Consider the following 57,671-nt stretch of genomic DNA (forward strand, 5'->3'; position numbering starts at 1 on the left):
CCGAGGGTCTGCCCCTGGACCACGACCAGGATCCGGCTGTTTCTATTGATGATTTGGATTTGGACCAGCTCATTCCAGATTCGGCCAACCAGCCCTACGATATGCGGGCTGTGATTGAGGCTGTGGTGGATGACGGGCACTTCTTTGAGATGCAGGCCCTGTATGCCCCCAATGTCATGATTGGCTATGCCCGGGTTGAGGGCCGCACCGTCGGTATCGTCGCTAATCAGCCCATGCAGTTTGCAGGCACCCTCGATATCAATGCCTCTGAAAAAGCCGCCCGTTTCGTGCGCAACTGCGACGCCTTCAACATTCCGATTCTGACCTTTGTGGATGTTCCTGGCTTCCTGCCCGGCACTGACCAGGAGTTCAACGGTATTATCCGCCGCGGCGCCAAGCTCCTCTACGCCTACGCTGAGGCTACGGTTCCGCTGGTTACCGTCATTACCCGCAAGGCCTACGGCGGCGCCTACATTGTGATGGGCTCCAAGAAGCTGGGCGCTGACATCAACCTAGCCTGGCCCACCGCCCAGATTGGCGTCATGGGCGCCCAGGGGGCGGTCAATATTCTCTACCGCCGCGAACTGGCTGCAGTGGCTGAAGAGGGTGGGGACGTCGAAGCCAAGCGGGCTGAGCTGATCACCAAGTACGAAGAGGAACTGCTGAACCCATACCAGGCAGCTGAACTGGGCTACATTGACGAGGTCATCGCCCCCTCAGAAACCCGCGTCCGCATTATTTCCTCCCTGCGGGCCCTGCACGACAAGCGGGCCGCCCACCCCGCCAAGAAGCACGGCAATATCCCCCTGTAAAGGCTAGATACCTATGGCAACCCCCAATCCGCTCCAGCTGCTGGGGTTCGGCAAGAAGGGCGCGGCAACCGCGTCCGCACCGAATCCGCCCCAGCCAGCCCCCAGCGCCCAGGCAGCCCCCTGGGCGGAGAGCCCCGCCCCGGCCGCGGAAGAGCAGGCCCCCCTCCTCTCGGTGGTCAAGGGCAACCCCACGGACGAAGAGCTCGCAGCCCTCACCAGCGTCCTTGTGGCCCTGCAGGCCCAGGCTGATTCCCAGCAGGAAACCGCCCTGGAGATGTGGCAGCGCCGCCTCAACCGCACCCAGTTGCTCGGCATGAAGCTCCGGCCCGGCCACGGCTCCTGGAAGAGGGCCCGCCCCCAGTAAATTCAGGAGGCTAAATTTAGGTGACCACCCACTATGTGGGTGGTCACAATGTTTTAGAATGGAATCTATGACTCTACATCCTGACCTTCCCGGTATTTTCCGCACCAACCGTGCCAAGACCGCCGTTGATGCGATTGCGAACGACTACTACGAGAAGATTCTTGAACTCGATCCGGCAACCGCCACCCTGCAAGGACGCACCGGCCGAGAGACCGAATACCCCGACTACTCCCCCGCCGGCACTGCTGCTGAGATTGAAGCGGCCCGGGCTACCCTAGCTGCCCTCGACGGGGTTGAACCTACCGATGATATTGACCGCGTCACCGTAGACGCCATGCGCGAGCGCCTCGGTCTTAAGATTGAGCTGCATGAAGCTGGCCTAGGCGGCTGGGAGCTGAATAATATCGCCTGCCCCGTGCAGAGCATTCGCGCTGTCTTTGACCTGATGAACCGCAAAACCAGTGAGGACTGGGGCTTTATCGCTGGCCGCCTGCACAAGGTCGCCGATGCCCTGGCCGGTTTCCAGCTGACCTTAGAGGAGGCCCGCCTGGCCGGTAAGGTTTCTGCTGCCCGCCAGGTTGATATTGTGATCGAGCAGGTGACCGCCTATGTTGCTGAGGGTGGCTTCTTTGATGCCCTGGCTGAAGAGGTTGCCAAGGCAGCCCCCGAACATGCTGAAGCTGCCCGTGAGGGGGCCGCTTCTGCCAAGGCTGGTTACTCCCAGTTGCTGACCTACCTCAAGGAGACCCTGCGACCCGAGGCCCCCGAGGCAGACGCCGTCGGTCGGGAACGCTATGCCCTCTACTCCCGCCAGTTTGTGGGCACCACCCTGGATCTTGAAGAGACTTACGCCTGGGGTATCGAAGAGCTGGACCGCATTATTGCCGCCCAGCAGGAGGTTGCCGAGGCGATCAAGCCCGGTTCTTCTATTGATGAAGCCAAGGCCCTGCTCGATGCTGACCCCGAGCGTACCCTGAAGGGCACCGATGCCCTGCAGGCCTGGATGCAGAAGCTCTCTGACGCGGCTGTGGCTGATTTGGCCCGGGAGCATTTCACCATTGAGGGGCCCCTGCGGAACCTAGAGTGCATGATTGCCCCCACCCAGGAGGGCGGCATATACTACACCGGCCCTTCTAGCGATTTCGAGCGGGCAGGCCGCATGTGGTGGTCTGTTCCCCCGGGCGAAGACACTTTTGGCACCTGGCGGGAGACCTCCACGGTCTACCACGAGGGCGTCCCCGGCCACCACCTGCAGGTTGCCTACGCGACCGCTATGGCTGATGCCCTGAATAACTGGCGGGCCAATGCCGTATGGGTTTCTGGCCACGGTGAGGGCTGGGCCCTCTATGCTGAGCGACTGATGGACGAGCTGGGCTACCTGGCTGATCCCGGTGACCGCATGGGTATGCTGGATGCCCAGCGTATGCGGGCTGCCAGGGTTGTTTTCGATATCGGCCTACACTGTGGTTTTGAGATTCCCCAGCGCTGGGTAGATGAACTGGGTATTGAGCCCGGGGTCTGGGATGCCGAGCGGGGTTACGCCTTCCTTGAGGCAAATCTCGACATGTCTGAGGGCCAGCGCCGCTTTGAGTTCCTCCGCTACTTGGGCTGGCCGGGCCAGGCTCCCTCCTACAAGGTGGGCGAGCGTATCTGGTTGCAGCTGCGTCAGGCCTCGCGGGAAGCCGGTGTTGATGACCGCGCCTTCCACACTAAGGCTCTGATGCTGGGTTCTGTTGGCCTCGACACCCTGCGCCGCGCCCTGGCTGTCTAATCTGATAACCGCCAGATAAATACCAATGGACGGGCCCGTCCCAACTGACCGAAACCGGTTCAGCTGGGGCGGGCCCGTCCTTGGTATTCTGACGCTTTTTACCTAGCTCACGGGGGAGCCAACCAGCGGCTGGGAGCTGGTGGAGGTGCTAGCAGGGGCCTGGGTCAGGCGGTTGAAGAGGTCTTCGGAGACGAAACCGCCGTCGTTGCGGGGGGCCTCATAGAGTTCCTGGTTGAGCAGGCCCTCGCGCTGGGCGACGATTGCCGGAACCAGAGCCTGGCCTGCGACGTTGACGGCGGTGCGGCCCATGTCAATGATGGGGTCGATCGCCAGAAGCAGGCCGACGCCGTCCAGGGGCAGGCCCAGGGTGGAGAGGGTGAGGGTCAGCATGACGGTAGCTCCGGTGGTACCAGCGGTGGCGGTGGAGCCAAGAACAGAGACCATGATAATCAGCAGGTAGTGGGTGAAGTTCAGGTCAATGCCGTAGAACTGAGCCACGAAGAGGGCTGCCAGGGCCGGGTAGACGGCAGCGCAGCCGTCCATCTTGGTGGTTGAGCCCAGGGGCACCGCGAAGGAGGCGTAGGCGCGGGGGACGCCGAAGTTCCGTTCTGCAACAGACTGGGTGATGGGCAGGGTGCCCATGGAGGAGCGGGAGACAAAGCCCATCTGGACGGCGGGCCAGACACCTGAGAAGTACTGCTTGATCGAGAGGCCGTTGGCCCGGGCGATCGCCGGGTAGACCACGAAGAGTACCAGGGCCAGGCCAATGTAGAGCACGATGACGAACTTGGCCAGGGCCCCCATGGAGGTCCACCCGTAGGCGTAGACGGCACGGCCGATCAGGCCGATGGTACCCAGCGGGGCCAGGCGGATAATCCACCAGAGGATGGTCTGGAGGACGGCCAGGGCGCTCTGGTTGAAGGCCAGGAAGGGCTTGGCCGCTTCACCGGTCTTGAGGGCTGCGATACCCACGGCAGCTGAGATAACCAGCACCTGCAGGATGTTGAAGTTCGCGGCCCCGGTGACGGTGTCGCCGGAGGTTGAAATGTTCACACCCAGACCCAGGAAGTTGACGGGGATCAGGCCGGTCAAAAAGGCCAGCCAGGAGCCGGTGCGACCCTCGTAGGCTTCGGGGGCCTCTAGGCCGGTATTGGCCCCGGGCTGGGTGATGAGGCCAAGCGCCAGGCCAATGATGACGGCGATGAAGGCGGTGATGGCGAACCAGAGCAGGGTCTTGGTAGCCAGGCGGGCCGCGTTAGAGACCTGGGCCAGGTTGGCGATGGAGGAGACAACGGCCGTGAAGATTAGCGGAACTACGGCAGCTTTGAGCAGGGTGACGTAGGAGCTGCCGATGGTGGCCAGGGTGGTCATGAGCCAGTTGGGGTTCTCTGAGGCGTCCCCGCCGAGCTTGGTTGCAATGAGGCCCAGGACGAGGCCGAGCACCAGGGCTGCCAAGATTTGGTTGCCGAAGGAACTTGCCCAGGCGGGCAGTTTTTTCTTGCGTTCAGTGTGAGTGGTTGTAGTAGACATGGTGAACACTGTATGCCCAGAAGACTGGCAGGTGATAGCTAGTGTTTCGTCAGATGACGAAAGCCCCTTGTTCTGAGGCCCCGCTCACTCCTGTCTAGTATTTTTCCCTAAAAAGGGTTCCCAAACGTTATGTTCATCACTAGACTGTGACTCACAATACTTTTTGTGGGCCTGGCTGCCACCTGGCACCTGGCCCAAGAGCTCAAAGGAGAGAGACATGACCGTTTACGCAGCACCCGGCACCGCCGACTCCCTGGTGTCCTTCAAGTCCCGCTACGAGCACTTCATCGGTGGCGAGTGGGTAGCCCCAGCCGGGGGCCAGTATTTTGAAGATATCTCCCCCGTCAACGGCAAGCCTTTTGCTGAGGTAGCCCGCGGCACCGCAGCGGATATCGATAAGGCAATCGACGCTGCTGAGAAGGCCTTTGAGACCTGGGGTAAGACCTCACCGGCCCAGCGGGCAGCTATCCTGCTCAAGATGGCCCAGATCATGGAAGACAACCTCGAAAAACTCGCTGTCGTAGAGACCTGGGAAAACGGTAAGCCCGTCCGCGAAACCCTGGCCGCCGATATCCCCCTGGGCGTCGACCACCTGCGCTACTTTGCCTCCGCTATCCGCACCCAGGAAGGCCGCCTCTCCCAGATTGATGAGGATACCGTCGCCTATCACTTCCATGAGCCCCTGGGCGTTGTGGGGCAGATTATCCCCTGGAACTTCCCCATTCTCATGGCAATCTGGAAGATTGCCCCCGCCCTGGCAGCCGGCAACACCATCGTGCTCAAGCCCGCCGAGCAGACCCCGGTTTCTGTGCTCTACCTGGTTGAGCTATGGCAGGACGTCCTGCCTGCCGGTGTTCTCAACATCGTCAATGGCTTTGGCCCCGAAGCCGGAGCTGCCCTGTCTGGCTCCAAGCGGATCCGCAAGATTGCCTTCACCGGCGAAACCACCACCGGCTCCATCATCATGAAGGCTGCCTCCGACAACATCATCCCCGTCACCCTGGAGCTGGGTGGCAAGTCCCCCAACATCTTCTTTGCCGACGTTGCCGACCAGCAGGACTCCTTCTACGAGAAGGCCCTGGAGGGCTTTGCCTCCTTCGGTCTCAACCAGGGCGAGGTCTGCACCTGCCCCTCCCGCGCCCTGATCCAGAAGCCCATCCATGACTCCTTCCTGGAGGCCGGTATTGAGCGCGTCAAGGCCATGAAGCAGGGCAACCCCCTCGACACCGAAACCATGGTGGGTGCCCAGGCCTCCAAGGAGCAGTGGGACAAGATTACCGGCTACCTCAAGGTCGGTAAGGACGAAGGCGCCGACGTCCTGGTGGGTGGCGAAGCCTGCGACCTGGGCGGCGACCTCTCCGACGGCTGGTACATCCAGCCCACCGTCTTCGCCGGCAACAACGACATGCGGATTTTCCAGGAGGAAATCTTCGGCCCCGTCCTGGCAACCACCTCCTTCACCGATTTTGATGAGGCCATGCGGATTGCCAACAACACCGATTACGGCCTGGGGGCTGGCGTCTGGTCCCGTAACCAGAACATTGCCTACCGGGCAGGCCGCACCATTCAGGCAGGCCGCGTCTGGGTCAACAACTACCATAACTACCCGGCCCACGCAGCCTTCGGTGGTTACAAGAAGTCCGGTATTGGCCGTGAGACCCACCTGATGATGCTGGCCCACTACCAGCAGACCAAGAACATGCTGGTCAGCTACTCAGAGAAGCCCATGGGCCTCTTCTAAGAGGTAACTTTCGCGGCAGGCCCGGCTCACGCTCGCTACTGACCCTCTCGTCTGGTTCGCTATCACTCACATGACGATTCACGCCAGACCCAGCCAGTAGCTTCGCTGTGGGCCGGGTCCTTCCCGTATCTAGGGAGGTATTGAGCTCTTGAAAGTTTCAGGGGCGTGAACCCCACTAGACTGGTAGCCATGCAGAACTCTACTGAACCTACAGCCACCACAGGCGAACAGCCGGTGCGGCTGATCCTGGCCTCCTCCTCCCCTGCCCGCAAGAAGCTCTTGGAGGACGCCGGCGTCCGCTTCACCGTCATTGTGAGCGACGTGGACGAGGACGCTGCCCTCCACGAAGCCCAGCAAGAGGCCCAGGCAGCGGGTCTAGGTCCCATCAGCCCAGCCCAAACAGCCCAGCTCCTGGCCAAGGCCAAGGCACAGGCTGTTGCGGCCCTGCCCGAGGCAGCCGGTGCCCTGGTCCTGGGCTGCGATTCTGTCTTTGAGCTCGACGGTGTGGCATACGGCAAGCCCGGGAGCGCCGAAGTGGCCCTGGAACGCATTACCTCTATGAGCGGCCGCAGCGGCCAGCTCCACACCGGCCACTGGCTCATTGATACCCGCGCAGGCTTTGAGAAAGCGGCGGAGGTCGGTGAGCTTCGCACCGCGACCGTCCATTTCGATACCTTTAGCCCGGAAGAAGCTAAGCGGTACGTCGCCACGGGCGAACCCATCTGGGTGGCAGGTTCCTTCACCATCGACGGGTTCGGGGCGGCCTTCATTCGGGGTGTTGAAGGCGAATACCACACGATTGTGGGGCTCTCTGTTCATGCACTTCGTACAATGCTGGGCTCCTTCGGTGTTTCAATCACCGACATTTGGAAAAAATCGCGATAAATTTCAAGATGCAGGTTTTTCTACTAGCCCCAAGCAGGTAGAGACAAGACCGGAGCCCCACCCCGGGCCTGGTTCCCCAACTGAGGAGCGTCCGTGACTGAATCCAAGACCCAGAGCTTCACCCAGGTACAGGGCCGCCACACCGGCCCCGTCACCAAGGTACTCATTGCCAACCGTGGCGAAATCGCCGTGCGTGTGATCCGCGCTGCCCAGGATGAAGGCCTGGCAACTGTTGCCGTCTACGCCGACCCGGACCGCGAGGCCCAGCACGTCCTCATGGCTGATGAGTCCTACGCCCTGGGCGGGTCTACGGCAGCTGAGTCCTACCTGGTCATGGATAAGCTCCTGGAAGTTGCCCGCCGATCCGGCGCTGACGCCGTCCACCCCGGCTATGGCTTTTTGTCTGAGAACGCCCAGTTCGCCCAGCAGGTCATCGACGCTGGCCTCACCTGGATTGGCCCCTCCCCTGAGTCGATTACCCGCCTGGGCGATAAGGTAGCTGCCCGTCATATTGCCGAGAAGGTGGGCGCTCCCCTGGTGCCGGGCACCAAGGATCCCGTCAAGAGCGCAGCTGAGGTTGAGGCTTTTGCGGACGAGCACGGCCTGCCCTTGGCGATCAAGGCGGCTTTCGGTGGTGGCGGCCGAGGTATTAAGGTCGCCCGCGAACGCGAGGGCATTGGGGAGCTGTACGAGTCTGCTGTCCGCGAGGCTATTGCTGCATTTGGCCGCGGTGAGTGCTTTATCGAGCGCTTCCTCGATTCCCCCCGCCATGTGGAAACCCAGTGCCTGGCTGATGCCCACGGCAACGTCGTCGTTGTATCAACCCGCGACTGCTCCCTGCAGCGCCGTAATCAGAAACTGGTCGAAGAGGCCCCGGCCCCCTACCTGACCGAAGAGCAGAACGAGCGTCTTTACGAGGCCTCTAAGGCTATCTTGCGGGAGGCGGGCTACCAGGGTGCTGGCACCTGCGAATTCCTGATTGGCACCGACGGCACCATCTCCTTCCTGGAGGTCAATACCCGCCTGCAGGTGGAGCACCCGGTCTCTGAAGAGGTAACCGGTATTGACCTGGTGCGCGAACAGTTCCGCATTGCCCGGGGCGAAGAGATTAGCCCCCAGGATCCTGAGGTGCGCGGCCACTCTTTTGAATTCCGTATTAACGGTGAGGACGCCGGCCGCAACTTCATGCCCTCCCCCGGCACCATTGACAAGCTGGTTGTTCCTACCGGCCCCGGTGTACGTTGGGATGCCGGTGTGATTGCTGGCGATACCGTCAGCGGCAACTTTGACTCTATGATTGCCAAGCTCATTGTCACCGGCGCCACCCGTGAACAGGCCCTGCAGCGGGCCAAGCGGGCCCTGGGTGAGCTGGTGATTGAGGGTATGCCCACGGTGGCTAATTTCCACCGCCTGGTGCTTGATGACCCCGCTTTTGCCCCCGGCACTGAGGGTAACTTTAAGGTCCATACCCGCTGGATTGAGACTGAATTCAAGAACACCCTGCCTGCCTACGACGGCTCCCTCACCCTGCCCGAGGCCGATGAGGACCGCCAGAAGATCACCGTTGAGGTCAACGGCAAGCGGATGGAGGTCGTCCTACCCAATCTGGGAGCAGGAGCCCCCAAGTCGGCTGCTGCCGCCTCCAAGGCCCGCAAGTCCCGGTCAGCCCGGGGCGGGGCGTCCGGCGCTACCAACAGCAACGAGCTCACCAGCCCCATGCAGGGCACCATCGTCAAGGTAGCCGCTAAGGACGGGGCCAAGGTTGCCGAAGGCGACCTGATTGTGGTGCTAGAAGCTATGAAGATGGAGCAGCCTATCACCGCCCACAAGGCAGGTAAGGTCACCGGCCTTAAGCTCAAGGCAGGCGATACTGTCTCAGCCGGGGCTATCATCGCCACCATTAAGTAAGCCAGATGTTCAAGCCGCTGGCAGGGCCCTAGACCAGAGGGACCTGCCAGCGGCTTTTTCGCGCCCCGAGTTACCCCAACCACAAGTGTTCTACGATATGAGACTTCGTTTCAGATAGTAAATCTGCCGGTCTACAGTGAAAGGCACACAACACCATCACTAACCACGGAGTTCCTAGTGAGCGCACCAGTTACCGAGCAGGTTTCACCTAACCAGCCTGCAGATACCACCGTGCCCCGCAGCCGCGTCATCATGGCGTCCCTGATCGGCACCACCATCGAGTTCTACGACTTCTACATCTACGCCACCGCGGCCGTTGCAGTCTTCCCCGCCCTCTTCTTCACCGGCGAGGACGAAACCGCCAAGCTCCTTGCCTCCATGGCAACCTTCGGCGCAGCCTTCATCGCCCGCCCCATCGGCTCCATCGTCTTCGGCCACTTCGGCGATAAGGTCGGCCGCAAAGCCACCCTCGTCGGCGCCCTGCTGACCATGGGCCTAGCCACCTTCCTCATCGGCCTGCTGCCCACCTACTACCAGATTGGCCTCTGGGCACCGGCCATGCTGACCATCCTGCGCTTCTGCCAGGGCCTGGGCCTCGGCGGCGAATGGTCAGGTGCCGCCCTGCTGGCTACCGAATACGCTGAAGAGGGCAAGCGGGCCCGCGCCGCCATGTGGCCCCAGCTGGGTGCCCCGTTCGGCTTCATCCTGGCCAACGGCTTCATGCTCCTCTTGACCCTCTCCATGGGCTTCACCTCCCTGGCCGCCGGTGACACCATCGACCACAACTTCCTGGTCTGGGGCTGGCGTATCCCCTTCATCGCCTCAATCGTCATGGTTGCCGTAGGCCTCTACGTCCGCTTCAAGCTGGAAGAAACCCCTGTTTTCAAGCAGGCCCTTGAAAAGGACGAGAAGGTCAAGACCCCCCTGGCCGAGGCCTTCAAGGTCGCCTGGTGGCCCATGATCCAGGGCACCTTCATCATGCTGGCCACCTATGTGCTCTTCTACCTCATGACCGCATGGATCCTCTCCTTCGGCATCGGCACGGTTGAAAAGGGCGGCCTGGGCATTGCCTACCGCGAGTTCCTGGTCATCCAGATCATCACCATCCTCTTCTTTGCCGCCATGGTTCCGGTCTCCGGCTGGCTGGCAGACCGCTTTGGCCGCCGCTCCTCCCAGCTGGTCATCACCGCCGGTATTATCGCCTTCGGCCTGTCCTTCGGCATCCTTATGGACCCTGCTGTCGTAGGCACCGGTGAGGACGCCAACACCGGCCGCATCGTCCTCTTTATGGCCATCGGCATGACCCTCATGGGCCTAACCTTCGGCTCCATGAGCGCCTACCTGCCCGAGCTCTTCCCCACCAACGTCCGCTACACCGCCTCCGGTATTAGCTACAACGTCTCCTCAATCCTGGGCGCAGCCCTGACCCCCTACGCGGCGGTCTGGCTCAACGCCAACGGCGGTGTGGGCGCTGTTGGCCTCTACCTGGCTGGCGCGGCCGTCCTGACTTTTATCTTCATGGCCATTACCCACGAAACCCGTGACGTGGACCTGACCACCATGGCCCGCACTAAGTAGATTAGACGAACCTAGCTCAAGCCAAGGCACCACCAAAAACCGCCCGTTCCTCCAAGAGGGACGGGCGGTTTTATTATGGGTGACGCACTTACTGCATGGTGTGCAACTGCCGCGCGGCTTCTGAGATCGAGCCGGTCAGCGAGGGGTAGACGGTAAAGGTTTCAGCGATATCGTCCACGTGCAGTTTCTTATCGACTGCCAAAGAGAGCGGGAAAATCAGCTCTGAGGCGCGGGGGCCTACTACCACCCCGCCGATGACGGTGCCAGAATGCTTACGGGCAAAAATCTTGATGAAGCCGTCCTCCACCGCCATCATCTTGGCCCGGGGATTGGTGGCCAGCGGGAGCATCACCATATCGGCCTGGTATTTGCCGGATTCAATTTCGCTCTGGCTCACACCGACGGTAGCGATTTCAGGGGCGGTGAAAATGTTAGCCGCCACCTGGTGGGTGCGCAGGGGCCTAACAATATCGCCCAGCATGTGGGAGACAGCGACCCGGCCCTGCATAGCGGCTACCGAGGCCAGGGGGTAGACGCCGGTGCAGTCACCGGCAGCGTAGATATTGGGGATGTTGGTGCGGGAGACACGGTCAACATTGATATGGCCCGATTCGCTGACCTCCACCCCGGCCTCCTCCAGGCCTAGGTTGGTGGTGTTGGGAATGGAACCAACGGCAATGAGGACGTGGGAGCCGGCCACCTTACGGCCGTCACCTAAGGTCACGATTACCCCGTCGCCGGCCTCGTTGTAGCAAGCAGCCTCTGCCCGCGAGCGCGGCATCACCCGCACCCCCTTGCGTTCAAAGACGTTTTCAAGGACGGTCGCGGCGTCCTCGTCCTCACCGGGCAGGACGCGGTCGCGGGAGGAAATCAGGGTGACCTGGGAGCCTAGCCCGTTGTAGGCGGAGGCGAATTCGGCGCCGGTGACGCCGGAGCCGACGACGATGAGGTCTTCAGGGAGTTGCTCTAGCTGGTAGAGCTGGGTCCAGTTGAGGATTCGTTTGCCGTCGGGCTGGGCGGTGGGAAGCTCGCGGGGGTGGGTGCCTACCGCAAGGATGATGAATTCGGTGTCTAGGTCGTAGGTGAGGCCCGTTGAGTCGGTGACTTCTACGGTGTGGCGGCCCTTGAGTTTTCCGCGGCCGTCAATGACTTTGACCCCGGAGCGTTCTAGGGTGCGTTTGATGTCGTGGGATTGTTGGCGGGCTAGTTCGAGCAGGCGGGCGTTGACCTTGGCCAGGTCGACGGAGATGGGCGGTGGGGTGTCGTCGTCGCCTACGGAGATTGCTAGTTCCTGGGCCTTGCCGAAGCGGTTGCGGGCATCGGCGCTGGCGATGAGGGTTTTGGAGGGGACGACGTCGGTGAGGACGGCTGAACCGCCCATGCCCTTATCTTCGATGATAGTGACATCGGCGCCGTGGCTTGCTGCAACCAGTGCTGCTTCGTAGCCGCCAGGGCCGCCGCCGAGAATGATGATCTTGTGTGCGGTGTAATCAGTTTTTAGAGTCACCCTTTTATTGTGGCGTACATCCTAGTTGTGCTCAACTTATGACCTTCCCCTCGGTATTCAAGGGAGCTTTGGCAGGACGGGCGGGAGAAAGGAGCAGGGAGCGGGGCAAGGATTCAGGGTATAGGCATCACCGGGCAGGAGGTTGCAGGGAGCCTTAGGCCCTACCAGGTTGCGCTATGTAGTCAAGGGTCAGTTTGGTACGGTAGAGGTACTATGACTGACTCAAACATTACCGCTGTCTCAACCGCTGATCCCGCCTACCCTGCCCTGACCCTGGCCCGTCAGGCTGCGGAGTTCATTGCTGAGAAGACCGGCGTTGAAACGCACGATATTGCCCTGACCCTCGGTTCTGGTTGGGGTGAGGCTGCCTCCCTGATCGGTGAGACCACCCATGTGCTCTCGGCTGATGAGGTTCCCGGTTTCCATAAGGCTGCGGTAGCTGGCCACCCCGGCACCCTGACCTCGATTCTGACCGAGAGCGGCAAGCGGGCCCTGGTGTTGGGCTCCCGCACCCACTACTACGAGCAGCGGGGCGTGGACGCTGTGGTTCACGGCGTGCGTACCGCAGCGGCTGCCGGTGCCCAGACCATGATTCTGACCAATGGCTGTGGCGGCCTGAACCCCGCTTACTCAGCCGGTGAGCCGGTTCTGATTTCTGACCATATTAATCTGACGGCGACCTCCCCGCTGGTGGGGGCCCACTTCGTCGATTTGACCGACCTCTACTCCCCGCGAATCCGCGAGATCGCCCGCGGTATTGACCCCTCCTTGCAGGAGGGTGTCTACGCCCAGTTCCCCGGCCCCCACTATGAGACTCCCGCTGAGGTCAAGATGGCCGGGATCCTGGGTGCTGACCTGGTGGGTATGTCCACCGCCCTGGAGGCTATTGCGGCCCGGGCCGCTGGCCTGGAGGTCTTCGGTATCTCCCTGGTGACCAACCTGGCCGCCGGTATTCAAGAAACCCCGCTCTCCCACGCTGAGGTCATTGAGGCAGGCCAGGCCGCTGGCCCCCGCATCTCCCGCCTGTTGGCCGATATCATCGCCGCCCTCTAAGAAGGCTTGGGCGGACGTCCCCGCCCCGGCTAGGGTAGGCCGGGGCGGGGCGTCCTGTGCCCCCCCCTTCATTCATCACTCGCCAACCAACGTTCTGTTCGCTAAGGAAACCATCATGACTCTTACCCCCCACCTTCTCGAAGAGGCCCGCGCCTGGGCCACGCTTGACCCCGATGCTGAGACTAAGGCCCAGCTCGAAGGCATCATTGCCGCAGCTGAGGGCGGCGATGACGCTGCCGCAGCTGACCTGGCTGACCGCTTCTCAGGCACCCTGCAGTTCGGGACCGCCGGCCTGCGGGCAGAACTGGGGGCTGGCCCCATGCGGATGAACCGTGTTGTCGTCCAGCGGGCCGCCCAGGGCCTGGCCAATTACGCCACCGCCCGGGCTGCTGCTGAGGGCTGGGATAAAATTTCAGCGGTGGTCGGTTTCGATGCCCGCAAGAACTCCGATGTTTTCGCCCTCGATACCGCAGCTATCTTCACCGCAGCCGGTATCTCCGTCCAGCTCATGCCCTCAGCCTTACCGACCCCCGTCACCGCCTGGGCAACCCGCGAATACGAAGCTGAAATCGGCGTCATGGTGACAGCCTCCCACAACCCGCCCAACGACAACGGCTACAAGGTCTACCTGGGTGGGGCAGCTGTCGACCCCGGTGCCCGCGGCGCCCAGATCATTCCCCCCTACGACGGCGACATCGCAGCGGCTATCGCAGCGGTAGATACCCCCGTTCTGGCCGAGGAGGGCTGGGAGGTCCTGCCCGAGAGCGTCGCAACCGACTACATTGCCCGCGTCCTTCCCCTGGTAGAGAAGAAGCCCCGCGACCTCAAGATCGTCCTGACCCCCATGCACGGGGTCGGCGGCAAGACCGCCGAGACCGTCCTGCGTCAGGCTGGCTTCACCGATGTCACCCTGGTTCCTGAGCAGGCCGACCCCGACCCGCTCTTCTCCACCGTCGCCTTCCCCAACCCCGAAGAGCCCGGTGCCCTCGATTTGGCAATGGCCCTGGCGGAAAAGATTGACGCTGACCTGATTATCGCCAACGATCCGGACGCCGACCGCGCTGCCTTTGCCGTCAAGCGAAACGGCTCCTGGGCCATGCTGCGCGGCGACGAAGCCGGGGCAATCCTGGCTACCCGCGTCCTGGCCTCCGTGAAGGACCCCGCTGAAGCCACCTTCGCCAACTCCATTGTCTCCTCCCGCCTGGCCGGGGCGATCGCCCGCGCCGCAGGCGTCAAGCACCTTGAAACCCTCACCGGCTTCAAGTGGATTGCCCGCGTCGATAACCTCACCTTCGGGTACGAAGAAGCCCTGGGCTACTGCGTCGATCACGCCCAGGTCCGGGATAAGGACGGCATCTCAGCGGCCCTGGTCATGGCCGACTACGCCGCCGAACTCAAGGAGGCTGGCTCCTCCCTGCCTGCCCTGCTGGACGACATCGCCGCTGAGCACGGCGTCTACGCCACCGACCAGCTCTCCGTGCGCGTCTCAGACCTCGCTGAAATCCCCGCCATGATGAAGCGCCTGCGCGCTTCTGCCCCGACCGAGCTGGCAGAATCTACCGTCACCGTCGTTGAAGACCTGACCGAAGGCACCGCTGACCTTCCCCCCACCGACGGCATGCGCTACTACACCGAAGACCAAACCCGCGTCATCGTCCGCCCCTCCGGCACCGAGCCCAAGCTCAAGTGCTACCTGGAAGTCGTCATGCCCGTCACCGGCACCGTCGACGAAGCCCGCGCTGCTGCTGCCACCAAGCTCGCCCTGCTCAAGGCAGACATGACAGCTGCCCTGGGTCTTTAGGCCCCCCTACCCCAGATTCACTATCCCACAGGATTCACAGGAGAAAACAGTGACTGTAGAACTCACCACCGCCCAGCTGGCCGCCATGATCGACCACACTATCCTGGCCCCCTCGGCCTCCGAGGAAGACGTCCGCCGTCTCTGCGCCGAAGCCCGCGAACACGGCTTTGCCTCCGTCTGCGCCAACCCCGTCTGGGCCCCCGTCCTCGCCGAAGAACTCGCAGGCTCCACCGCTGTGCCCTGCGTTGTCGTTGGCTTCCCCTTCGGCGCTTCCACCACCGAGGTCAAGGCTTTTGAAGCCGCAACCGCCGTTGCCGCCGGGGCCAAGGAAGTTGATATGGTCATCAACATCGCCGACGCCCGCGCCCACAAGAAGGAGGCCCTGGTCGCTGACATCAAGGCTGTCGCTGAGGCCTGCCACGCCGGGGGCGCAACCCTCAAGGTCATCATCGAAACCTCCGAGCTGACCGACGAGCAGAAGGTTCTGGCCTGCCAGGCCTCTGTCGAAGCTGGTGCTGACTTCGTCAAAACCTCCACCGGCTACTCGGCCTCCGGTGCCACCGTTGAAGACATCGCCCTGATGCGTGCCACCGTCGGCCCCGAGCTCGGCGTCAAGGCCTCCGGTGGCGTCCGCACCCGCGAAGACGCCCTGGCCATGATTGAAGCCGGTGCAACCCGCATCGGGGCCTCCAAGGGGATTGAGATCATCGGGGCAGGCCAGGCAGCTGAGGGCGGCTACTAGAGCCTGAAACTACCGGTCATTTTGCTGACATGCTGGGTTCTCACCAGCCTGTCAGCTTATACTGGGTAATAAAGTACACACACGAAGAAGGACTTCACCATGTCTTCACACTCATCAGCCAACGGCGCCCCCGAGCGTAACGGCACCCCCCAGTACTCAGGCACCAAGGAGCTGGGTTCAAACATTGCCCTGACCGCCTTCTGCATGGCCCTGCTGCTGGCCTGCTTCTACGCCCTGGGCATGTACCCCGAGGGCGGCTGGATGTGGTGGACCGTAGCAGTTCTGCTCTACGGCGTCACCTTCATCATCCCCCTCTGGTTCCTTCCCTCCAAGACCAATGAGAAGGTCCACAGCGGCGGCGAGGACCTCTTCCTCAAGTAAGCCCTGTGGGCGTAGGGGGTGGCTCACCTGTAGCGGGTGGGCCACCTCCTTTTTTGTCCCCTCCTACCGGTAGGTACCATCTAAATGAGAAAAACCCACGAACCAGGTGGGTTTTTCTCATTTAGGTGGTACCTTTGCCCTAGGAAGCGGCGACACCGGCCTCGAAGATAGCGTGGATGAATTGCTCGGTCCACTCCACCATAGCCTCATCTACCAGATCCTTACCGCCCACCGCCGCCGTCTTAGGACGGGGCACCAGAATCTGCCAGTTCTCCGTCCCCGGAATCTGCCGGTACTGGGCACCGGGATACATGCGCTCTAGTCGCATCTGCCGGGAATCAGGCAAATCATTGACCGGGAAGAAACGCACCTTGGGGCCCATCGCCACAATCTCCGTCAATCCCATAGCCCGGGCCCGCTGGCGCAGGGCAGCAATCTTGAAAAGGTTGTCCACCGGGGCAGGTGGGGTGCCGTACCGGTCTATCAGTTCTTCACGGGCCTCAGCCAAATCTTCAGCCGTCTGGGCCTGGGCAATCTGCCGGTAGGCCGACAGTCGTAGACGTTCAGAACTCACATAGTCATGCGGCATGTGGGCATTGACCGGCAGGTCCACCTTAATCTCAGCGGGTGCCTCTTCCTGCTCACCCCGGGCAAAGTTAGCCACAGCCTCCCCCACGAGGCGCAGGTAGAGGTCAAAACCAACCCCGGCGATATGGCCGGACTGCTCACCGCCCAGTAAGTTACCGGCACCTCGGATTTCAAGGTCTTTCATAGCCAGGCGCATACCGGCCCCCAGCTCATTATGGGTTGCCACCGCTTTGAGGCGCTCGTGGGCTACCTCGGTCAGCATTTTCTCGGGCGGGTAGAGGAAGTAGGCGTAGGCCCGCTCCCGGCCGCGCCCCACGCGTCCGCGCAACTGGTGAAGCTGAGACAGGCCGTAGTTCTGGGCCTGGTCTACGATCAAGGTGTTGGCGTTGGAGATATCCAGGCCGGTTTCAACAATGGTGGTCGAAACCAGCACATCGAACTTGCGTTCCCAGAAGTCAACAATAATTTTTTCTAAGCGGGACTCACTCATGCGGCCGTGGGCTACGGCAATGCGGGCCTCGGGAACCAGCTTCTGGATCTCATTGGCGGCCTCATCAATACTGGATACCCGGTTATGCACCACAAAGACCTGACCCTCTCGCATGAGCTCGCGGCGGATAGCGGCGGTGATTTGCTTATCGGTGCGGGGACCGACGAAGGTGAGGACGGGGTGGCGCTCCTCGGGCGGGGTGGCCAGGGTGGACGTCTCCCGGATACCGGTCAGAGACATCTCCAGGGTTCGCGGAATAGGGGTTGCACTCATGGCCAGCACATCCACGTTGGTGCGCATGGTCTTGAGTTTTTCCTTGTGCTCCACGCCGAAGCGCTGTTCCTCATCGATGATCACCAGGCCCAGGTCCTTCCAGTCCACCGACTCAGAGAGAATCCGGTGGGTGCCCACCACTACGTCTACCGACCCGTTCTTAATGCCCTCGGCAATCTCGGCTGATTCCTTGGCCTTTTGGAAGCGGGAGAGCACCTTGATAGAGACGGGGAAACCCGAGAAGCGCTCGGTGAAGGTTTCGTAGTGCTGCTGGGCGAGCAGGGTGGTGGGGACGAGGACGGCCACCTGTTTGCCGTCCTGGACCGCCTTGAAGGCAGCCCGCACGGCGATTTCTGTTTTGCCGTAGCCCACATCGCCGGAGATGAGGCGGTCCATGGGGATTTCGCGTTCCATGTCGGCCTTGACCTCGTTGATGGCAAGGAGCTGGTCGGGGGTTTCGTTGTAGGGGAAGGCCTCTTCGAGTTCCCGCTGCCAGGGGGTGTCGGGGCCGAAGGCGTGACCCCGGGTGGCCTGGCGGGCTGAGTAGAGTTTGATGAGGTCAGCGGCGATTTCTTTGACGGCCTTGCGGGCCTTGGACTTGGTCTTAGCCCAGTCGGAGCCCCCCATTTTTGAGAGCACCGGGGCGTCGCCGCCCACATAGTTGGAGACCTGGTCTAGTTGGTCTGAGGGCACAAAGAGTCTGTCTTTAGGGCCGCCCCGCTTGGAGGGGGCATATTCCAGGACCAGGTATTCCTTCATGGGTTTGGGTTGGCCCGGTTGCACGGTGGCCCCGGCAATGGGCCGCTGGATGAGCTCGACGAATTGGCCGATACCGTGCTGTTCGTGGACGACGTAATCGCCTGCGGTCAGGCTCATAGGGTCAACGGCGTTCTTTCGGCGGCGTACCGGCATTTTGCCACTTCGTAAATCTCGGGTGGCGTAGGGGCTGGTGCGGCCGAGAATATCCGCTTCGGTCAGCAGGCCCAGTTTTTCATCATCCATCATGAAGCCGCGCCCCATGGAGGCGGTGGTGAGCTCTAGGATTCCGGGTTCGGGTTTTTGGGTGAGGGAGTCAACGCGGGCGGCCGGGATCTCTGCTTCCTGGAAGAGGTCGAGCAGGCGGGTGAGCGGGCCGGGGCCGTCAGTAACGACGGTGATGCGCCAGCCCTCCTTGACTTTCTTGCCCACCTCTTCAAGCAGTTCGGGGACGTTGCCCGCATAGGTGTGGGGGGCCCGGGCGGCAAGGGTAAGGGAGTCGGTGCCGTCATCGATGGTGTCATCTACTCCCAGGGCTGTGGTGGCCCACCAGCCAAAGCCGCGGGCCAGGGCGTCCTCCCGCATGGCTGCCAGGGTGCGGAAGGATCCGGCTGAGAAGCCGTCAGCTCCGGCATTTCCCAGGTCGATGGGGGCATCGGAAGAGTCGGTGACGGAGTCCCAGGCAGCTAGCAGGAATTCCTGGTTGGTGGCCACCAGGTCGGTGGCCCGGGTGCGGACTTTCTCGGGTTCGAACAGGACGGGAAGGGACCCTGCCGGCAGGTGGTCAAGGAGGGTGACCATGTCGTCGATGAGCAGGGGAATCAGGGATTCCATGCCCTCAACGTAGATGCCCCCGGCAATTTTTTCGAGCATGGCCGCAGCCCCCGGGTAGTCCTTTTTGAGGCGGGCGGCCTTGCTCATGACGGCGGGGGTGATGAGGAGTTCCCGGCAGGGCAGGGCGATCAGCTGCTGGGGGTGCTCAGCGTTGGGGAGGGTTCGTTGATCGGCGACGGAGAACCAGCGGATAGATTCGACCTCGTCCCCAAAGAATTCGATGCGGGCCGGGTGGCTGGCGGTGGGGGAAAAAACGTCAAGGATTCCGCCGCGGACGGCGAACTCGCCGCGCTTTGACACCAGATCAACGCGGTTATAGGCCGCTGCGGCCAGGTCTTTGACCGTTTGGTCGAAGTCCAGTTCAGCCCCGACGGTGAAGGTTACCGGCTGCATGGTTTCTAGTCCGGCCACCAGCGGTTGCAGGACCGCGCGGACGGGGGCCACCAGGACGCGGGGGGCGGCCCCGTCCTGCCCTGCCAGGGAGCGGAGTACCGCCAGGCGGGCCCCGACGGTGTCGCTACGCGGGGATAGCCGCTCGTGGGGCAGGGTCTCCCAGGCCGGGAAGAGGGCTACCTGGGTAGGCTCCATCAGGGCCCCGAGGGCAGCTACAGTGTCTTCGGCTTCCCGGTCGGTGGCGGTGATAGCAAGGACGAGCGGAGCTCCCTCCCCTGCCTCCCCCGAGGGCAGGTGCCCGGCGAGGCCGGCCAGGATGAAGGGACGGGCCCCGTCCGGGGTACCGATCACAAGTTCGTCGGTACGGGCTGCCGGGGCTGCCTGAGCCTGACGCATGATGTTGGCGAAGGTGGTTTCGCGGGTGAGAGCCTGGGTGAGTCCGGTCAGTGCCATGGGGTTCTTTCTGCCGTGGTCGCAAGTCAAATAGCCAGCCTCCAGTATCTCACAGTGGGGGTCAAGCCCCTCTGGCTCCTGGTCAATTGGCCCAGGACGGCCAGACAAGGGGCGACACGCCGATAAATGTGACCAGTTCGCCCTGTTTGAGGCTCACATCTGGGGATGGTGCAGAAGTGAAACTAGGGTAGAATGGTGAAAGATTTATCTTTGTTTCAGGCTCCTGTCTGAAAGCCCAGTGGCGGACTTCATCGCACCGGTCCCCACCTCGGGTCACGGAGAAAAATCACAGCCTGCCTGAGCAGGCACCTGTTTCGCACTCCATAATTTTTTAGGGACATCATGAATTTTCGTGGGATTATTGCGCCTGCGGCTAGCACTATTGCGCCCCCCAAGCGCTGGCTAGCCCTGGGTGTTCTATCTGTTCTGGCCCTCTCCGCCTGTGGCGGTCCCGCTGACCTTTCTGCTCAGACGGCAGAGGAATCAGCTTCTGCCTCCAGTAGCTCAGCTACCGCCTCAGCTTCTAGCAGCGCCGAATCTGCCGCAGCTAGCGGGGATGAGAGCTCTGCAGCAAGCCAGGAATCAGCACCGTCAGATCAGGCAGCCAGCACCGAGACTGAAGCTACTGCTGAAGGGGAGCAGGCTCCGGCCGATCTTACAGAAAATGGCCAGGCTGCTGAGGCTCTGGCTAACGCTGAGGAGATTGCCGTGGATGCCGAAGAAGTCAAGACGACCGAAAACCTGCTCGGCCAGGTCCAGGACGTCCTCTCCTCCGTCCAGCCCCAGCCTGAAGCGGCCCTGCTGGAGGGTAACGCCGACACCCTCGAAGGTGAGCAGAGCGTTGCCAACCCCAGCGACTACCTCCCCGATGAGGTAGAAACCAAGCTCAAGGAGTCCACTACCGGCTCCGCCTTTGACCAGTACGTCAATGCGGCCCTGGAATACAGCCTGAACGGTTGGACCACCAGCGGTAAGCCCAAGGTAGTAGGCACCCCCAAGATGAGCGAAGGAACCTACGAGGGCCAGAAGGCTAAGTTCCTGGAAGTATGCCTGGACGCATCTGAGGTCACGGTTGAGGACGGCGCAGGGAATGTGCTCACCACCAACCAGCCAGCCCGCTCCCTCAATATTTTCACCCTTGTAGAAGAGGGCGGTTCATGGAAGATTGCCTCCCATGACTTCCCCAACAACGCAGATTGCTAAAGAATCCATGAATTTCAAGAAGCCCTCACTTTTCACCAAGATTGCTGTAGGCGCTGTTGCCCTCGGCGTTGGTGTATCAGTTATTCCCGGCGCTATTGCAAGCGACGATTACGTTGCCAACGGCCTGACCGAGACCACCGCAGCTGCCTCCTGCTGGGAGATTAAGCAGAACGACCCCGAATCCAAGTCAGGTTCTTACTGGCTCTGGACCCCCGAGATGGACGCCCCCGCCCAGTTCTACTGCGACCAGGAAACCAACGGTGGCGGCTGGGTCATGATCGGCCGCGGCCGTGAAGGCTGGAGCGAAGACTACGTTGGTCGTGGCAACCCGGCTGAATTGGCCTCCAACCCCGACGGTACCGACGCTTTCAACCCCGTCCAGCTCCCCTCCAAGACCATTGACGCCCTCATGGGCGACACCCAGGTCAAGGACCTGCCCGGTGGCCTGCTCTTCCGTCGTGCCGCCAACAACGCTGGCACCGAATGGCAGAACGTCTATGCCACCCGCTCCAAGCTCGAAGACTGGTCCTGGGCCCTGGCTGTCTACCACCCCTGGACTAACTTCACCTTTGACAATGCCCCCTCCCAGGGCGCTGACGCCTCCTACGCTTCAGCTGTTCACCGCATTGCCAACTTCAACAACGGCACCAACACCATGATTTTTGCCGGCCGTAAGGACCAGGCCTGGAAGCTTGGTTTCTCCTACGGTGCAGCGGTGACCGGCCAGAACTCCCCTGAGTCCTACATCTGGTCCAACACCACCGGTTTGGGCAACGCAATCCCCTTCACCCAGGTTTTCATGCGTCCCCAGATCACCCAGGCTGACCTGAACCTGACCGATATCGCTGATTCAGGTCTTGAAGGTACTACCCAGCGTGCCCTGCCTGCCAACTACTCATCCCGCGTCACCTGGCGCACCTCTGACCGGACCGCAACCGGCAAGACCGGCGAGCTGAACACCTTCGTCCAGGCCTTCGCCCAGGTTGGCAACACCGTCTTCACCGGCGGCGACTTCGCCTGGGTTGAAAACGCCCAGACCGGTGAAAAGGTTGAACAGCAGTTCCTGGCCGGCTACGACGTCAACTCAGGTGAGCTCGTCCGCTCCTTCATGCCTAAGATCAACGGCCAGATCAAGGCCCTGGCTGAACTGCCCGGCGGCCTGCTGGGTGTTGGCGGCGAATTCACTGAGGTCAACGGCCAGCCCGCCAACGGCTTTGTCGTCCTCAACCCCGTTACCGGTGAAACCGACACCTCCCTGGGCTGGGATATCGTCAACCGCAACGCAGGTGGCGTTCCCTTCGTCAAGACCATCGTCGTCCACGGCGACTACGTCTACATCGGCGGCTCCTTCACCCACGTCAAGGGCAAGACCTCCAACGTCTACGCCTACTCCAAGAACGTAGCCCGCTTCCGCATTGCCAACGGCTCCGTTGACTGGACCTGGCGCCCCATCACCAACGGCACCGTCAACGGTGTTGCCCCCAGCGCTGAAGGTATCGGCATTGCCGGTTACTTCACCACCGCAACTGAGAACAAGGCAGCCTGGAAGCTGGCCTACCTCAACACCACCGACGGCAAGCTCGCCCAGGACTGGACCTGGCGCCTGGCCTACCGCGACGCCAACCGCCGTGTCTCTGACGGCTTCCAGTTCGACATCATCGATCCGGGCAACGGCACCATCTGGGCTGGCGGTGCTGAGCACATGGTAGCCCAGTACAACAAGAGCAACGTCTCCACCCGCCTTGCCTCCTCTATCACCCGTGAAGGCGGCGACTTCCAGGACCTGCACCTGAGCGGTGACGTCCTGTACGCAGCCTGCCACTGTGGTGACTACGTCCTCAACGGCTCTGAAAACTCAGGCACCCCCTGGACCGACGCAGGCTACTACAGCGTTGACACCATCCGCCTGGCCTTCGCTATCGACGCCAACACCGGCGAAACCATCTCCGAGTTCGCCCCCAACCTCCGCGGTGCCCGCGGCCACGGCGTCTGGGGCATGTTCGTTGACTCCACCGGCACCTTCTGGGCCGGCGGTGACATCACCAAGTCCCTGGGCTACAACGGCGTCCAGTCAACCGTTGGCTTTGCCCGCTTCGCCCCCCGCGATTCAGTAGCCCCCGCAACCGCCTCCAACCTGGCCGTCACCACCGACGGCACCGAGGACAAGCTGACCTGGACCGGTGTCACCGAACGCGGCGTCACCTACCAGATCTTGCGGAACAACCGCGTTGTCGCCTCCACCGCTTCTACTGAGATCACCCTGCCTGCCAGCGAGGACGCCCGCTACTTCGTGCGCGTCGCTGATACCAACGGCAACATCTCAGCCACCACCCCGGCCGCTGTAGCCGCCAAGGTTGCCCCCGAGCAGGAGACCCCCTCAGCCCAGCCCACCACTGAAGCACCCGCTGTAGAAGAGGCTCCTGAGGTTGTCGAAGAAGAACTGGGCGAAGATGACATCAAGCCCATCGAAGAGGCAACCAATGAAGCTGGTGGCCCTGCCGTCCAGGACAACGAGACCCCCGTTGCCCCCGTTGAAGAGGTAGAAGCAGCAGCTGCCACCGACCAGCAGGTCATCACCTCCGGTGACACCTGGCGCACCGCCTTCACCCTCACCAACCAGTTCGACACCACCTGGCGCGACACCGACTACGCCTACAACACCGCCCGCTGGTTCGACGCCAAGACCTCCTTCGGCTGGGGCGAACCAGGCGTGAACACCCGCGTCCAGTTCCCCATCACCAGCCAGCCCATGTCAGCCTTCTTCCGCAAGGAACTTGAGCTGACCCCGGCAGCTAACCAGGAGCTCGTCCTGACCACCTACGCTGACGACGGCCTGGCGGTCTACGTCAACGGTAAGGAAGTCCACCGCTCCAACCTGGCCGCGGACGCCTACCCCAACACCCCTGCCCTGGCTAAGGTAGATTTCACCCAGGCCCGCGCAACTCCGATTACCATCACGGTACCGGCTAGCGAGCTGCAGCAGGGCACGAACGTCATCGCCGTTGAGGTCCACTCAGCAGAGCGTGGCGCTCCCACCACCTTCGATCTCGAGGCAACCCTCAAGACCCGATAGGTCCCCACCCGTGCGAAACACCCGGTGGCCCCGACGAATTATCGTCGGGGCCACCGGCTTTTTATCCCCCACCAGCGCCGGGGGTACTTAGTCAAGGTCATAGTCAGAACAGGGAGCCGAAACCTGTTCGCCAAAAGCAGTTTCGCATAAAATAGTCTCTAGCCCTTTGACGGCCCATCGCACCCAAGCACCTGCCAGAGAACCCGCTCAACCGCGCCCTGGCACCCATTCGCATGACACTTTAGGGGATTCGTAGGTTTGACTACACGCACTACTCGCCCTGGCTTCCGCCAGACTCTTGCCCAGCTCAATGCAGCCCAAAAACCCGGTGACGGCGTACCTGCCTACACCCGCTGGGTCAACCGCCGAATTGCCCGTGTATTTGCCGCCGCAGCCGTCAAGTTCGGTATCGGCCCCAATGGCGTCACCGCCCTGTCAGCAACCGTCTCCGTCATCGGCATGGTGCTCCTGGTGGCCTTCCCGCCCTCTTTGCTGCTGGGCTTGGGCGTTGCCCTCCTTTTTGCCCTGGGCTACGCCCTTGACTCTGCGGACGGCCAGGTCGCCCGCGTCACCGGGGCCTCCTCCCCCGCCGGTGAATGGCTCGACCACGTCGTCGATGCCATGCGCACCCCCGCCCAGCACCTTGCTATTCTGATCGGTTTCATCAAGGCCCCCGAAGCCTTCCCCGTCACCGGCTGGGCTCTGTGGTGGCTGCCGATTGCCTTCACCGTCATCATCACCGGCCACTTTATGAGCCAAATCCTGGCCGAGCAGCTGCGCAAGAACCGCGGCACCGCAGCCCCCTCCTCCGGTGGCACCCTGCGGTCCTTCGTCAACCTGCACATGGACGCTGGCACCTTCTGCTGGATCTTTATCTTCTGGGGCACCGGAATCGGCTTCGTCCTTGTCTACGGCCTGCTCTTTGCCACCAACGCAGCCACCGTCCTGCTCTCCATGCGTCGTAAGTTCGTCACCCTCTCCACCCCGGCAGGTGCCTAATGCAGTCAGTATCCGTTATCATCGCAACCAACGGTAAGCGCCCCGAGCTCCTCCGCACCGCCGTCACCTCCATCTTCGACCAAACCTACACCGGCGACGTTGAAGTGCTGGTGGTCTTCGACCACGTTGACATCGACCCCCTCTCTGACCTGGAGGTCCCTGCCGGCAGGAGCCTGCGCACCCTCACCAATGAACGCCCCCAGGGCCTGGCAGGAGGCCGCAACACCGGCATCACCGCAGCCTCAGGTGACATTCTCGGCTTCTGCGATGACGACGACTACTGGCTCCCCACCAAACTCGAAGACCAGCTGGCCCTCTGGGCAGCCCACCCCGACGCTATTGCTATCTCCTCCGGTATCCGGGTCCGCTCCGGCGGCAAGGACATCGACCGTCTGGCCCCCGAAACGGCAACCTTCACCGACTTTTTACGCTCCCGCATCACCGAAATCCACCCCTCGGCCATGCTTTACCGAAAGAGCGACCTCACCGGCCGAATCGGCCTGGTCGATGAAGACCTGCCCGCAGCCTACGGGGAGGACTACGACCTGCTCCTTCGGGCCACCAAGTTCGGTGACGTCCGCTCCGTGCCCCAGCCCCTCGTCCTCATTCTCTGGGACCGCCCCTCCTTCTTCGCCGGCAAATGGGAGAACATGGCAGCGGGCCTGACCTACATGCTCCAGAAGTTCCCCGAGTTCGAAACCGATCCCAAGGGCCTGGCCCGTATCTCCGGCCAGATCGCCTTCATCCACGCAGCCCTCGGCAACAAGAAACTGGCCCTGGCCTACGTCCGCTCCACCCTGCGCCGGGACCCCACCCAGCTCCGTGCCTGGGCAGCCCTGCCGGTAGCCCTGGGAATCGTCAGCCCCTCAGCCCTCCTGGCTGCCGTCAATAAGACCGGCCGAGGCCTCTAAACCCATGGCAGAAACCCTGATCCCCACCCAGAAGGGCAACCGCTTCAGCGTCGCAGTTGCCCCCACCGTTGGCGCCCCTCTACCGGCCTGGCCAATCCTCATCCTGCTCTACGGCTTCCCCGTCGTCTGGGCCCTCGGGCTCATGCAGTTTGCCCCCACCCTGCTAGCCTTTGCCATGATCGTCCTCATGGTCATGCGCCGCAGGGTACTGGTCCACTCCACCATGTGGGTCTGGTTCGCCCTCATGTTCTGGGGCATCATCTGCCTGGTCTCCATCTCAAACTTCGGCGAGTTCATGGGCTGGTTCCAGCGCTACATGAATATCTTCAACGTCGGTATCTACACCCTCTACTTCTTCAACGCCCGCGAGCGCGTGCCCAACCACATCATGCTCGGCGGCCTTTTGACCATCTGGTTCACCGTTGTCATCCTGGGCTACGTTGCCCTGGCTATTCCAGACTTCCGTCTGCCCACCCCCATGGCCTTCATCCTACCCGGCTCCCTCACAGGTAATGAGCTGGTGAGGGACTACGTCCTGCCTCCCATGGCGGAGGTCCAGGCGCCCTGGGGTGTTGAGGAACCCTACGTTCGGCCTTCTGCCCCCTTCCCCTATGCGAACTCTTGGGGTCTTGCCTATTCCCTGCTGACGCCCGTGGTTTTCTCAGTAATCACCGGTGTTCACTCCAAGAAGATCCAGCTTGCTTTGGGCCTGGCCGTGGTTGTTTCCCTCTACCCGGCCGTTGCCACCTCAAACCGTGGCATGTTCATTGGTCTGGGCGCTTCTTTTGCCTACGTCCTCTTCCGCCTGCTCTTGAAGGGCAACTGGAAGGCCCTCTTCATTGGCCTGGGCACCTTCGTTATCGCCGTGACCTATATGATTGCCTCCGGTGCTGTGGCTGCGATCTTGGGCCGTCAGGAATACTCAGACTCCACCGGTGGCCGAGCCTCCCTCTATGATCTCACCTTCCAGTACACTCTGGATTCCCCCTTGGTGGGGTACGGTACCTCCATGATGGCTGACAGTATCGGCGTTTCCCTGGGTACTCAGGGCCAGGTCTGGGCCCTCATGTTCTGCTTCGGCTTTGTCGGTTTAGCCCTCTTCCTCATCTACGTCATTTCGGTTCTGGTTAACACCTGGAATGTCGCCTCCGTAACCGGTATGTGGGTTCACTCCGTTATTGTTGCGGCCATTTCGATGCTGGTTTTCTATTCCTTTGACGTGATCCAGCTGACCGTCCTGATGCTCTGTGTAGCCCTGATGATGCGTTCTCGAATGTACGGGGAGGGCCTCTAGTGGCCCGCTCCCTGCTTAAGAGCGGAGCCTTCTCCTCCCTCTACGTCATGTACGGGGCTGCCGCTGCCTTTGCCGCTACCCTGATTGTCTCCAACGGGGTAGGGGAAGAGGGGGCCGGTACCTTCTTCCAAATCATGGCGCTCTTCGCAATCGGCACCTCCCTCAGCGTCTTTGGGGCAGATACGGGCTTGGTGCGGACGATGAGTGCCCAGAAGGCGGTTGGACGCAACTCCCTTCTCCCCCGCCTCCTCCGCTTTGCCCTGGTGCCCGCCACTGCCCTGTCGGTGCTCTTGGTTGTAGCTGCCCTCATCTTTGCAGCAACCGCCCCTAACCTGGGCCAGGACGTGAGATCAGCTATCTATGCGGCCGCCCCCTTCCTGCTCATCTCAACCTGGATGACCCTGGCTTTTGGGGCCCTGCGGGGTCTTGGACACACGATTGAGTTCACCTTCTTGCAAAGTGCCCTGCTACCCACAATTCGCATTGTGGCTGTGCTGGTTGCAGTTGCCTACTCGGGGGCGGTCCTCTACCTGGCCCTGGCCTGGTCCCTCCCCCTGCTGCTGATCTTCCTGGTGGCCCTGCTGTGGGTCCGCAAGTACCTGCCTGAACCCGTTGATGTCCCCAGCTACCCGGCTAAGCATCTCGGTTCAGCCCCCGCCCCGGCCGTCGCTGCCCCCGAGACCGCCCGCTCCTTCTGGTGCTTCTCCTCAGCCCGTGGCGTTTCTGCCATGGTTGAGGCCGTCTTGGAATGGATTGACGTGCTGCTGATCGGGCTTTTCTTGGGCCCGGCAGCCTCCGGTATCTACGGGGCTGTCAACCGCTGCGTCCGTGTGGGCGTCATGGTAGAACACACCGCCCGGATCGTCACCGGCCCCGATATTTCAGCGGCTATCGCCACCGGCGATACCGACCGGGCCCGCACTATCTTTGTTGGAGCCACCCGCCTGTTGATCGGTATCGGCTGGCCCTTCTTCATCACCCTAGCCCTCTTTGGCCCCACCCTCCTTAGCTTCTTCGGGCCGGCCTTTACCGAAGGCGCCCCCCTCTTCTGGATCATCTGCACCGCCATGCTGCTCCAGATGGCAGCAGGCGGGGTCCAGAGTATTCTTCTGATGAGCGGACGGGCCCGCTGGCAGCTCTACAACAAGCTCTCAGCCCTGGCCGTGGCAGTAATCCTCAACCTGACCCTCATCCCCCTCTGGGGCCTAGCAGGGGCAGCAACCGCTTGGGCCGCCGCCGTCCTCACCGACTGCCTACTGGCCAGCTACCAGGTCTACACCAAACTGGGTATCAAGCCCACTGCTGCCGAACTTGCCCCTATCCTGGCTATCGCAGCAGCCACCCCGGCCCTTGCAGGGACTATCGCCCTCGTAACCCTCGGCCAGGGCTTGGGAAGTCTCGCCCTCTACGCAGGAATCGCGCTTCCCCTCTACACGGCCCTGCTCTACAGATTTAGAACCCCCACCGGGTTCGACCCCCTCTTCACCGCAATCACTCGACTAGCCAAGCGCTAGATACAAACCCCTTTGGGAAGGAACACCATGGAGCGCACAACCCGCGCACGCACCAACGACCAGCAGACCACCCCGGTCACCCTCGGCACCGCAGCCCGCCGTATCCTCCGCCAGAAGTTCGTCGTCCTGGTCTCTGTCCTCATCTTCGCCGTCATCGGCGCTGTCTTCGGCCTGATCTCACCCAACGCCTACGAGGCGAAGGCCGTCGTCAACGTCTCCATGCCCGCCTCAGGTGCCAACCTGCGTGCAGCTACCAACGTCATCGACATGGACACCGAAGAATCTATCGCAGGCTCCCGCGTCGTCATTCAGGCAGCTGCTGACCAACTCGGCGTCGACTACTCAGACCTCAAGGCCAGCACCAAGGTAGCCGGTCACTCCAACTCCACTATCTTGGATGTCACGGTGACAACCACCAATGCTGAGCGCTCAGCTGAAGCTGCCAACGCCATTGCAACCGCCTACCTGGACCACCGCAAGCAGACGATCCTTGCGGCCCGTGAAGAAACCCGGGCCAACATCTCCACCGCCTCAGCCGGCATGGACCAGGGCCTCGTCAACGAAGCCATTCTCAGCCTCTTTGCCAGCAACACCGACGTCGGCACCATCATCACCGAAGCCTCAGCCCCCAAGTCTGCAACATCCTTCAGCATCTTCCAGACCCTCTTCATCGGGGCAGCCGCTGGCCTCCTCATCGGTATCTTCGCCGCCTACGTCGTTGACCGGACCACCCACAACCTCGGCTACGCAGCCCGCCTGTCTGAAATCTCAAACTCCGAAGTAGCCGTCATCGCCCGCGGCAACGAAGAAGAATCCGCAAACCAGCTCATCCGCCGCCTCGGTGCAGCAGACGGCAACCTCACCGCAGCCGGTATCCGGGGCCTCACCATCTACTCCCCCACCCCCCGCGCAGCAGCCTCCCTCACCACCCTCCTGCAGGGCGCCCTGGTCAACTCCAAGCTGACCGTCCTGGACCCGGCCTCCTTCAACTCCATGCCTGTCGAGAACATCAAGGACTACACCAAGGCCAACGCCCCCGTCATCTTTGACACCCCCGCCTCAGCCTCCCTGGCCAAGACCCAGGTCGCCTCAGACAACACCAAGTACCTGCTGCTGCCCTTCACCGCCAAGAGCACCGTCAAGAGCACCAAGCGGGTCTTCGCTGAACTTTCCCCCAGCTCATCCACCAAGGTCATCCCCGTCTTCTTCGAATCCCCCGCAGCCCCCGCCGTCCAGAAAGACAAGCCGGCCCCCAAGGCCAAGGCAGCCGCTGCCCAGAAGTAACGTCACCTGCCCGCTCAGCCGGGCACCACAGGGGCGGAATCAGCACAACCTGGCACCGCCCCACCCAAGGAGCTAGAGACCATGAAACTCGTTCTCACCGCAAGCGCTGGCGGCCACCTGGCCCAGCTCACCGCCCTGGAAGCCTTCTGGAAGGACCACGACCGGGCCTGGGCCACCTTCGAACTTCCCGAAGTCAAAGCCGCCCTGGCCGGGGAGCGCACCCACTGGGTCCACTTCCCCACCACCCGCAACATCCCCAACGCCATCAAAAACGTAGGGGTTGCCTGGAAGGTCCTGCGGACCGAGAAGCCCGACGTCGTCGTCTCATCAGGCGCCGCCGTCGCCGTCCCCTTCTTCATCATTGCCAAACTCCTCGGCATCAAAACGGTCTTCATCGAACCCTATGACCGCGTCACGATGCCCACCATGAGCGGCCGCATGTGCTACCCCCTCTCAGACCTTTTCATCGTGCAGTGGGAAGAGCAGAAGAAGGCTTTCCCCGAGGCCGTCAACATCGGCCATATTCTTTAGGACGAACCCACCATGACTGTAGAACACTACGACCTCGTTGTTTCCCTGGGCACCGACCACCACCCCTTTGACCGCCTCATCGGCTGGGTTGACCAGTACCTGGCAGCCCACTCCGAGGTCAAGGCTCTGGTCCAGCACGGTTTCACCACCGCCCCTCAGCACGGTGAGGCAGTCAACCGGATGCCCCGCGCTGACCTGCTTGAAATCTACCGCGCCGCCAAGGTGGTGCTCGTCCAGGGTGGGCCCGGCTCCATTCTGGACGCCCGCGAGGTGGGCCTCATCCCCCTGGCTGTCCCCCGCCGCGCCTCCCTGGGAGAGGTTGTGGACGACCACCAGGTAGAGTTCTCCCGCGTCATGCAGGAGCACGGTGAAGCTATCCTTGTCACCAGCGCCGAAGACCTGGCCGCCAAGTTAGACGCAGCCCTGGCTGACCCGGCCTCCGTCCGCGGCACCGAGAGAGTACCGGCCTCAGATGCCGCCGCCAACCGTCTTACCGCCGCCCTAGAGCCAGTGCTTGCCCAGCAAGCAGGAGCCGACCGCTTCCGCCCTGTCCGCCGCCTGCTGCAGATTATCAAGGGCCTGCGCTAGCGCCGACTTGTTTTGCTCACAGGTGAGCCGGGCCTCAAAGGCACCGAAACCCGTGCAGACCCCATAGAATAAAGTGAATTGACAACCCCCTGAAAGAGAGAACAAGCATGGCTGTTCAGAGCACCACCACCATCAACGCCAGCGTTGAGAACGTCGCCCGCGCCTTCGCCGACGAAAACTTCGCCCGCTTCGCCAGCGAAAAGATCCGCGTCTCCCTGGAGTCCTTCCAGCTAACCGGCGACCCCGCAGGCGCCTACACTGCAACCTCCGTCCGGACCGTCCCTGCCGACCGAATTCCCGACGTTGCCAAGAAGATCCCCGGTGTTGCCGGTGGTATCACCCTCAACCAGGTTGACCAGGTCTCTGCCCCTGCAGCAGACGGTTCCCGCACCATTACCTCTGAGGTCTCCGTCAAGGGTATCCCCGTGACCGGCAAGGCTGTTCAGACCCTGACCGCCGCCGGTGACACCACCCAGGTCAAGGTCGACGGTGAGGTCAAGTGCTCTATCCCCCTGATCGGCAAGAAGATCGCCGCAGCAGCTGAGCCCCAGATTGGCCGCGTCTTCTCAGCCCTGGGTGCAGGTGCTGAAGAGTATATCAAGGCCAACTACTAAGGCTTACCCCTTCCCCGTGATTGCGAAGAGAAGGCGCCCCCTCCCGGCTGGGAGGGGGCGCCTTCGTGTTTAAGAAAGGGGCCGGACGGGCCAGCCCGGCCCGGTGCCTCTGCCTTAGCTGGCGGGGGTGTTAAGGGCTTCGAGGGCTGCCCGGAGCTTGGTTGAAGAGGTGTGGGCGGTGTAAGGGAAGTAGACTACCTGCACACCCACCTCAGCGAAACGCTTTTCCAGGTCGATACCGCGGGGGGTGCCTTTCCAGTCGTCGCCCTTGAAGAAGGTGTTGAACTTGACCTGCTCCCAGGTTTCGAGTTTATCGACAACGGTTTCGGCGCGGACTTCGTCCACAAAGTCGATGTGGGAGACAATCTCCATGCGCTCGGCCAGGGGCACAATGGGCTTGCGGCCCTTTGTCAGTTCCAGCATTTCATCTGAGACGACCCCTGCAATGAGGTAGTCGCAGTTCTTCTTCGCTTCACGCAAGATGTTGAGGTGGCCGACATGGAAGAGGTCGAAGGCACCAGCAGCGTAGCCAATGTTCATGGTGTATTCCCCTAAGAGTTAGTGCAGTGATTGTCCGGAGTAGGAGCCGGTGGCTGCCCGAAAGTGCGAGGTTCGAGCAAAGATTCAGGTATTAACCTTATGCCACGGCAGCGAAAGTCTCAGGTAGGTTCAAACGTGATGTTCACTCCCCTGCAGCTCCCGCCCACGGTGAGGGCCCTTGCCCTACCCGAGACGGTAGGGCAAGGGCCCCTGTGGCCTGGCTTAGGCTGGTTTAGCCCTTGGCTTCCTTGGTGGCTTCTTCGGCTGCGACCCAGCCCAGCATGGCGCATTTGACGCGGGCAACGAACTTGGAGACCCCTGCGAAGGCAGCTGCATCGCCCAGGACCTCTTCGTCAGGTTCTACCTGGCCGCGGGAACGCAGCATTTCGCGGAAGTCATCCACCAGGCTCTGGAATTCGTCGACGGTCATGCCCGGTGCCATATCTGACAGGACGGAGGCAGCTGCCATGGAGATAGAGCAGCCGTCACCTTCCCAGGAAATGGAGTCGATGACGTCTTCGTCGGCCTTGAGGGCCACCCGCAGGTTGATTTCGTCGCCGCAGGTGGGGTTGTACTGGTGGTTGGTGGCAGCCCGGGCGCCTGCTGCCGGGTCCAGCAGGCCCTCGCCGGAGCGCTGCTTGGAGTGTTCGAGGATGATCTGCTGGTAGAGCTGTTCGAGTCCGCTCATGTCTTCTCTTCTTTCGTGGTTTAGTCGGTGTAGCCGAAGTAGGGGCGTACCTTGGCCAGTTCTTCGATGTAGCGCTCTACGTCGTCGGTGGTGTTGTAGATGTAGGCTGAGGCGCGGGTTGAGGCGGTAATGCCCAGGGCCCGGTGGAGGGGCTGGGCGCAGTGGTGGCCGACGCGGACGGCAATGCCCTGGGTATCGAGGAGCTGGCCGACGTCGTGGGGGTGGACGCCGTCGAGGTGGATGGAGGCCAGGCCGGCGCGGGGGGATCCTACTTCAGGGCCGATGAGGCGGACGCCAGGCAGGGAAGAGACGCCTTCAGCCAAAAGGGCCCCCAGCTTGGCTTCCCAGGCGTGGACCCGATCCATGCCCAGGTGCTGCAGGTAGCGCACGGCTTCGGCCCAGGCAACGGCCTGGGAGACACGCTGGGTGCCGGCCTCGAACTTGATGGGGGCAGGCATCCACTCGGCTTCGGTCATGGTGACCTTGGTAATCATGGATCCGCCGGTGAGGAAGGGGGGCATGGCTTCGAGCAGCTCGGCGCGGCCGTAGAGGGCGCCGATACCGGTGGGGGCCAGCATCTTGTGGCCGCTCATGGAGGCAAAATCAACACCGAGGGCTTTGACGTCAACGGGCATGTGAGGTACGGACTGGCAGGCGTCCAGGACGGTCAAGGCCCCTACCTTCCGGGCCAGGGCCACCATGAAGTCAACGTCGGTGATAGAGCCAGCCACGTTAGAAACATGGGTAAAGGCCAGGACGCGGGTGCGGTCGGTGACGATTTTTTCGGCGGCATCGTAGTCGATGAGGCCCTGGTCGGTGACGGGGATATGGCGCAAGGTGGCGCCGGTGCGGGCGGCCAGGATCTGCCAGGGGATGATGTTGGCGTGGTGTTCCTGCTCGGTGGTCACAATTTCGTCGCCCTCGCCCAGGGCGAAGGGGGCTGCAGCTTCCCCGCCGATACCTGCTGAGGCATTGGCAAAGGAGTAGGTGAGCAGGTTGAGGGCCTCGGTGGCGTTGGAGGTCCACACCAGTTCGTTTTCGGCTGCCCCGATGAAGGTGGCCACCGTCCGGCGGGCATCCTCAAAGGCGTCGGTAGCTTCAACTGCCAGGGTATGGGCCCCGCGGTGGACAGCGGAGTTAGCCCCCAGGTAGTAGGCGCGTTCAGCGTCAAGCACCTGCAAAGGGTTTTGGCTGGTGGCGCCGGAATCGAGGTAGGTGAGCTGGTGGCCATTGACCTGCTGGTCAAGGATCGGAAAATCCTGACGGATTTCTGCCACAAGTTCGTTGGTGATGGGTGCGCCAGCTTCGGTACGGTAGGTGCTTGCCACGGGTTCGCCTTTCAGGAGGGGTCTAGCCACTTTAACGGCATACTTTTCTAGCCTATTCCCTCGCAGGGGCTTTGGGTAGTTAAGTTACCCTTGCCCCTGCTGCTAGGGCCCAGGTTTTAGGACGCCCCGTGGTAGCGCTGCTGGGCAGCCAGCAGGCCGTCCTTAATCAGCATCTCGGTAGCGTCCGCTGCGTTGGAAATGAGGAAGGGGAGGTCTTTTTTCTCAGCTGTCGTGAAGGGTTTGAGGACGAAATCAGCCGTCTGCATCTGGCCCGGCGGGCGACCAATGCCGGTGCGGACCCGGTAGTAGTCTTTCGTCCCCAGGGCCTTGGTGATATCGCGCAGGCCGTTATGGCCGCCCTCTCCCCCACCGATCTTGAGCTTGACCGTATCGAAGGGGATATCGAGTTCATCATGCACTACCACAACCCGGTCAGGGTCAATACCGTAGAAGTTGGCAAGGGCAGCTACCGGCCCGCCGGAGACATTCATATAGGTCAAGGGCTTAGCCAGCACCACCTTAGGCCCACCCATGCCCAGGCGACCTTCGCAGACCACGGCGCGGGCTTTCCCGTGCTTTTTAAAGCTGCCGCCGACGATAGGTGCGAGTTCGTCCAGCACCATTTGCCCAATATTATGGCGGGTGGCAGCATACTCAGGACCCGGGTTGCCCAGGCCAACAATCAGCCAAGCATCTGACATGGTTTCGCCCTTTCGACGGCGGAAAATTCTTTCAAACACGGTTATCAGTTTAGACAGAGGAGGCCCGCACCGGCTAACCGGTGCGGGCCTACTCACAAGCTTTAGTTAGAACTAGTTGTCACTAGGTCTTAGGCTTCGGCGGGAGCCTCAACCTCTTCAGCGCCTTCTTCGCCGACCTCGGGAACATCCAGTTCCTCAGGCTCGGAGATGTTGACTACGAGCAGGTCAGCGTCAGCAACCAGGGTGACGTCTGCAGGCAGCTCAACGTCAGAGGCGTGAACGTGGGCGCCAGCTTCGCGGCCTTCAATGTTAACAACGAGAGCTTCGGGAGCCTTCAAGGCGTCTGCTTCAACGAGCAGGGCGGTTTCTTCCTGGTTAGCTACGGCACCGGCAGCAGGCTCACCTTCAACGTGCACGGGAACCTCAATCTCAACACGCTCGCCGCGCTTAACGGTCAGCAGGTCGATGTGCTGCAGTTCGGGGCGGATGGGGTGACGCTGGATGTCCTTGATCATGGCCAGGTGGGAGGTACCTTCGATGTCCAGGTCCAGGATAGCGTTGGGGACGCGGGCAGCCAGGGTGGTTGCGTGACCGGGCAGAACAACGTGCTTGGGCTCTTCACCGTGACCGTAGATGACGGCGGGGATGTCGCCAGCCATGCGGATACGGCGGGCGTAACCCTTACCGAAGTCGCTGCGGACGGTTGCGGAAATCTTGATGGTCTCTGACATGAGGTCCATCCTTTCTCAGGTAGAAAAGTCGATGCGCCAAGTAAAAAGAAGTGAACTGGCGCCAGAAATCGCTTTCTAACCAGCCACCGTCAGGTTCGGACCTATACGAAGGAAATCCTTCTTATATTCCACTGCCTTGGCTTATTGGGTGTTGCCTCGGTAAGTGTTGGACGGCTTCGCCGATTCCGCGGGATTTTTGTTTCCTCGCTCGCTCGGAAAATCCCGCTCCATCCACTGCCTTGGCTTATTGAGTGTTGCCGAGAGACAACCTCTCTATTATGGCGCACAGGCCAGCATTAAACAAGCCCTCCCGCCCTCAGACAGAGGACGGGAGGGGAAGAATCAGCGTAAAAACCGAAAAGCTAGAACCTAATTGGAACGGCCATCGAAGAGGCTGGTGACAGAACCCTCGTCAAAGACTTCCTTGATAGCGCGGGCCAGCAAGGGAGCAATGGACAGGACGGTTAGGTTATCGAAAGTCTGCTCGGGGCGCAGGGGCAGGGTGTTGGTGACAACAACTTCGCTCGCGCCACAGCTGGAAAGACGCTCAGCTGCCGGGTCAGAGAAAACAGCGTGGGTAGCTGCAATGATGACGTCCTTAGCGCCGTGTTCCTTGAGCACGCGCACAGCACCGGCAATGGTGCCACCGGTATCGATCATGTCGTCGATCAGCACGCAGGTGCGGCCCTCGATGTCACCCACCACGGTCTTAGAGACAGCCTGGTTGGGGACGTTGACGTCGCGGGTCTTGTGGACGAAAGCTAGGGGGGCACCATCGAGCAGTTCAGCCCACTGCTCTGCGACCCGGACTCGACCGGTATCGGGTGACACGACGGTGACGTTCGAGGTATCGACCTTGCTTGCAACATACTCAGCCAGCAGGGGGATAGCCATGAGGTGGTCAACGGGGCCGTCGAAGAAGCCCTGAATCTGGGCGGTGTGGAGGTCCACGCTCATGAGACGGTCCGCACCAGCGGTCTTGTAGAGGTCAGAAATCAGGCGGGCTGAGATGGGTTCACGGCCCTTGTGCTTCTTATCCTGACGGGCGTAGGGGTAGAAGGGGGAAACGACGGTGATGGATCGGGCTGAAGCACGCTTGAGCGAGTCAATCATAATCAGCTGCTCCATGATGGCGTCGTTGATAGGCGCCGGGTGGGACTGGATCACGAATGCGTCCTTGCCGCGTACGGAGTCCTCGAAGCGGACGTAGGTTTCACCGTTTGCGAAGGTGTAGGCAGAGGAGGGTAGGACCTCGTTACCCAGTTCAGCCGCAATCTGTTCAGCGAGTTCAGGGTGGGCGCGGCCTGAGACCAACGCCATCTTCTTCTCGCCAGGATTCGTAATCTCAGTCATTTTTCGCTGTTCGCTTTCGTCAAGGTGAGAGCGGAACTTATTCGGCGTCGAGGGCTGCCTGGGCAGCTTCTGCGGCGTCGGTTCCGGCTCGCTTTTCAATGACCCAACGCTCGATATTGCGCTGGGGAGCTTCGTTGATAGCAAGAGCGCCGGCGGGGACGTCCTTGCGGATGACGGTGCCAGCCCCTGAGTAGGCGCCGTCACCGATGGTTACGGGGGCGACGTACATGTTGTCTGAGCCCATCCGAACATTGTTGCCTACAGTTGAGCGGTGCTTATTGACGCCGTCGTAGTTAACAAAGATTGAGGCCGCACCAATGTTGGAGTTCTCACCAATGGTGACATCCCCTGCGTAGGAGAGGTGGGGCAGCTTGGATCCGGCGCCGATTTCAGCGTTCTTGGTTTCGACGAAGGTACCGATCTTGCCCTTGGGGCCGAGCTTGGTGCCGGGACGCAGGTAGGCGAAGGGGCCGACGGTTGCGCCTGCTTCGATCAGGGAGTCTGAGCCTTCGGTGCGGGAGATAGTGACGTTCTCGCCGACGGTGACGTTGGTGAGGGTGGTGTCGGGTCCAATGGTGGAGCCGGTGGCGATGTGGGTGGTACCGCGCAGGATGGTGCCGGGCAGGATGGTCACATCGTTGTCAATGGTGACGGTGACGTCAATCCAGGTGGATTCGGGGTCAACGATAGTGACGCCGTTGACCATGTGGGCGGTGGTGATTCGGTCGTTGAGCTTGCGGCCCAGCTGGGCCAGCTGGACGCGGTCGTTAGCGCCTTCAACTTCCCAGCGGTCCTCGATATCCAGGGCGCTGGTGCGGAAGCCGTCTTCGCGGGCAATTGCCAGAACGTCGGTAATGTACTTTTCCCCCTGGGCGTTGTCGGTGGTGACGCGGGTGAGGGAGTTACGCAGGACGGTTGCGTCAAAAGCGTAGATACCGGAATTGATTTCGGTGATAGCCAGCTGCTCTTCGGTGGCGTCCTTAGCTTCGACAATAGCGGTCACTTCGCCAGCTTCATTGCGGACGATGCGGCCGTAGGCACCCGGTTCATCCAGGTGGGTGGTGAGGACGGTGACAGCGTTCTTGCCCTCTTCGTGGAAGGCAACGAGCTTCTGCAGGGTTTCAGCCTTCAGCAGGGGAACATCCCCGTAGGTAACAACGACGGTGCCTTCGATCTCGCCTACTTCAGCGTCCAGACCCAGCAGGCCCACCTCGACGGCACGGCCGGTGCCGGGAATCTCGTCCTGGTCAACGATGGTGACCTTCTCGTCAAAGGCGGTGACGTGGGCAGCGACCTTATCGCGCTGGTGGCGGACGACCACAGCCAGGTTCTTGGGTTCAAGCTCGCGGGCTACTGCCACTGCGTGCTCAACCATGGAACGTCCACCGATGGGGTGCATGACCTTGGGGGTTGATGACTTCATGCGGGTTCCAGCGCCAGCGGCTAGAACGATGACAGCTGACAGACCTGAAGTTGCGGCCACAGACAGTACTCCTTGCGCGAGTGCCACCCCGGGGACGGTGTGAGTAATCAGATCGGGGTTATAGCTCCGCCACTAGGACTCGAACCTAGAATAACGGCTCCAAAGGCCGCTGTGTTGCCAATTACACCATGGCGGATCAGCCCAGCTTCCAGCTTCCTGAACCAGGGCAGGCTGAAACAAGGACAGAAAAAATACTATCAAGGATTACACCCAGAACGAAATAAGCGCCCGGCTATCCCTCAGGGACAACCGGGCGGTTCGAAAACGAGGGAAGAGCCTACCGGCCCAGCCAGGGCACAACGGTGGCAAGGGCGTCCTCAATCTCTTGGACAGCCTCCACCGCACCGCCTTCACCGCGGGCACTCAAGGGGGCGATGGAGTCGCTGGGAAGCGGCACATCTTCAAGCTGCTGCATAAAAGCGATGGGATCAACCCGCTTACCTGCCCTCTCCTGGATACGGGCCATCTGCCCCAAGAGGTGGATTTTGTCGCGGTAGCGGGGGAACTGGCGGTGGAGCCAGGCGCGTTCCTGGTCGGTCATAGCAAGCACCAGGGCGGATTCAACAATGCGCTCCCGCACCACCTGGGTTGCCTTGTGGTTAGAGGTATCTACTTCCAGACGGAAGAGGGCGCGGGAGATTTCAGGGTCCATCCCCTGCCCCTCGGTAGCCTTAATACCGGCACTGATGTAGCTCCACCCGGCGGATGAGTTGGACAGTTCCTGGGCAAGATACTGGGCCGCTGCACTGCAGGTAGTGTTCGCCGTACCCACAAAAAGGACCTGCTTCTTCAGAGCGATGTCCTTATCGTGACTCCCCTTACCGAGCAAACGCCCCAGGAGCGTGCCGAAGCCAAGCTGTGCCACAGTAATCTTTCCCTTTCGCACCATCTGGTCAGTTCATGGGTGCCAATCAGCGCACCGCCCCCTATTCTACAACGGCGTGTCCCCTAGATGGTGGGCATACAGTGGGGGTGTTGGCAGGGGTCAGGGCGGTGTGCCCAAACCCCCTCACTTTTCCTAGCAGGACGGCCCGGGCTGGCAGGTGCCCCTGAGCGCAGGTAGCCTAGAGGGGTGGCACATTTACTAGGCGGCGAAGAGCTGCACATCGAGTTCCCTACCCGCACTATCTTTGAGGGTATTACCGTTGGCCTGAATGAGGGCGACCGGATCGGCATTGTTGGCCGGAACGGCGACGGCAAGTCCACCCTGCTCTCCCTGCTGGGAGGCCGCCTTGCCCCCGATTCTGGCCAGGTGACCGTCCGGTCGGGTACCCGCATTGGCTTCCTTGACCAGGCTGATGTTCTCGATGATTCCCTGACCGTTGGCCAGGCAATCGTTGGGGATGCCCCCGAGTACGAGTGGGCCTCCGACCCCAAAATCCGGGACGTCATTGCGGGCTTGGTTGCTGATTTGAACTGGCAGGCCCCCGTCTCTGCCCTCTCCGGCGGCCAGCGCCGCCGCGTCGCCCTCGCCGCCCTCCTCGCCGGGGACTGGGACGTCCTCATGCTGGACGAACCCACCAACCACCTCGACGTTGAAGCCATTACCTGGCTGGCTGCGCACCTGAAAAACCGCTGGTCTAAGAACGTCGGCGGCCTGCTGACCGTCACCCACGACCGCTGGTTCCTCGATGAAATCTGCACCGGCACCTGGGAAGTCCATGACGGCATTGTCGAGCCCTTCGAAGGGGGCTACGCCGCCTACATCCTGCAGCGGGTCGAACGGGACCGGCAGGCAGCAGCTGCCGAAGCCAAACGGCAGAACCTCATGCGCAAGGAACTAGCCTGGCTGCGCCGAGGCGCCCCGGCCCGCACCTCCAAACCCAAGTTCCGAATCGATGCCGCCAATGCCCTGATTGCCGACGTCCCGCCCGTCCGCAACACGGTAGAACTTGCCCAAATGGCAGTATCCCGCCTGGGCAAGGACGTCGTCGATATCGAGGACGTCTCCGTCAGCTACCCCGATGCCCAGAACCCCGGCGGCACCAAGGAGGTCCTCAAAAAAGTCACCTGGCGGATTGCCCCCGGCGAGCGCACCGGTATTCTGGGCGTCAACGGGGCCGGTAAATCCACCCTGTTAGGCCTGGTCACCGGCAGTGTCCAGCCATCTAGCGGCCGGGTCAAGCACGGCAAGACCGTTAAAGTTGCCACCCTCACCCAGCAGCTTGATGAGCTCAAAGAGGTTGAGAACGACCGCGTCTCGGACGTCATTGGCCGCAAGCGCACCTCCTACGTTGCAGGGGGCAAGGAAATGACTCCCGGCCAGCTGCTGGAACGCCTGGGCTTCACCTCTGCCCAGCTCTCCACCCCGGTCAAGGATCTCTCGGGTGGCCAGAAACGCCGCCTGCAGCTGCTGTTGATCCTGCTCGATGAGCCCAACGTGCTGATCCTGGATGAGCCCTCCAACGACCTGGATACCGACATGCTGGCTGCCATGGAGGACCTACTCGATACCTGGCCCGGCACCCTCCTGGTCGTCTCCCACGACCGCTACCTCATGGAGCGCGTCACCGACCAGCAGTACGCCCTCATCAATGGCCGTTTCCAGCACCTGCCCGGCGGGGTCGACCAGTACCTAGCCCTCTCGGCAGCAGCCACCGCCAGCCCGTCCTCAACAGCCCGTGATTCTTCCCCCCTGGGCAAGCAGGACGCCGCTTCTGCCTCCCAGCCCAAGGCCAGCGGGGCTGAGGTGCGAGCCGCCCAGAAGGAAATCAACCAGATTGACCGCAAACTGGGTAAGCTCACCGACCAGAAAGCCAAGCTGGACGACAAAATGGCCGCCCATGACCCCGCCGACTACGAGGGTCTAGCCGCCCTGTCGGCCGACTCCCAGGCCCTACAGGATGAGATTGAGGAGCTAGAGCTGCGCTGGATGGAGCTGTCAGAAATCCTCGATTAAAGATGTGAGGCCGGTTGAAGAACCGGCCTCACAGCTTTTTTGGTTTAGCGGTAGATCAGGGCGATCGTTGGCCCTGACCCAGAGACGAAGGCTGCCGCAACGTCCTGGGCAGCCTGGGCGGCTGCCAGGCTGGTAGCGAGTTCCGGTTGCAGGGTGATCGCGGGGGCAGCTAGGTCATTTCGCAGATAGGCTGTGATGACGGGCAGGCGCTCAGCCAGGGGGGCCGGGGTGGTAAGCGCTTCAATCAGGGGCTGGGGCACAGCTAGCACCGCATCGGGGGCCGGGTAGGTACCAGCAGCCCGTCCAGCATCCAGCTGACCATAGACGGCCGGGGTAGACAGCCCCCCGGCGCCTGAGGCGAGAAAACCGTAGCGCAGGGGTTCTACTCCGGCAGGTATCTCCAGGGGTTCTAGCTTCTCCCCTACCCCGGTGCCCACCGCTAGGCCCCCGAGTAGGGCGAAGGGGACGTCCGCCCCCAGGGGGGCTGCCAGCTCCAGCAGGCGGGCCAGGGGTAGTTCAGATGGAGCCAGGCCAAGGTCAACCAGGTAGGTGTTGGTGGCTTTCATGGCAGCAGCGGCATCAGCTGAGCCACCGCCCATGCCACCGGCTACCGGTACGGCCTTATCGATGTGCAGGTGCAGGCTGACCTGGTGGGCCTCTAGCCCCTGGGCGGTCAGGACGGCCTCAGCCCCCCGGTAGGCCAGATTGCTTGAATCCAAAGGGACGGTCGCGGGGTCAAAGGCCCCTGCCTCCACCTGGGAGGCAGCCGGGGAACCGGACACGACGGTCAAAGACTGGCTGATACCGGGCTGCTGGCCTGCCGTAACAGTGACTCGTTCTTCCAGGTCAACGGCGGCATAGAGGGAGGCTACCTCGTGGTAGCCGTCAGGCCGCACCGGACCCACGGCAAAGTAGAGGTTGGTTTTACCGGCTGCGGTAGCTGATACCGACACCACGGGCTACTCCCCCTCAACCAGGGCTGGAACCTGGCGGGCAGCCTCGGCGATCTTAATGAAGTCAAAAATATCGAGTTTCTCCCCGCGCAGCTGCGGGTCAAGGCCGGCAGCTTCAAGAATCTCACCGGCGCGGGCAGCTGAACCGGCCCAGCCAGCGAGCGCAGCCCGCAGGGTCTTGCGGCGCTGGGCAAAGGCTGCGTCAATAATGGCAAAGACCTCTTCACGGGGCAGATCAGAGAGCAGCTCAGGGCGGCGCTTAAAAGCCACCAGGCCCGACTTAATCTTGGGGGCAGGCCAGAAGACGTTGGTGCCAATCACCCCTGCCTTAGAGACTTCAGCGAACCAGTTGGCCTTGACCGAGGGCACCCCGTAAATCTTGGAGCCGGGCTTAGCTGAGAGCCGGTCGGCAACCTCGTCCTGCACCATGACCAGGGCGTGCTCAATCGAGGGGAAGGTTGCAAACATGTGCAGCAGCACCGGCACCGCCACGTTATAGGGAAGGTTGGCCACCAGGGCGGACGGGGTACGCGGCAGCTCGGTGACCTTCATGGCGTCCGAAAGCACCACGTCAATCCGGTCTTCTGAGCCGGGACGGAACTTAGCAATGGTCGCCGGAAGCTGTTCAGCAAGGGGCGGGTCGATTTCAACAGCAACCATGTCGCGGGCCGCGTCCAAAATCCCCAGGGTCAAAGAGCCCAGGCCGGGGCCAACCTCAACCACCGTCTCATCGGGGCTGATACCGGCAGCGGCGATAATACGGCGAATGGTATTAGGGTCAATCACAAAGTTCTGGCCCAGGGTCTTCGTGGGGCGGATCCCCAAGGTGGCGGCCAGATCACGGATTTCTTGGGGGCCAAGGAGGGCATCGGGTGCGGGAGAAAGCTGTTCAGTCACAGGCTCCAGTTTACCTTTTCTGCATATACCGCACATCTCCCCCGGCCTGGCCACCCCACCGGTAGAATTACTGCTCGTACCCAGCCACCCAACCCCGGGGAACCTATGCCTACCGCACCTGCCGCGCACCAGCGTCCGCCCATCACCGCCCTAGCCAGGGCACTCACCAGCACACCGGCCCTGGTCACCGCCCTAGCGCTCACCGTCATCAGCGCCTACCCCTTCCTCTGGGACGAAAAAATGGTGGCCAGGGAATTCTTCGACCTACAGGTCTATTACGGAGGGGTGGCCCACTGGCTAGAAACCAGCCAGCTCTACAACTGGGCACTGCCTCCCGAGGAAATCTACGGCTTTACCTACCCGCCTTTTGCAGCCCTGGTCTTCACACCTTTTGTGTTGCTCACCAGTGCAGATACTGCTGGGCCAATATTTCTGTTGCTCAACATTGCCGCGCTGGTAACCCTGGTCTATCTCTCCTGCCGGGGTATGGGGGTGGGTAAGCGTCCGGCCCTGGCAGCCGGGCTCTGGCTAACTCCCCTGCTGCTCAAGTTCTTCCCCATCAGCTTCAACATGGAACTGGGGCAAATCAACCTCTTTTTGGTCTTGCTCATTCTCACCGACGTCATCTACCTCAAGAACACCCGCTGGCACGGGGTGCTCATTGCCCTGACCGCCTGCATCAAACTCACCCCGGCTATCTTCGGGTTGCTCTTTCTCGCCACCCGCGATTGGAAGTCCCTAGCCCGGTTCGTAGGCACCGGCTTGGCCTCTATCGCACTGAGTTTTGCCGTCGATTTTGAGGTAGCCCGCGAGTACTTCACCGAGAAAATCTTTGAATCCTCCCGCGTGGGCTCCATTACCGGGGCGCTGAACTATAACCTGCTGGGCACCTGGGCCATACTCTTCCCCGCCTGGCTCACCGGCGTCCTTTTTGCTCTCACCGCCCTGGGGTCGGTAGTGCTAACCTATCTGGCCGTTCGCAGGCTAGCTGGGCAGGACGTCCCCGGCGCCTACCTGGGGGCCGCATCCTGCGTTGCGGCGCTGGGGCTCTTGCTCTCCCCTATCTCCTGGACCCACCACTGGGTCTGGTTCGTGACCTTCCTGATTTTCGCTGCCCTCTACGGCTGGCGCACCGCCCACAGGAGCTACCTCTACCTGGCCGCCGCCGGAACCCTCATTTTTGCTATGCCCTTTGCGGTCTGGTTTGGCGGCCACAACTGGGGTGGCAACGAGTGGCCCGAGCACCTAGCCCTCTTGCACGCCCTGCCGGTGGCCTGGGCTGTTGCCTACCTGGCGCTCCCGGTGCTCTTACGGCCTACCGCCACCGTCCACAACCGGGACTAGAGCAGCTAGGGCCCTAGAAGCCTTCAATCCCCCAGGACCCGTAGGCAGCCAGGGAGTTAGCGCGAATATCCCGGCAGAGTTCTTCCAGGTCAGCCCCCAGGTGTTCAGCCATGAAACGCACAGTGTAGTTGGTCATGTAACTAGCGTTGGGGCGGCCCCTAAAGGGGTGGGGGGTCAAGAAGGGAGCGTCGGTCTCCGCCAGGATGAGGTCCCGGCGGGCTAGCCTCAGCGACTCTTGAATTCCGTGCGAGTTCTTGAAGGTCACGGTACCCGCAAAGCTCATGTACCAGCCCTGTTCGTTGCAGATCTCGGCCAGGTCAGGCCCGCCGGAATAGCAGTGGAAAATGACAGTCTCGGGGGCCCCTTCATCCAGCAAAACGCGCACGACGTCCTCGTGGGCGTCCCGATCATGGATCTGCACGGCCTTACCGTGCTTCTTGGCCATGCGGATGTGGGCGCGGAAGGATTCCTCCTGGGCAGCCTGCCCCTCTTCACCGGTGCGGAAGTAGTCCAGGCCGGTCTCCCCCAGGGCACGGACGCGCGGGTCAGCGGCCAGGGTGTCGATAGCAGCCAGGGCCGCCTCCAGCTGGCCAGCCTCAGCCAGCTTGGGAGCTTCGTTAGGGTGCAGGGCCACAGCGGCCAGCACGCGCGGGTCAGCCTGGGCGGCCCGCACGGCGTAGAGGGAGCTGGGCACATCGCAGCCGACCTGCACAATCGCCCCAATACCCAGGGCCTCGCCAGTATCCAGGGCGTCGCGGGCGGTCACGGCCACCTCGCCGTCCAGCAAATCCATGTGGGTGTGGTTATCAACAATGGCGTAGGGCAGGGGGGCCGGGGCCGGCGGGAAAACCAGGTTGCGGCGCCGTCCGTCCTCACCTTTCTCCCCGCGCCTGCGGGTTCCCTCCCCACTGGGCTCCCCGGCAGTGTGATAGCGGTCAGCCCGATAGGCCGGGGGTACTTCGCCCTCAAGAATGGGCTCGGGGGCCTCAAAGATAGTGGCGGTCTGCTCTGCCTGGCTGGGCAGGTAGGCGGCAAAGCGCTCGGCAAGTTCGCAGAGTTCGGCGTCGGTGAGGGTATGGTCGGTACACATGGTTAGTTTTCCTTGAGGTCGAGCATGGCCTGGTAGAGATCACGTTTGGGGACGCCGTGGGCTTCAGCCACCTGGGCACAGGCGGCTTTGAGCCTTACACCCCCGTCGATCAATTCCTGGACGAGGTCGGTCAGGTTTTCTGCATTCTCAGCTTCAGGCGCAGGGGCCCCTTCCACCACAATGGCGATTTCGCCCTTGATCTGCTTCGAGTTGGCCCACTCTATGAGGTCAGCCAGGCTACCCCGGGCCACTTCTTCGTGGAGCTTGGTGAGCTCCCGGCAGACAGCGGCCCGGCGCTCTGCTCCGAAAGTTTCAGCAAAATCAGCTAAGGTTGCAGCCAGCCGGTGGGGGGACTCGTAGAAGACCATGGTACGTTCTTCGGTAGCGAGCGCCGCCAGGCGGCGGCTGCGGTCAGAGCCCTTGCGGGCGAGGAAACCCTCGAAGGTGAAGCGGCCCGAGGGTAGGCCGGAAACGGCAATGGCGGTGACGACGGCTGAGGGCCCGGGCAGGGCGGTGACGGTCAGCCCGGCTTCAGCCACGGCAGCGGCTGCCACATAACCGGGGTCGGAGACAGCCGGCATACCGGCATCCGACATGAGTAGCACGGTCTGGCCAGCTGCCACTGCTTCAACGATCTGGGTGGCCCGTTCTGCCTCGTTGTGGTCGTGGTTGACCAGGATCCGGCCGGTATAGGTGACACCCAGGCCAGCTGCCAGCTTGCGGAGGGTTCGGGAGTCTTCAACAGCCAGGACGTCCGCGCTAGCCAGGGCTTGACGTAGGCGCGGGGTGGCGTCAGCCAGGTTACCAATGGGGGTACCTCCTAGCACAAGGGCACCACCGTCTACCCCGGCCCCGACAGTAGTGGGGTGGGGTGAGGTTGCGTCAGGGTTTTGGGCGGCAAGGGCCTGTGGGGAGGATTCCATAAGTTTTAACCCTACTCTTCTTGGTGTTCCCCCACTATGGGGCGCGGTAATCTACTAGCATAACTTAGGTGAAATCTAATTCCAGCCTAACCACTGCACCTGACCGGGGCGCCTCCGGTGCCGTCCTGACCCTCTCTGATGCTTTTTCTGAGGCTGCCCTCCGGGCCCGTCTTGCTGTAACTGCTGTGCCCCTGCCCCGTCTGGGCTGGGTCGCTCCCCTCCTGGTGCTCCTACTGGCCGGGGCCATGCGGTTCGTCAATTTGGCGTACCCGAATGCAATCGTCTTTGATGAAACCTACTATGCCAAGGACGGTTATTCGCTCCTGCATTTTGGGTACGAGCGCAATTGGTCTGATACAGCCAATGAGTCTTTTGTCGCTGGTGCTCCTGCCGGTCTTGAAGAGACTGCTGCCTATGTGGTGCATCCGCCGGTGGGTAAGTGGATGATTGCCCTGGGCATGGCGGTCTTTGGGGATGACAATCCCTTGGGGTGGCGGGCTGCTGCTGCTTTCACCGGGACGCTTTCTGTGGGCCTGGTAATGCTGGCTGGTTGGCTGATTTTCCGGTCGGTGACGGTGGCCTCCTTGGCTGGCCTGCTCTTGAGTATTGACGGCCTGCACTATGTTCAGTCGCGCCTGGCCCTGCTTGATATCTTCCTGATGTTTTGGCTGTTGGCCACCTTTGTAGCCCTCTTGCTGGACCGCTATCAGGCCCGTCGCCGGTTGGCAGCTAAGATCGCGGAGCACGCCCGGTCGCGGCGGGGTCTACCGGCTGATGATTTTATGCTCTACGGCCCCTGGCTGGGGGTACGCTACTGGCGTCTTCTTGCCGGCGTGTGCGCCGGTTTAGCGGTAGGCGTCAAGTGGAACGCCCTCTTCTTTATTGCCATCTTCGGTCTGATGACGGTTTTTTGGGACGCCAATGCCCGCCGGATTGCCGGTATTAAGCGCTGGTATGTCGCAGGTTTCTTGCGGGACGGGATTCTTGCCTTCTTCGCCCTGATTGGCACCGGCCTTGTGGTCTATATTATGACCTGGGCTGGCTGGTTTGCTTCAGATTCTGCCTACGACCGCAACTGGGCTGCTGAGCACCCCGGCGAGGGGCTCACCTGGCTCCCAGCCTCTTTGCGCTCTCTATGGGCCTACCATGTCTCAGCCTATTCCTTCCATTCTGGCCTGGATTCCGACCATACCTATGAGTCCCCGGCCTGGCAGTGGCTGATTATGGCCCGGCCGACCAGCTACTTTTATGAGTCCCATGCCCAGGGGGTCAACGGGTGTGAGGTTGAGAAGTGCTCCCAGGCTATCTTGAATATCGGCAACCCGCTGATCTGGTGGTCCTTCTCTATCGTGGCTGTGGTGGCCCTGGTGTTGTTGCTTCTGCGCCGGGATTGGCGCTTTGGGGCCCTGTTTGCGGTCTTTGCGGTGGGCTACTTCCCCTGGTTTGCCTACCCTGAACGCACCATGTTCTTCTTCTATGCGCTGTCTTTTGAGCCCTACCTGGTGCTGATGCTGGCCGGGGTTTTGGGTCTTGCGCTGGGACGTCCGGGCGATAGCGTCCGCCGCCGCCAGGCTGGCTTGCTGGTGGTGGGGCTCTTCACGGTCTTTGCCCTCTTGCTCAGCATTTACTACTGGCCCATTTGGAATGCCGAGGTCGTCCCCTACGATACTTGGCGCTCTAGGATTTGGTTTGACGGCTGGATCTAAACCTGCCCTGCCCCCAAACAGCTCAGGCCCCGGAACCGAACGGTTCCGGGGCCTGAGGTGTTAACAGGAGGTATTAGCCTCGGGTGCCAGGTAGGTGTGAGGAGCTCAGCTGGGCCTGGAGCTCAACACGCTCTGCCCGGCGTTTGGCTGCAAGGGCCCGGCGGTAGCGGGTGGGCCAGGTGGCAAGGAGCAGGGTAAGGGTTAGCAGGAGGATGAGGGAACCGGCGGCAAGGGCAGCGTCAATCCAGAACTGGGGCGGGTAGAGGCGGATGAGGGTATCGTCCAGGGCAAACTGCCAGTTGCCCTGGGGGAAGAAAACTTCGTGGAAGGTGGTGAAGAAGGTTTCCCAGCCCAGGACGCCAGCCACAGCAAGGCCGGTGATGAGGATGAGGGTTGCCCAGGCCCCAGCAAAAAGGCTGGAGCGGATCACGCCGGGGGCCCGCAGACGTAGGCTTCGGCCGGCGATGAGGGCCATCACCAGCATGAAGAGGGCGAAGGCAGTAGCCCAGAGCATGACCCGTTTGACGTCGGTCATGTGCTCTACCTCTGAGGTGAGGAAGGCTGCCCGTCCGTCGGTAGTGATCTCGGAGAGGAAGGTGTGGGGGGCAAAGTTCAGGATATAGTCCAGACCGTAGGAGCCCAGGCGGAGCCTTTCTTGGGTATCGAACCCGTAGCTGTCAGCGGGGAAGCCGGGGCGGTGGTATTCGATCCAGAGGAAGACATTGCTAGCAACGGCCCGCAGGGCGATGGTGATGATCAGGATAGGTACGCTCAGGGCCAGTAGGGTACGGCGCAGGCCCAACAGTCGGGGACGGTCGGCCACTGCTTCTGCGCGGGCCCCGGCCCGGGTTGCGGCCGGATCGCTTGCAGGAGCCGCCTCTACCCTGTCAGCATCGGCTGAGGTGGGCTCCTCCTGGGGGCTGCTGAGGGTTCCGGGAACATAGGTGGCCCCGTCCTCTACTTCATCGGCGGTAGGGGCTTGGACGAGGGGGACGGGCGAGGTCCAGGGGGCTGCCTCCTGGCCAGTAACCGGGGCTGCGGGGGCTAGTCCCTTCTCTGCGCGACGGGCTGAGAGCAAAGAATCTGCTGCAGGGTTAATGGCTGGGCTAAGTTTCTCCCATTCCTTGCCGTTGGGGGTATCTGCGGGGTTGGTCGGGTTCTGGGCCACGGGTAGATAGTCCTTGTATCCGGTTTCTCTTGCCCTAGTATCTTACGCGCTCTGCTCCCGGCAGGCATAGAAAACTCCCGCCCCACCGTCCGGTGGTGCGGGAGCTTCTCAGGGTTTGCGGAACCCGGGCTGGGTTTTACCAGTTGCCCTTCCAGCTTGCGTCGCTGTAGTTTTCGAAGGGGATGTTCCAGTCGCCGTAGCCGTCGTCGGGATCGGCCTGGGGGTAGCCGGTGTTGATGGTCTCTACGACGTCGCCCACGCCAAAGTTGTTGTAGAAAATCTTGACGTCCTCTGGCAACATACCGATGCAACCGTGGGAAAGGTTGGCGTAGCCTACGCTAGGCCAGGCGCTGGGGAGGGCCTGGTGGACGAAGACACCGCTGGCGGTCAGGCGGGAGGTCCAGGAGGCCCAGAAGGGCTCGTAGTAGTGGGGGTCATCTTCTGCTAGATCCAGGGAGCCGGGGTTGAAGAAGTAGCTTTCTGCCTTCTCAATAATGACGAGTTCACCCACGACGGAGGGCCAGTCAGCGTTACCCAGGGTGATGGGGGCTTCGTGGATGAGTTTGTCATCAACCCACATTTTAATGGTCTTGGTGGTGTTATCGGCCAGGGCGTAGCGCTTATTCCAGGTATGGAAGGTGCGCTTGAGCTCGTGGTTACCGATCATACCGTTGCCAATATCGAGGCCAAAGATGTCAAGCTCGATGGTGATGGTGGAGTTGGTGGCCCACTTCTTTTCAGGACGGTAGCGCACCATCTTGTCGCTGTACCAGCGGAACTTGCCGGGGAAGTCGCCGCCACCGGTGATCTTGATGCGTTCTTCAACCTCAGCCTTATTAATCACGGGCTCAGAGAAGTCAAACTGGATGATTCGGCCGATACCAACGGTTTCGCCGTCAGCGATGTTGATGCGGGCATCAGCTTCGTAAGGTGCTGAGACGGTTGCGAAGGTGCTCTTGCCCTTACCGCTGTTGCCCTCAGCATCGTCGGCTTCCCAGCTCACGGTGTAGGTACGCTTGAAGACCATACGGTCTGTGGAGGTCCAGCTCTTACCGTCTGCTGCAAGCTCACCGGCCAGATCTTCGCCCTTGTCGGTGGTGACGGTGACCTTGGTCAGGGTGGAGTCTTGGGTTGAAACGGTAACGGTTTCAAGGGGATTGATCTCAACCTGGTCCAGGGCAGGCACTACCGTGACGGTGCCGACGAAGGCGGGGGTGGGGCTGGCAGATGGGGTGGGTGAGGTTCCTGCAGCTGTTGTTTCGGTACTTGCTGTTCCTGCGGCGGTGTTGTTGGTAGAGCAGGCAGCAAGGGCCATGGTTCCCAGGGCGCCTACGGTAACGAAGGAGCGGCGGGTGAGGGCGTCCCGCTGGGCGGGATCAAGGGGGTGAGCCACGGGCAGTTCTTCCTTGGTGTGAGTTATGGACACAAGTGAAAAAATGTGTTTGAGAAATCTTATCTAATTCAGGCTACTGACGATATGGCCAAGCTCCCATTGTGGGACATTTTTGTGCCAGGGACTTTAATTTTTCGGCCTACCTGGGTGCAATACCGGCCTGTGGGACGCAGAAATGGAAGTATTTGGGTCTTCGACTCAAAAATCTTAGTCCGGCACAAAGCCTAGGAGAGAGGACGCAGGTGGCGGCCGGTAACACCGGGGCTTGTGGTTTCCTGGGCGGGGGCAGGTACGGTGCCGGCCCGCACAACATCCCATCCCTGGGGGGCTGTCAGGCGGTCAGCGTGGAATTCGCACAGGTCGTAGGCGTGCGGTTCGCGGTGGGTGGAGAGGGGGCCGATGACCGCGGTGGAATCTGCGTAGGCGTAGGTCAGGGTGTAGATTGCTTCGCGCTGGCAGGTCTGGCGGGAGCACTGGCGGGTGGTTGCCATGGGGCTGGGCCTTACTTTCTTAGATTGCTTGCTTGCGGAGACGGCGGCGTTCGCGTTCTGAGAGTCCACCCCAGATACCGAAGCGTTCGTCATTTTCCATGGCATATTCGAGACAGGCTTCACGCACGGGGCACTCGTTGCAGACCCGCTTAGCGTCGCGGGTTGAGCCGCCCTTTTCGGGGAAGAAGGCTTCAGGGTCGGTCTGGGCGCAGAGGGCATCTGCCTGCCATGAGAGTTCACCATCGTCGCCGTCGGTACTGTAAATGCCAGCTGCCTGCTGCCACAGGGAGAGGGTTTCAGCGTCGGATGCGAGGTTCTCGGTGCTTGCAGCGTTGGATGCGGTGGCGCGTCCCCGGGCGCGGGGTGTTGCGGCATTGATCAAAGCGGTGGCCTGGTCTTCTAAGTAGTGGGCAGAGTGCATGGTGTGGTGAGGGGCCCTTGCCGCCCCGCGGGGAGTGGATCCGCTCAGGGGGAAGCTATTGTGGCCCATGGTTCCCTTTCATATCCCTGGAGATGAGGACATCTGCGTGGCAGGATACTCCCTGGTGGGTGCATGCCGGCCATAAGATTTTTCTGCCGACAGTGCGAAGGTCGGGCCCGTGAGGGCACCTGACCTGCCGGTGGAAAAAAATTTACCTGACCTAATTACACGCGTGTAAGGCCCCTCCCGTCAAGCTGAGAATAAAAATTTTTGCGTCGTGACCAGATTGTTATACAAAAATTTGCGTTTCTGTGTGGTATATGCATACCAAGACTCTCAGACCCCTTGACCCCGGAAGGGGATAGAGTGAATGTATGACTTCTTCTGCTTCTTTTTCTGCCTTCATGCAGCAGTTAGCTGCCCGCCAGTCCCCTGCCCTACTGTGGTATTCGGTTCCCGGCGAACGTATTGAACTATCGGGCAGGGTTTTTGATAACTGGGTTGCTAAGACCGCTAACTTCTTGGTGGACGAGTGCGAGCTGGAACCCGGCTCCCTGCTGGCTCTGCCCGAGCGCCTGCACTGGCGTTCGCTGGTTCTGGCGGCAGCTGGTCTGCGGGTAGGGGCGGCCCTGGCCTGGGGGCAGCAGGCGGGGGCGGACGTCCGCGCCGCCTTTGATACCGCAGAGCTAGAAGGTGCAGCGGAAGAGTACCTGCTGGCTGTGGCCTCTGAACCGCTAGCTCCGCGCTTTATGGGGCAGCTACCTGCGGGAATGATTGATTACGCGGCTGAGGTCAGGTCCCACCCCGATGTTTACATGGGGTGGGCAGGACCTGACTCTGAAGGACTGGCCTGGGAGGGGACCAGCAATACCCAGCTGATGGAGCGGCTGGCCCACCAGGGTTCAGTCCTGTCTTCTGGGTATGACCGTGAGGTAGCTGCCCTCCAGGTAGCGGGCGAGCGCTTCGACGCCACTTCCCTAGAGCAAGCTCTAGCGGTGATAGCCTCAGGCCGCGCGGCTTTGATTCTTGACCCGGAAGTTACCTGGGAGCAGGAGCGTCTTAGTCGAGTTTTGGCCGACGAACGGGCCCTGTCTCTGCCTTCTCAACAATAGGCAGGGAGCCGGTCATAATCTTGGTGGCTTCTTCGATGAGCTCGGCCCGCTTCTCCTCGGTGGTCTTATCGTCGCTGTGGCTCTTGCTCTGTGAGAAGACCCAGAACTTATAGAGGAAGTAGCGCACGATGGTGCCCAAGATGGTGCCGATGATAGTGCCCGAGATAAAGGACGCCCGGGGGCTGGTTAGGCCCAGCACGTAGACGCTAAAGAGCACGCAGGAGGCCTCAACACCGATACCGATGGCGTTGACGATGCCGAATTCGATAGCCTCACGCACCTTATTACCGGTGCGTTTTTCGCGGAAGGTCCACAGGCGGTTGGCAACCCAGGAGAAGATGGTGGCGACGATACCGGCTACGACCTTGGCCTTGGCATGGCCGTCAGCGAAGATCGAGTGCATGAGGGTCCAGGTCACAGCGGAGTTAATGATGAAGGCCAAGCCGCCAACTGACAGAAACTGTAGCACCTCTCGCCCGTGGCTGTGGTAGAGCATGGTGGCGCGTTCTTTCAGTGTGCTCATGGCAGATCCCCTCAATGGTTTAGTGTCACTCCTGCCCAATATACAGCCCGGGAGACTCCCCTACCTGGCAGAACAGGCCGGAACTTACTCACACCGTGCCGGGCCTCAAGACGCAGAAGATTCTAGCTGCGGTGGTTGTATGTCCACCGGGGCGTCACCGCTTTTACAAGCCCCCATCTCACAGGTAGCCTATGTAATGTGAATTACCCTATAACTGGTCCGAAAATTGGTGTTGTTGGTGGCGGGCAGCTGGCCCGCATGATGGCCCCGGCGGCCACGGAACTCGGCTTTGATCTGCGTATTTTGGCTGAGGATCAGGGGGTGTGCGCCACCCGTGCTGTTCCCGATGCCGTGGTCGGTGATTACCGGGATTTTGAGACCCTGGCGGCTTTCGCCCGAGAGGTTGATGTGCTGACCTTTGACCACGAGCACGTCCCTACTGATTTTTTGCGTCGCCTGCTGGCTGAGGGAATCAACGTTCAGCCCCGCCCCCAGGCCCTGGTCTATGCCCAGGACAAAATTGAAATGCGCAAGGCTGTGGATCGGTTGGGCCTGCCCAACCCCCGCTGGGCTGAAGTTACTACCCTGGATGAGCTCCTGGCCTTTGGCGACGACGCCGGGTGGCCCCTCGTCCTGAAAACCCCGCGAGGAGGATACGACGGCAAGGGCGTCATGGTCCTTGATTCTGCGGACGAGGCCCGGGTCGAGTCTGCCGCCTGGTTTGACCAGCTGCCCTCCCGCACCGACTTTTCCGCCCTACTCGCTGAAGAGAAGGTCCCCTTCAGCCGGGAGCTCTCCGCCCTGGTAGCCCGCCGCGATTCCGGTGAGGTGAAAGCCTGGCCCGTCGCCGAATCCATTCAGAAAAATTCTGTGTGTGACGAGGTTATTGCCCCGGCTCCCGGTATTTCTCCCCAGGTTGCTGAAGCTGCCCAGGCTGCTGCTGTGAAGGTAGCTACCGAGTTAGGTGTCACCGGTGTCATGGCTGCTGAGCTTTTTGAGGTCCCCGGCTCTGAGGCAGGCTTCCTCATCAACGAGTTCGCCATGCGCCCCCACAATTCAGGGCACTGGACCCAGGACGGCTCTGTCACCAGCCAGTTCGAACAGCACCTGCGGGCCGTCGCCAACTACCCCCTTGGAACAACCGACCTTAAGGGGGAGGTCGCCCTCATGAAGAACTTCCTGGGCGGCTCCAATGACGACATTTTTGGGGTCTACCCCACCCTCATGGGCACCTACCCGGCCGCCAAGGTCCACTACTACGGCAAGGCCGTCAAACCCGGCCGTAAGATCGGGCATATTAATATGACCGGTTCTGCCGCCGACCTCGACCAGTTGCGGGCCCAGGCCACCGGGGCCGCATCCTTGCTCACCGACGGCCCCGCCTCAGCACAAGCACCCCACACCCACCCCCTACCCTAGGAGCATCAATGACCTCCCCCTACGATTCCAACAACCCTATCGTCGGCATTGTCATGGGCTCAGACTCAGACTGGCCCGTCATGGAAGCGGCCGCTGAGGCCCTGCAGGAATTCGGCATCTCCTACGAAGTAGATGTTGTCTCCGCCCACCGTATGCCCGAAGACATGATTGCCTACGGCCGGTCAGCAGCCGAGCGGGGCATCCGCGTCATTATTGCCGGTGCAGGCGGGGCCGCCCATCTGCCCGGTATGCTGGCCTCTGTCACCCCCCTGCCCGTCATCGGGGTTCCCGTGAAGCTCAAGTCCCTTGACGGCATGGATTCCCTGCTCTCCATTGTGCAGATGCCCGCAGGAGTTCCCGTCGCAACCGTTTCCATCAACGGGGCCCGGAACGCAGGCCTGCTGGCCCTGCGGATTCTAGGCTCTGGCGACGACGGCTTCGCCCGCCAGGTCCGCTCTGACCTGGTTGACTTCGCCGCCTCCCTGCGCCAGACCGCCATGGACAAGGGAGCTACCCTCCGCGCAAAGGTCGAAGAATTCAAGGCCGAGGACACCGGCGCAGAAGACTCCCACGCCGTCCTGCGCGAAGCCCAGGTAGCGCAGGGCACCCCGGCGCCCCAAAATACTCAGGACGGCGGCCAGAAAACCCCCTACGCCCCCTAGGAACCGGGGTGGGCTTGCCAGGGTATTGAAAATCATCACCCCGGAAGTCCCCAGTTTTATGGCCTAATGTGGTTGAGTAGGAATCTGCTCAACCACATTACGTTTACGAGCAGTGATCTTTTCGATGGCAGGAGGCAACCGTGCACCGTGATTCTTCGTCTCAGCGAGGGAACTCTACCCCCACCGCCTCCGAACAGCCCATTATCGGCCGTCGACGCAGGGGCGAACAGGTGTCCGCCCCCGTCCTGACCGACCCCCTCAACCACCCCGAAGCCGCCTCCCCACGCCTGCGGGCCCGTCGGGCCTGGAGTCTGCTGGGCTTAAGCCTTCTTCTTCCCGGATCAGCCCAGCTCATGCAGGGTAACCGGACCCTGGGCCGTCGGGCCCTTGCAGTTACCGGCCTGGTCTGGGGCCTGGTCCTCGCCCTGCTCGCCCTGTGGTTCCTCAACCGCTCCTGGGTGCTAACTCTCGCAACCCACTCCTGGTCCCTCTGGCTAGCCACCGCTGCATTTATTGCCCTTGCTCTCGGCTGGGTTTTCATTCTTCTCGATACCTACCGGCTCATGAAGCCGGGTCTGCTCACCGGCCGGTCCAAGCCCCTGGTTTCCCTGGCCCTTATAGCGGCCCTCCTCGTCACCGGTGGCGGGCTTGGCTACGCCGCCTACATCACCTGGATTGGACGCGGGGCTCTTAGCTCCATCTTTGCCGGGGGCACCCCGCTGGTGGAGCAGGACGGCCGCTATAACATCCTGCTCATGGGCGGGGACGCCGGTGAAGACCGAGTAGGCCGCCGACCCGACTCCATGACGGTTGTCTCCATTGACGCCCAGACCGGCCAGGCCATCACTATCTCGGTGCCGCGTAACCTCCAAAACGCAATCTTTGAGACCGGCTCCCCCCTCTGGTCGATCTACCCCGAAGGCTTCAATTGCGGCGATGAGTGCATCCTCAACGCCCTCTACCCCACCGTCGCCCGGGACTACGCAGACCTCTACCCCGATGCCGAGGACCCCGGCGCTGAGGCCACCATGGACGCCGTCTCAGGCGTCCTGGGAATCACGGTTGAAAACTACATTCTGATTGATATGAGCGGCTTCGAGCAGCTCATTGACGCCCTCGGCGGTATCACCATCGATGTCGGTGGCTATGTGCCCATCGGCGGTGGAACCAATGAAATCACCGGCCTGCCCAACCCCATTGACGGCTACATTGAACCCGGCCGCCAGCACCTGGACGGCTTCCACGCCCTCTGGTACGCCCGCTCCCGCGAGGGCGCAACCGACTATGACCGCCAGGCCCGGCAGCGCTGCGTCCAGGCCGCCATGCTCAAACAGCTCGACCCCGCCAACGTCCTCACCAAATTTGCCGACATTACTGCAGCCGGTGAGCAGGTCATCGAAACCAATATCCCCCAGGGCGGCCTAGCCTCCCTGGGCAATGTTGCCCTCAAATCAAAGAACTACGACCTCATCCAGTTCGCCGCCGGCCCGCCCTACTTTGACGAGATGTTCCCGACCTACCCGGACTTTGACCTCCTCCACCAGCAGGTCCAACAGGTCATCACTGACTCTGCAGCAGGAATCCAGCCAGAAGCTGTGCCCCTAGCCGCCCCGGCCGCCTCGACCCAGCAAACTGGTGATGGCGCCATCCTCATCGAAACCGTTAGCCACAAGACCCTGCTGGCTGCCGAAACCGACCCGGCCACCGGCCTCAGCGACAACGGCACCTGCTCCGTTCCCTAACCCCCTACCCCGGCCTGAGGTGGCCCTCTCAGACTAAGAAACACCCTAGGCGGGCCTTGAACCGGTAAGCTGATAGGCATGAGTAATATCCTGCAATCAGACATTTGGGCCCGGTTCCAAGAGGCCAATGGCCACCAGGTATTCCGTGGTGAAGGTAAGGGCTGGCGCTACATGGCTACCCTCGAAGGCGGAGCAACCGGCCGCTACCTCTACGCCCCCTACGGGCCTGAAGC

Annotated in this window: 49 protein-coding genes and 1 tRNA gene (2 of these 50 running past the window's edge); 29 read left to right on the forward strand and 21 right to left on the reverse strand. The window is 61.7% G+C overall.

Annotated elements, in window-relative coordinates; all coding sequences use genetic code 11:
• The 3 genes from ACMXX3_RS04295 to ACMXX3_RS04305 form a co-directional block, all read left to right on the forward strand.
• Positions 1-812, forward strand: partial view of an acyl-CoA carboxylase subunit beta gene (locus ACMXX3_RS04295; RefSeq protein ID WP_421083517.1) — the 3' portion only. The gene continues 793 nt to the left of window position 1, outside the view; only the last 812 of its 1,605 coding nucleotides appear in the window; its start codon lies beyond the left edge, outside the window; the stop codon is at positions 810-812.
• Positions 813-825: 13 nt separating this feature from the next.
• Positions 826-1,176: an acyl-CoA carboxylase epsilon subunit gene (locus tag ACMXX3_RS04300; RefSeq protein WP_421083518.1), complete on the forward strand. Its 351-nt coding sequence runs from the start codon at positions 826-828 to the stop codon at positions 1,174-1,176.
• A gap of 67 nt (positions 1,177-1,243) precedes the next feature.
• The gene (locus ACMXX3_RS04305; protein ID WP_421083519.1) at positions 1,244-2,947 is read left to right on the forward strand and encodes a DUF885 domain-containing protein; all 1,704 of its coding nucleotides are present in this window, start codon (positions 1,244-1,246) and stop codon (positions 2,945-2,947) included.
• Positions 2,948-3,049: 102 nt separating this feature from the next.
• Here the strand turns inward: ACMXX3_RS04305 and ACMXX3_RS04310 are convergent, their stop codons facing one another.
• On the reverse strand, positions 3,050-4,477 hold the full coding sequence (locus tag ACMXX3_RS04310; protein WP_421083520.1) for a dicarboxylate/amino acid:cation symporter: 1,428 nt from the start codon (positions 4,475-4,477) through the stop codon (positions 3,050-3,052).
• A 217-nt stretch (positions 4,478-4,694) separates the two neighbouring features.
• Between ACMXX3_RS04310 and ACMXX3_RS04315 the strand changes: the two genes are divergently transcribed.
• From ACMXX3_RS04315 to ACMXX3_RS04330, 4 genes are all read left to right on the forward strand, one after another.
• On the forward strand, positions 4,695-6,218 hold the full coding sequence (locus ACMXX3_RS04315; protein WP_421083521.1) for an aldehyde dehydrogenase family protein: 1,524 nt from the start codon (positions 4,695-4,697) through the stop codon (positions 6,216-6,218).
• A gap of 189 nt (positions 6,219-6,407) precedes the next feature.
• The gene (locus tag ACMXX3_RS04320; protein WP_421083522.1) at positions 6,408-7,103 is read left to right on the forward strand and encodes a Maf family protein; all 696 of its coding nucleotides are present in this window, start codon (positions 6,408-6,410) and stop codon (positions 7,101-7,103) included.
• Positions 7,104-7,196: 93 nt separating this feature from the next.
• A complete protein-coding gene (locus ACMXX3_RS04325; RefSeq protein ID WP_421083523.1) occupies positions 7,197-9,011 on the forward strand; it encodes an acetyl/propionyl/methylcrotonyl-CoA carboxylase subunit alpha in 1,815 nt (604 codons plus the stop codon).
• Positions 9,012-9,188: 177 nt separating this feature from the next.
• Positions 9,189-10,589, forward strand: a complete 1,401-nt coding sequence (locus ACMXX3_RS04330) for an MFS transporter (RefSeq protein WP_421083524.1) — start codon at positions 9,189-9,191, stop codon at positions 10,587-10,589.
• 88 nt (positions 10,590-10,677) lie between these two features.
• Here ACMXX3_RS04330 and ACMXX3_RS04335 read toward each other — a convergent pair whose 3' ends face one another.
• Complete coding sequence (locus tag ACMXX3_RS04335; RefSeq protein ID WP_421083525.1) at positions 10,678-12,096, reverse strand: NAD(P)H-quinone dehydrogenase; 1,419 nt, start codon at positions 12,094-12,096, stop codon at positions 10,678-10,680.
• Between the two features lie 213 nt (positions 12,097-12,309).
• On the opposite strand from ACMXX3_RS04335, the gene ACMXX3_RS04340 reads away from it, so the two are divergent.
• The 4 genes from ACMXX3_RS04340 to ACMXX3_RS04355 all read left to right on the forward strand — a co-directional run bounded on the left by ACMXX3_RS04340 (position 12,310) and on the right by ACMXX3_RS04355 (position 16,073).
• A complete protein-coding gene (locus ACMXX3_RS04340) occupies positions 12,310-13,149 on the forward strand; it encodes a purine-nucleoside phosphorylase (protein WP_421083526.1) in 840 nt (279 codons plus the stop codon).
• A gap of 115 nt (positions 13,150-13,264) precedes the next feature.
• Complete coding sequence (locus tag ACMXX3_RS04345) at positions 13,265-14,950, forward strand: phospho-sugar mutase (RefSeq protein WP_421083527.1); 1,686 nt, start codon at positions 13,265-13,267, stop codon at positions 14,948-14,950.
• A 49-nt stretch (positions 14,951-14,999) separates the two neighbouring features.
• Positions 15,000-15,692 carry a deoxyribose-phosphate aldolase gene (gene deoC / locus ACMXX3_RS04350; protein WP_421083528.1) on the forward strand — a complete coding sequence of 231 codons (693 nt, stop codon included), beginning with the start codon at positions 15,000-15,002 and terminating at the stop codon, positions 15,690-15,692.
• A 99-nt stretch (positions 15,693-15,791) separates the two neighbouring features.
• Entirely contained in the window at positions 15,792-16,073 is a 282-nt protein-coding gene (locus tag ACMXX3_RS04355) for a hypothetical protein (RefSeq protein WP_421083529.1), read from the forward strand.
• Between the two features lie 139 nt (positions 16,074-16,212).
• On the opposite strand, the gene mfd is transcribed toward ACMXX3_RS04355, so the two are convergent.
• A complete protein-coding gene (gene mfd, locus ACMXX3_RS04360) occupies positions 16,213-19,860 on the reverse strand; it encodes a transcription-repair coupling factor (protein WP_421083530.1) in 3,648 nt (1,215 codons plus the stop codon).
• A 342-nt stretch (positions 19,861-20,202) separates the two neighbouring features.
• Here mfd and ACMXX3_RS04365 point away from each other — a divergent pair, with 342 nt between their 5' ends.
• The 10 genes from ACMXX3_RS04365 (at position 20,203) to ACMXX3_RS04410 (ending at position 31,871) form a co-directional block, all read left to right on the forward strand.
• Entirely contained in the window at positions 20,203-21,063 is an 861-nt protein-coding gene (locus tag ACMXX3_RS04365) for a hypothetical protein (RefSeq protein ID WP_421083531.1), read from the forward strand.
• Positions 21,035-24,136, forward strand: a complete 3,102-nt coding sequence (locus ACMXX3_RS04370; RefSeq protein ID WP_421083532.1) for a fibrinogen-like YCDxxxxGGGW domain-containing protein — start codon at positions 21,035-21,037, stop codon at positions 24,134-24,136. Before ACMXX3_RS04365 ends, ACMXX3_RS04370 begins: the two co-directional genes overlap by 29 nt.
• A gap of 258 nt (positions 24,137-24,394) precedes the next feature.
• On the forward strand, positions 24,395-25,135 hold the full coding sequence (locus tag ACMXX3_RS04375) for a CDP-alcohol phosphatidyltransferase family protein (RefSeq protein WP_421083533.1): 741 nt from the start codon (positions 24,395-24,397) through the stop codon (positions 25,133-25,135).
• On the forward strand, positions 25,135-26,046 hold the full coding sequence (locus ACMXX3_RS04380; RefSeq protein ID WP_421083534.1) for a glycosyltransferase family 2 protein: 912 nt from the start codon (positions 25,135-25,137) through the stop codon (positions 26,044-26,046). The genes ACMXX3_RS04375 and ACMXX3_RS04380 overlap by 1 nt, the downstream gene beginning before the upstream one ends.
• Positions 26,047-26,050: 4 nt before the next feature.
• On the forward strand, positions 26,051-27,340 hold the full coding sequence (locus tag ACMXX3_RS04385) for an O-antigen ligase domain-containing protein (protein WP_421083535.1): 1,290 nt from the start codon (positions 26,051-26,053) through the stop codon (positions 27,338-27,340).
• The gene (locus ACMXX3_RS04390; RefSeq protein WP_421083536.1) at positions 27,340-28,854 is read left to right on the forward strand and encodes a lipopolysaccharide biosynthesis protein; all 1,515 of its coding nucleotides are present in this window, start codon (positions 27,340-27,342) and stop codon (positions 28,852-28,854) included. The genes ACMXX3_RS04385 and ACMXX3_RS04390 overlap by 1 nt, the downstream gene beginning before the upstream one ends.
• A gap of 27 nt (positions 28,855-28,881) precedes the next feature.
• Positions 28,882-30,138 (forward strand): Wzz/FepE/Etk N-terminal domain-containing protein, encoded by a 1,257-nt coding sequence (locus ACMXX3_RS04395; RefSeq protein WP_421083537.1) that lies wholly within the window; start codon positions 28,882-28,884, stop codon positions 30,136-30,138.
• Between the two features lie 81 nt (positions 30,139-30,219).
• The gene (pssD, locus tag ACMXX3_RS04400) at positions 30,220-30,669 is read left to right on the forward strand and encodes a PssD/Cps14F family polysaccharide biosynthesis glycosyltransferase (RefSeq protein WP_421083538.1); all 450 of its coding nucleotides are present in this window, start codon (positions 30,220-30,222) and stop codon (positions 30,667-30,669) included.
• 12 nt (positions 30,670-30,681) lie between these two features.
• Positions 30,682-31,257 (forward strand): glycosyltransferase, encoded by a 576-nt coding sequence (locus ACMXX3_RS04405; protein WP_421083539.1) that lies wholly within the window; start codon positions 30,682-30,684, stop codon positions 31,255-31,257.
• A 107-nt stretch (positions 31,258-31,364) separates the two neighbouring features.
• Complete coding sequence (locus ACMXX3_RS04410) at positions 31,365-31,871, forward strand: DUF2505 domain-containing protein (protein ID WP_421083540.1); 507 nt, start codon at positions 31,365-31,367, stop codon at positions 31,869-31,871.
• A 114-nt stretch (positions 31,872-31,985) separates the two neighbouring features.
• Here ACMXX3_RS04410 and ACMXX3_RS04415 read toward each other — a convergent pair whose 3' ends face one another.
• The 9 genes from ACMXX3_RS04415 to ACMXX3_RS04455 all read right to left on the reverse strand — a co-directional run bounded on the left by ACMXX3_RS04415 (position 31,986) and on the right by ACMXX3_RS04455 (position 39,560).
• The gene (locus ACMXX3_RS04415) at positions 31,986-32,411 is read right to left on the reverse strand and encodes an adenylyltransferase/cytidyltransferase family protein (protein WP_421083541.1); all 426 of its coding nucleotides are present in this window, start codon (positions 32,409-32,411) and stop codon (positions 31,986-31,988) included.
• 232 nt (positions 32,412-32,643) lie between these two features.
• On the reverse strand, positions 32,644-33,099 hold the full coding sequence (sufU, locus tag ACMXX3_RS04420; RefSeq protein ID WP_421083542.1) for a Fe-S cluster assembly sulfur transfer protein SufU: 456 nt from the start codon (positions 33,097-33,099) through the stop codon (positions 32,644-32,646).
• 20 nt (positions 33,100-33,119) lie between these two features.
• Positions 33,120-34,427: a SufS family cysteine desulfurase gene (locus tag ACMXX3_RS04425; RefSeq protein WP_421083543.1), complete on the reverse strand. Its 1,308-nt coding sequence runs from the start codon at positions 34,425-34,427 to the stop codon at positions 33,120-33,122.
• A 116-nt stretch (positions 34,428-34,543) separates the two neighbouring features.
• Positions 34,544-35,128 (reverse strand): aminoacyl-tRNA hydrolase, encoded by a 585-nt coding sequence (pth, locus tag ACMXX3_RS04430; protein ID WP_421083588.1) that lies wholly within the window; start codon positions 35,126-35,128, stop codon positions 34,544-34,546.
• 128 nt (positions 35,129-35,256) lie between these two features.
• Positions 35,257-35,859 carry a 50S ribosomal protein L25/general stress protein Ctc gene (locus ACMXX3_RS04435; protein ID WP_421083544.1) on the reverse strand — a complete coding sequence of 201 codons (603 nt, stop codon included), beginning with the start codon at positions 35,857-35,859 and terminating at the stop codon, positions 35,257-35,259.
• Positions 35,860-36,228: 369 nt separating this feature from the next.
• Positions 36,229-37,212, reverse strand: a complete 984-nt coding sequence (locus tag ACMXX3_RS04440; protein WP_421083545.1) for a ribose-phosphate diphosphokinase — start codon at positions 37,210-37,212, stop codon at positions 36,229-36,231.
• 37 nt (positions 37,213-37,249) lie between these two features.
• Positions 37,250-38,695, reverse strand: coding sequence for a bifunctional UDP-N-acetylglucosamine diphosphorylase/glucosamine-1-phosphate N-acetyltransferase GlmU (gene glmU / locus ACMXX3_RS04445; protein ID WP_421083546.1), 1,446 nt, complete (start codon positions 38,693-38,695; stop codon positions 37,250-37,252).
• A gap of 64 nt (positions 38,696-38,759) precedes the next feature.
• A tRNA-Gln gene (locus tag ACMXX3_RS04450) sits at positions 38,760-38,831 on the reverse strand.
• A gap of 141 nt (positions 38,832-38,972) precedes the next feature.
• Positions 38,973-39,560: a hypothetical protein gene (locus tag ACMXX3_RS04455; RefSeq protein WP_421083547.1), complete on the reverse strand. Its 588-nt coding sequence runs from the start codon at positions 39,558-39,560 to the stop codon at positions 38,973-38,975.
• Positions 39,561-39,767: 207 nt separating this feature from the next.
• Between ACMXX3_RS04455 and ACMXX3_RS04460 the strand changes: the two genes are divergently transcribed.
• Positions 39,768-41,594 (forward strand): ABC-F family ATP-binding cassette domain-containing protein, encoded by a 1,827-nt coding sequence (locus ACMXX3_RS04460; protein ID WP_421083548.1) that lies wholly within the window; start codon positions 39,768-39,770, stop codon positions 41,592-41,594.
• A 44-nt stretch (positions 41,595-41,638) separates the two neighbouring features.
• Here the strand turns inward: ACMXX3_RS04460 and ACMXX3_RS04465 are convergent, their stop codons facing one another.
• Both ACMXX3_RS04465 and rsmA read right to left on the reverse strand, forming a co-directional pair.
• On the reverse strand, positions 41,639-42,550 hold the full coding sequence (locus ACMXX3_RS04465) for a 4-diphosphocytidyl-2C-methyl-D-erythritol kinase (protein WP_421083549.1): 912 nt from the start codon (positions 42,548-42,550) through the stop codon (positions 41,639-41,641).
• Between the two features lie 3 nt (positions 42,551-42,553).
• Entirely contained in the window at positions 42,554-43,480 is a 927-nt protein-coding gene (rsmA, locus tag ACMXX3_RS04470) for a 16S rRNA (adenine(1518)-N(6)/adenine(1519)-N(6))-dimethyltransferase RsmA (protein WP_421083550.1), read from the reverse strand.
• 69 nt (positions 43,481-43,549) lie between these two features.
• On the opposite strand from rsmA, the gene ACMXX3_RS04475 reads away from it, so the two are divergent.
• Complete coding sequence (locus tag ACMXX3_RS04475; RefSeq protein ID WP_421083551.1) at positions 43,550-44,788, forward strand: glycosyltransferase 87 family protein; 1,239 nt, start codon at positions 43,550-43,552, stop codon at positions 44,786-44,788.
• Positions 44,789-44,801: 13 nt separating this feature from the next.
• Here the strand turns inward: ACMXX3_RS04475 and ACMXX3_RS04480 are convergent, their stop codons facing one another.
• Both ACMXX3_RS04480 and rsmI read right to left on the reverse strand, forming a co-directional pair.
• The gene (locus ACMXX3_RS04480) at positions 44,802-45,878 is read right to left on the reverse strand and encodes a TatD family hydrolase (protein ID WP_421083552.1); all 1,077 of its coding nucleotides are present in this window, start codon (positions 45,876-45,878) and stop codon (positions 44,802-44,804) included.
• A 2-nt stretch (positions 45,879-45,880) separates the two neighbouring features.
• Entirely contained in the window at positions 45,881-46,801 is a 921-nt protein-coding gene (gene rsmI / locus ACMXX3_RS04485) for a 16S rRNA (cytidine(1402)-2'-O)-methyltransferase (protein ID WP_421083553.1), read from the reverse strand.
• A gap of 68 nt (positions 46,802-46,869) precedes the next feature.
• Between rsmI and ACMXX3_RS04490 the strand changes: the two genes are divergently transcribed.
• On the forward strand, positions 46,870-48,507 hold the full coding sequence (locus ACMXX3_RS04490; RefSeq protein WP_421083554.1) for a dolichyl-phosphate-mannose--protein mannosyltransferase: 1,638 nt from the start codon (positions 46,870-46,872) through the stop codon (positions 48,505-48,507).
• A gap of 73 nt (positions 48,508-48,580) precedes the next feature.
• On the opposite strand, the gene ACMXX3_RS04495 is transcribed toward ACMXX3_RS04490, so the two are convergent.
• The 4 genes from ACMXX3_RS04495 to ACMXX3_RS04510 all read right to left on the reverse strand — a co-directional run bounded on the left by ACMXX3_RS04495 (position 48,581) and on the right by ACMXX3_RS04510 (position 52,049).
• A complete protein-coding gene (locus tag ACMXX3_RS04495; RefSeq protein WP_421083555.1) occupies positions 48,581-49,675 on the reverse strand; it encodes a TIGR01906 family membrane protein in 1,095 nt (364 codons plus the stop codon).
• Positions 49,676-49,811: 136 nt separating this feature from the next.
• A complete protein-coding gene (locus tag ACMXX3_RS04500; protein ID WP_421083556.1) occupies positions 49,812-51,068 on the reverse strand; it encodes an Ig-like domain-containing protein in 1,257 nt (418 codons plus the stop codon).
• Positions 51,069-51,292: 224 nt separating this feature from the next.
• Positions 51,293-51,559 (reverse strand): DUF3499 family protein, encoded by a 267-nt coding sequence (locus tag ACMXX3_RS04505; protein ID WP_421083557.1) that lies wholly within the window; start codon positions 51,557-51,559, stop codon positions 51,293-51,295.
• A 19-nt stretch (positions 51,560-51,578) separates the two neighbouring features.
• Positions 51,579-52,049: a WhiB family transcriptional regulator gene (locus ACMXX3_RS04510; protein WP_421083558.1), complete on the reverse strand. Its 471-nt coding sequence runs from the start codon at positions 52,047-52,049 to the stop codon at positions 51,579-51,581.
• Between the two features lie 305 nt (positions 52,050-52,354).
• Between ACMXX3_RS04510 and ACMXX3_RS04515 the strand changes: the two genes are divergently transcribed.
• On the forward strand, positions 52,355-53,092 hold the full coding sequence (locus ACMXX3_RS04515; RefSeq protein ID WP_421083559.1) for a TIGR03089 family protein: 738 nt from the start codon (positions 52,355-52,357) through the stop codon (positions 53,090-53,092).
• On the opposite strand, the gene ACMXX3_RS04520 is transcribed toward ACMXX3_RS04515, so the two are convergent.
• Positions 53,040-53,615, reverse strand: coding sequence for a GtrA family protein (locus ACMXX3_RS04520; RefSeq protein ID WP_421083560.1), 576 nt, complete (start codon positions 53,613-53,615; stop codon positions 53,040-53,042). The genes ACMXX3_RS04515 and ACMXX3_RS04520 overlap by 53 nt on opposite strands.
• Before the next feature lie 198 nt (positions 53,616-53,813).
• On the opposite strand from ACMXX3_RS04520, the gene ACMXX3_RS04525 reads away from it, so the two are divergent.
• The 4 genes from ACMXX3_RS04525 to ACMXX3_RS04540 all read left to right on the forward strand — a co-directional run.
• Complete coding sequence (locus tag ACMXX3_RS04525) at positions 53,814-55,034, forward strand: 5-(carboxyamino)imidazole ribonucleotide synthase (RefSeq protein WP_421083561.1); 1,221 nt, start codon at positions 53,814-53,816, stop codon at positions 55,032-55,034.
• An 8-nt stretch (positions 55,035-55,042) separates the two neighbouring features.
• Positions 55,043-55,696 carry a 5-(carboxyamino)imidazole ribonucleotide mutase gene (gene purE / locus ACMXX3_RS04530; protein WP_421083562.1) on the forward strand — a complete coding sequence of 218 codons (654 nt, stop codon included), beginning with the start codon at positions 55,043-55,045 and terminating at the stop codon, positions 55,694-55,696.
• 140 nt (positions 55,697-55,836) lie between these two features.
• Entirely contained in the window at positions 55,837-57,438 is a 1,602-nt protein-coding gene (locus ACMXX3_RS04535; protein WP_421083563.1) for an LCP family protein, read from the forward strand.
• A gap of 78 nt (positions 57,439-57,516) precedes the next feature.
• Positions 57,517-57,671: the 5' end (the start) of a lipid II:glycine glycyltransferase FemX gene (locus ACMXX3_RS04540; RefSeq protein ID WP_421083564.1), read on the forward strand. The gene runs 865 nt beyond the window's last position; only the first 155 of its 1,020 coding nucleotides appear in the window; the start codon lies at positions 57,517-57,519; its stop codon lies beyond the right edge, outside the window.

This window comes from Rothia nasimurium (assembly GCF_049068285.1).
In the GTDB taxonomy this organism is placed as follows: Bacteria; Actinomycetota; Actinomycetes; order Actinomycetales; family Micrococcaceae; genus Rothia; species Rothia nasimurium_I.

What these genes read in the sequence shown, in the direction of transcription:
- pth (WP_421083588.1), bottom strand. Translation starts at nt 35,128, where the DNA reads ATGTCAGATGCTTGGCTGATTGTTGGCCTGGGCAACCCGGGTCCTGAG.
- sufU (WP_421083542.1), bottom strand. Translation starts at nt 33,099, where the DNA reads ATGAGCGGACTCGAACAGCTCTACCAGCAGATCATCCTCGAACACTCC.
- ACMXX3_RS04515 (WP_421083559.1), top strand. Translation starts at nt 52,355, where the DNA reads ATGACTTCTTCTGCTTCTTTTTCTGCCTTCATGCAGCAGTTAGCTGCC.
- ACMXX3_RS04415 (WP_421083541.1), bottom strand. Translation starts at nt 32,411, where the DNA reads ATGAACATTGGCTACGCTGCTGGTGCCTTCGACCTCTTCCATGTCGGC.
- rsmA (WP_421083550.1), bottom strand. Translation starts at nt 43,480, where the DNA reads ATGTGCGGTATATGCAGAAAAGGTAAACTGGAGCCTGTGACTGAACAG.
- ACMXX3_RS04405 (WP_421083539.1), top strand. Translation starts at nt 30,682, where the DNA reads ATGACTGTAGAACACTACGACCTCGTTGTTTCCCTGGGCACCGACCAC.
- ACMXX3_RS04370 (WP_421083532.1), top strand. Translation starts at nt 21,035, where the DNA reads ATGACTTCCCCAACAACGCAGATTGCTAAAGAATCCATGAATTTCAAG.
- ACMXX3_RS04380 (WP_421083534.1), top strand. Translation starts at nt 25,135, where the DNA reads ATGCAGTCAGTATCCGTTATCATCGCAACCAACGGTAAGCGCCCCGAG.
- ACMXX3_RS04510 (WP_421083558.1), bottom strand. Translation starts at nt 52,049, where the DNA reads ATGGGCCACAATAGCTTCCCCCTGAGCGGATCCACTCCCCGCGGGGCG.
- ACMXX3_RS04300 (WP_421083518.1), top strand. Translation starts at nt 826, where the DNA reads ATGGCAACCCCCAATCCGCTCCAGCTGCTGGGGTTCGGCAAGAAGGGC.
- purE (WP_421083562.1), top strand. Translation starts at nt 55,043, where the DNA reads ATGACCTCCCCCTACGATTCCAACAACCCTATCGTCGGCATTGTCATG.
- ACMXX3_RS04475 (WP_421083551.1), top strand. Translation starts at nt 43,550, where the DNA reads ATGCCTACCGCACCTGCCGCGCACCAGCGTCCGCCCATCACCGCCCTA.
- ACMXX3_RS04435 (WP_421083544.1), bottom strand. Translation starts at nt 35,859, where the DNA reads ATGTCAGAGACCATCAAGATTTCCGCAACCGTCCGCAGCGACTTCGGT.
- ACMXX3_RS04345 (WP_421083527.1), top strand. Translation starts at nt 13,265, where the DNA reads ATGACTCTTACCCCCCACCTTCTCGAAGAGGCCCGCGCCTGGGCCACG.
- ACMXX3_RS04480 (WP_421083552.1), bottom strand. Translation starts at nt 45,878, where the DNA reads ATGTGTACCGACCATACCCTCACCGACGCCGAACTCTGCGAACTTGCC.
- ACMXX3_RS04395 (WP_421083537.1), top strand. Translation starts at nt 28,882, where the DNA reads ATGGAGCGCACAACCCGCGCACGCACCAACGACCAGCAGACCACCCCG.
- pssD (WP_421083538.1), top strand. Translation starts at nt 30,220, where the DNA reads ATGAAACTCGTTCTCACCGCAAGCGCTGGCGGCCACCTGGCCCAGCTC.
- ACMXX3_RS04385 (WP_421083535.1), top strand. Translation starts at nt 26,051, where the DNA reads ATGGCAGAAACCCTGATCCCCACCCAGAAGGGCAACCGCTTCAGCGTC.
- ACMXX3_RS04315 (WP_421083521.1), top strand. Translation starts at nt 4,695, where the DNA reads ATGACCGTTTACGCAGCACCCGGCACCGCCGACTCCCTGGTGTCCTTC.
- ACMXX3_RS04340 (WP_421083526.1), top strand. Translation starts at nt 12,310, where the DNA reads ATGACTGACTCAAACATTACCGCTGTCTCAACCGCTGATCCCGCCTAC.
- ACMXX3_RS04505 (WP_421083557.1), bottom strand. Translation starts at nt 51,559, where the DNA reads ATGGCAACCACCCGCCAGTGCTCCCGCCAGACCTGCCAGCGCGAAGCA.
- ACMXX3_RS04440 (WP_421083545.1), bottom strand. Translation starts at nt 37,212, where the DNA reads ATGACTGAGATTACGAATCCTGGCGAGAAGAAGATGGCGTTGGTCTCA.
- ACMXX3_RS04310 (WP_421083520.1), bottom strand. Translation starts at nt 4,477, where the DNA reads ATGTCTACTACAACCACTCACACTGAACGCAAGAAAAAACTGCCCGCC.
- ACMXX3_RS04320 (WP_421083522.1), top strand. Translation starts at nt 6,408, where the DNA reads ATGCAGAACTCTACTGAACCTACAGCCACCACAGGCGAACAGCCGGTG.
- ACMXX3_RS04365 (WP_421083531.1), top strand. Translation starts at nt 20,203, where the DNA reads ATGAATTTTCGTGGGATTATTGCGCCTGCGGCTAGCACTATTGCGCCC.
- ACMXX3_RS04355 (WP_421083529.1), top strand. Translation starts at nt 15,792, where the DNA reads ATGTCTTCACACTCATCAGCCAACGGCGCCCCCGAGCGTAACGGCACC.
- ACMXX3_RS04305 (WP_421083519.1), top strand. Translation starts at nt 1,244, where the DNA reads ATGACTCTACATCCTGACCTTCCCGGTATTTTCCGCACCAACCGTGCC.
- rsmI (WP_421083553.1), bottom strand. Translation starts at nt 46,801, where the DNA reads ATGGAATCCTCCCCACAGGCCCTTGCCGCCCAAAACCCTGACGCAACC.
- mfd (WP_421083530.1), bottom strand. Translation starts at nt 19,860, where the DNA reads ATGGCACTGACCGGACTCACCCAGGCTCTCACCCGCGAAACCACCTTC.
- ACMXX3_RS04410 (WP_421083540.1), top strand. Translation starts at nt 31,365, where the DNA reads ATGGCTGTTCAGAGCACCACCACCATCAACGCCAGCGTTGAGAACGTC.
- ACMXX3_RS04520 (WP_421083560.1), bottom strand. Translation starts at nt 53,615, where the DNA reads ATGAGCACACTGAAAGAACGCGCCACCATGCTCTACCACAGCCACGGG.